The organism is Flavobacterium notoginsengisoli (genome assembly GCF_042686225.1).
GTDB classification, from domain to species: domain Bacteria; phylum Bacteroidota; class Bacteroidia; order Flavobacteriales; family Flavobacteriaceae; genus Flavobacterium; species Flavobacterium notoginsengisoli.
Genome location: NZ_JBHUOT010000004.1, coordinates 115,343 through 173,013, shown reverse-complemented (window position 1 = coordinate 173,013; position 57,671 = coordinate 115,343). Strand labels below are relative to the sequence as shown.

The window sequence follows — 57,671 nt, the reverse complement described above, 5'->3', positions numbered from 1 at the left end:
CTTTGGCCGAAACCAAACTAACAAATCAGTTAAAATTAGCTGACGGTTACAGAGGGAAAACCATTTTTATTCCCGGTAATCACGACTGGTACAGCGGTATTAAAGGCCTTGAGTTACAAGCTGATTTTGTGACAAAACATTTGAATGACAAAAAAGCTTTTCTTCCAAGAAAATCCTGTCCAATAGAAGATGTGAAAATTGATAGTATTACAACGTTAGTAACTATTGACAGTGAATGGTTTCTGGAAGACTGGGATGATCACCCAACAATCAACGACAATTGTGAAATTAAAACCAGGGAAGCTTTTTTTGAAGAACTGGAAGGTATACTAAACAAAAATCAGGAAAAGACTGTTGTTTTAGCTATTCATCATCCTTTGCTGAGCAACGGAACACATGGCGGGCAATTTTCATTAGAAAAACAACTATTTCCATTGGAGCAAAAGATTCCTCTTCCGGTGATTGGCTCATTTATTAATTTATTGAGAAAAACTTCAGGAGTAAGTCCGCAGGATATTCAAAACAAACAATATACAATTTATGCCAAGCGAATTAAAACGCTTTTGCAAAAGCAGAAAAATGTGATTGTAGTTTCGGGCCACGATCATAATTTACAATATATCAGCAACGAAAATATCCAACAGATTATCAGCGGTGCAGGTTCTAAATCTGAAGCTGCAAGGGCTGTAAACGAAAATGATTTTTCATACGGCGGAAACGGTTACGCCACTTTGACTTTATTTAAAAGCGGCGATGCTAAAGTTTCATTTTATGGAAATGAAAATAATAAAGAAAAACTGCTTTTTGAACGTGAAATCATAAAAGCTAAAGAAATCAACTGGGCTTCAGATATTCCAAATAATTTCCCTTCAAAAATTACCACTTCTATCTATTCACCAAAAATGACAGATAAAAGCTGGCTGCATAGTTTCTTATTCGGAAAACATTACAGAAAATATTACAGCATGCCAATTGAAGCAACTGTAGCAACTGTTGACACTTTAAAAGGCGGTTTGAAACCTATTCGCGAAGGCGGCGGACATCAATCTGTTTCATTAAGAATGTCTGATCCAAAAGGACGTGAATTTGTAATGCGTGGCATGAAAAAAAGTGCAACCGTATTTTTACAATCTGTTGCTTTTAAAGATCAATATGTAGTAAATGATTTTGAAGATACGTATGCCGAAAGTTTCTTATTTGATTTTTATACGACTTCTCATCCTTATGCTCCTTATGCAATTGACGGTATGTCCAACAAGATCGGATTGCTTCACACCAATCCGATTTTATATTACATTCCGAGACAAAATGGTTTGGGCGAGTTTAATGCCGGTTTCGGAGATCAGTTGTATATGATTGAAGAAAGGCCAGCTGACAATCATTTAGATGGAAAAAACTTCGGAAATCCAAGTAATATTATCGGCACCGATGATGTAATGCTGAATCTTCATAAAGATGAAAAATATTCGGTTGACGAAAAAGAATATATAAAAGCCCGTTTGTTTGATATTTTAATTGGCGACTGGGACAGACACAGTGATCAATGGCGTTGGGCCGAATTTAAAAAAGATGGTAAAGTAATTTACAAACCAATTCCGCGTGACAGAGATCAGGCTTTTGTGAAATACGATGGTGCTTTACTTTCTATTTTAATGAACATTCCGGCATTGCGTCACATGCGAACTTTTAAAGACAAAATTGGCAATGTAAAATGGCTGAGCAGAGAACCTTATCCTCAGGATTTGGCTTTCTTAAAAACGGCTGACCAAAAAGACTGGATTGAGCAGGCAAAATATATTCAGGATAATTTGTCGGATGCAGACATAGAAAAGTCTTTTAAAAATATGCCTAAAGAAGTTCAGGATGAAACTGTTGACGAAATCATTCGAAAATTAAAAAACAGAAAAAGAGAACTTCAGAAATATGCGGCCATTTATGCTGATGTTTTAAGCAGAACTGTCATGATTGCCGGAACAGATAAAAAAGACAAATTTGTTTTAAACCATAATGCGAAGAAAAGTATTGAAATTCAGGTTTTCAGATCGAAAAAAGAAGGTGATGAATTACTCTACACTAAAACCGTTACAGATAACAAAACCAAAAATTTATGGATTTATGGTTTAGATGATAATGATATTTTTGAAGTGAAAGGAAATTATAAATCGAATATTAAAATCCGTTTAATTGGCGGTCAGAATAACGACACTTACAACATTGAAAACGGAAGAAAAGTTATTGTTTATGATTTTAAATCAAAAGAAAACACCTATAATTTAGACTCTAAAACACAGACACAATTAACAGATGATTACGATGTTAACTTATACAACTACGAAAAACCGAAATACAATGTAGTTTCGGGTCTTCCAAATATCGGTTTCAATCCTGATGATGGTGTGAAAGTGGGTGTTAACTTAAATTATACCGTTAACAATTTCAAACAGAATCCATACACACAAAGACATGTTTTAAATGCTTTTTATTATTTCGCAACTGGCGGTTTAGAATTTAATTACGCTGCACATTTCCCTGGACTATTAGGAAAATGGGTAATTGATGTGGAATCACTTTATACTACGCCAAATTTTGCAATGAACTATTTTGGCTACGGAAATGAATCGAAATATGATGATGATTTGAGCATGGATTATAACCGTGTCCGAATCAGAAAATTTAACGCTTCGGGAGCGATTAGACATGTCGGAAGATATGGAAGCGAATTCAGCATTCAGCCAATTTTCCAGAGAATGACCGTGGAAGAAACTGAGAATCGTTTTATAGATCTTCCAAATATTATAAATCCGGATGTTTTTAATCACCAGAATTATGGAAGTTTGAAAGTAAAGTATCTTTTCAAAAATTCCGATTTTGCTGCTAAACCAACTTTAGGAATGTTTTTTATGATTGCCGGTACCTGGACGACCAATCTGGATGAAACAAGTAAAAACTTCCCAACTCTTGAAAGTGCTTTAGGATTTACACATAAAATTGATAAAAGCGGAAAACTGGTTTTAGCAAGTTATCTTAAAGGAAAAGCCATTTTTAACAATAATTACGAATTCTACCAAGGTGCTGCTTTAGGAGGCGATACCGATTTACGTGGATTTAGAAACGAACGTTTTTTAGGAAACCCCTATTTCTCTCAAAGCTCTGATTTACGTTTAAGTATTGGCCGAATCAGAAAAACTATTGCTCCGTTTACTTACGGAATTTTAGGCGGTTTTGATTATGGTAGAGTTTGGCTTGATGGCGAAGATTCTAAAAAATGGCACCATGATTACGGTGGCGGACTTTGGTTAAACGCTATTAATGTTTTAACTGCAAGAATCTCGTACTTTAAATCTCCTGACGAAATTGGAAGGGTGATTTTTGGAGCGGCATATAGTTTTTAAGTTGCTGAGATTCTGAGATGCTAAGGTTTTCTTAGATTGCTATAAAAAAGCCACGAATTCACGAATTATTTGTAATTAAAATTCGTGAACTCGTGGCTAACTTTTTCTTAGAAACTTAGTGACTTAGAAGCTTAAACTCATATACATTTCCTCCTATTTTATCCGCTTTTTCATCGGCGATTAACAGGGTATTATTGTCTTTGAAGACGATGGCTTCTTTTTGAGAAAAATGATTAAGTTCTATTTGGGTTTGGGTTCCTTTATGAAATAAATCTCCTTTGAATCCTTTAAACAAAAGAACTTTGTCGTGACTTAATAAAGCAACTTTCTTTCCATCCGGACTTATTGTAGCGCTTGTTAAAACACAATGATTATAATTATTACAAGTTTTAAACTCTCCTATTCTAATGGCTTTTTGAGTTCCTGACGCATTTTTGATTTTGTAGATAAAAGCAGTTCCGTCAAAACCTTTGCTTCTGTTTTTTGTAAAGAGATAAAAATAACCGTTGTATTCAAAGAAGCTTTCAACATCATAAAATAGTTCTTTTTTCTTTGGCGGAAATTCTGTTTGCTCCGGGTATGAAAATGAGATTTTATATTCGGCAGAAGCCAGATCTTTATTCAACTGATTTTTTGCCAGTTTGTAAATACACAAATCTGTTCTTTCGTTATCATTATTTCCAAAATCGCCTATATAAATATTTCCTGCCTTATCTTTTGTAATGTCTTCCCAATCTACATTTTTGGCATTTGAAATCGTAATTGTTTTTTCTATTTTTCCTTTAGAATTTAAAGCATAGATAGCATTTTTATTGCCACTGTCTTCCAAAGTATAAAGCAGATTGGTTTCAGGAAAATAAGTAATTCCTGAAACTTCTTTCAATTTTTTAGGAAGTGAATAAAGTACTTTTAAATCATTGCCAGATTGTTGTTGGCAAGCCAATAAAACTATTGAAACGACTATTAAAAAAGATTTTTTCATAAGGTTGTTTTTATTTTTTTGTCATCCTGAGGAACGAAGGATCACACCAGAAATTCCGAAAAGTAATTCTCCAATCTTTGTCGAGTTACTTATGTGATCCTTCGTTCCTCAGGATGACAATAATTCTAAACTAAGTTAGTATTTTTAAAATTACGTGTAATAAACTCAAATGCCGCGTGCATGATATGTCCCATTGATTTTGCATTTTTAAATTTCATATCATTAGTATATCGGTACAACTCCAATTTAAGCTGATTGAGATGTTCTTCGGTTGAAATGGTATCGTGACACATAATATTTAGAAGTTTTTTAATTCTGTTTTCTGCTGAATGAATACGTTTTGCTAAAATGGCTCTTTCTTCATCTTTATACTGAATAATAGAACGTTCTTCCAGTTTTTCTTTAATCAGCTTAATCATTGGAAAATTTTCCTTGAAAAACTGCGGACGGTAAACTTTAAAATTTCCTTCGTAACATTGCTGATCAAAATCAATTGGGCGGATTTTATACACCACCTGATCAAAATCGTGAATAGGTACAATCACATAATTATAAGCACGCATATCTCCTAAAAGCCGAATCATGCAACGTTCATTAAACTTTACGAACTCTTTTGCAATTTGGGCTTTTTCCATTTCGGTACACGAATCTAATAGAGTATCCATAAAAACATCTCCCGGAATTCCAATAATATGTTCTTCTATTAAAGTGTCTTTGTAAACCAAAAAGTTAATTTTATCCGGTGACAAAATATCTTCCAGTTCCAAACCGTAAATTCGGGAAGCATCGGCTTTTTTGATGTAAAAATGAACGTAGTTATCGTTGAGAATATTTCGAACTTTAATTCTGAAAGGTTTTGAATTTCCGAAAGTACAATAATCAATAGCATCTACATTTAAAAACTGAATAATCTCGCTGTTACCATCAGAATGCAACAAAGAATAAATCCTTTTTAAATTTAAATCAATTTCATTGCGTTCAAATTCGCTGTAATATACCCGAATCCAAAGTGTATCGTTGTCATGTTTATCATAAACATTAATAGAACCCGAAAAACGAAGCAAGTCATCATAAAACACAGAAACTTTAGAAATACGTTCGTATCGCTCCAAATAACTTAAAAGTGGTTGTGTTAAAGGATAAGAAGGTTTTTTTAAAACCATTAAAGGCTCGCTCATTTTAAATATCTTTATTACAAATTTACATCAATACGATTGAATGTTAGAAATTAAAGTAACAAAAATCGAATTGGTTCGTCATACTAAAAACTAAAACCAGAAAAATTTGGAAACCATTTTAACCATTGAGAATCTAAATAAAAGATACGGCCGAATCCAGGCGCTTAAAAATGTCTCTTTTACAATACAAAAAGGTCGTGTTTATGGCATTCTAGGGCCAAACGGAAGCGGAAAATCTACAACATTAGGAATTGTATTAAATGTTGTAAATAAATCTTCCGGTAATTATCGCTGGTTTGATGGCAATGTAGAAACGCACGAAGCGTTAAAAAAAGTTGGGGCAATTATCGAGCGTCCAAACTTTTATCCTTATATGACAGCCGAGCAAAACCTGAAACTGGTTTGCAAAATCAAAAATATCAATTATTCCAAAGTCAATGAAAAATTGGAATTGGTTGGTTTGAGTGAACGAAAAGACAGCAAATTCAGTACTTTTTCTTTAGGAATGAAACAGCGTTTGGCAATTGCATCAGCGCTTTTGAATGATCCTGAAATTCTGATTTTAGATGAACCAACTAACGGATTAGACCCACAGGGAATTCACCAGATTCGTGATATTATTAAAAAAATTGCTTCGCAGGGAACCACTATTTTACTGGCTTCTCATTTATTGGATGAAGTTGAAAAAGTTTGCTCTGAAGTAATTGTTTTAAGAAAAGGAGAAGTTTTGTATTCTGGTTCTGTAGACGGAATGGCTGCAAATGAAGGTTTCTTCGAAATTTCTTCCAATGATAATGAAGTTTTAAAATCGGTTTTAAGCAATCATAATGCTGTTGGACAAATAAAAGAAGAAGACGGAAAGGTTTTGGTTTACCTAAAAGCAGAGTTATCAGCTTCAGACTTAAATCAATTTTTATTTTCTAAAAATATTGTTTTAAATCATTTAGTAAAACGTAAAAACAGTCTTGAAGCTCAATTTTTAGAATTAACAAAAAACACCAATCCAAAAATCTAACCGAACCATGAAACGACTTCTTTCTATAGAATTACAAAAAATCTGGATGAATAAAGCCAGCAAAATACTGACCTTAACTTATTTTATATTACTTTCTTTCATCGCTTTAATCGCTGCAATAAAATTTGATATTGGTCCTTTCAAATTTCATTTAGCAGAAATGGGGATTTTTAATTTCCCTTTTATCTGGCATTTTAACACCTATGTTGCTGCATGGCTCAAATTTTTTCTGGCTATTGTAATAGTTTCGATGATGGCCAATGAATACAGTTATGGAACTTTAAAACAAAATTTAATAGATGGTTTAAGTAAAAAAGAGTTTATTCTGTCCAAATTTTTAACGGTTGTTTTATTTGCATTTGTTTCAACTGTTTTTGTTTTTATAATGAGTTTAATTCTAGGATTAGTTTTTTCTTCTTATACTGAGATTGATATTATTTTTACTGATTTAGATTATCTTTTAGCCTTTTTTGTAAAACTGACAGGTTTCTTTTCTTTCTGTTTATTTTTAGGAATTTTTGTAAAAAGATCTGCATTTGCTTTAGGCTTTCTTTTAGTTTGGAGTATTATTGAAAGTATATTAAGAGGATTTCTGGCATTTAAAGTTTTTCCTGAAAGTAATACTGATGAAAAAATCACACAGTTTTTTCCATTAGAATCAATGTCTAATCTGATTGTCAATCCGGCTCCCAGATTATCTGTTGTTAAAAATATTGGTAATCAAATCGGAATTGAAACAGAAATCGACTACAGTGTAAGTTATTCAGCAATTTTAATCGTTTTAATCTGGACTTCTTTATTTGTTTATTTTTCTTACAAATTATTAAAAAATAGAGATTTATAGTATATTTGTTATACTATGAATTATTTTAAAAGCCTTTTAGTCTTATTACTTATAAACTGTGCCCTTTTCAGCGTTAATGCACAAGTTATTACTATTGATGATCAACAAACACCAAAACAGCTTATTGAAGATGTTTTAGTTAATAGTGCCTGTGCTTCAGCATCTCATTCAACTGGAAAAGGAGACACTTTTAGATCGGGAAGACAGAGCTTTGCCTATTTTAACCGAAACGGAAGCAATTTCCCTTTCCAGGAAGGAATAGTGCTGGCAACATCCACAGCTCAAAGTGCAATTGGACCATTTGTGAGCGACTTAACAAGTAATGACAGTCCGGATTGGCTTGGTGATAATGATTTGGATCAAATTCTGGGAACACATTCGGTAAATGCGACAGTACTGGAATTCCATTTCGTTGCTTCTGCAAATTCATTGAGTTTCAATTATATTTTTGCTTCAAATGAATATCAATATGACTATCCTTGCAACTATTCAGATGGATTTGCTTTTTTAATTAAAGAAGCAGGTACAACAGATGCTTATAAAAATCTGGCAGTAATTCCAAATACCAATACACCAGTTTCTTCTGTCAATATCCATCCTAAAATTGAGCCGGGCACAAGACCAAGCGGTACGTCTACCTATCCGGGATGTGAGGCTTCAAATGTAAATTATTTTAATGGTTTGAATACGAATACCAGTCCGGTAAATTATGCAGGACAAACGGTAGTTATGACAGCCCAGTCTGATGTAATTGCAGGAAAAACATATCATATAAAATTAGTAATTGCAGATGATACCAATCGAAATCTGGAATCGGCAATATTTCTGGAAGCGGGAAGTTTTTCTTCTAAAATTGCTTTGGGCGAGGATCGAACAATTGCTACAAATAATCCTGCCTGTTTTGGAGAAGAAATTGATCTGGATAGCAAACTTAATGCTTCTTCTTATACTTTCAGATGGTTCAAAAAAAATAATCCTCTTGTAACTCTGGGCACAAACTCAACTTATAAAGTTACCGAAGCTGGAAATTATGTTATTGAAGCTACTCTAATAGGATCGACATGTGTATTGTCAGGCGAAATAAAAATTGATTACACACCTGAAATTTTTTCTACCAATACTATTCTTTTGCAATGTGATGATAACAACGATGGTATTTCAATTTTCAATTTAACTAAAGCGGACAATATTGTAAAAAATAATGCTTCCAGCATTATAAATGAAGGTTATTACCTAACATTAGCTAATGCTCAAACAAAAAGTAATAAAATTACAAATCCGGCCAGTTATATAAATACAACCAATAATCAAATTGTTTATGCACGTTTAGAAAATCAATTTGGTTGTTTTACAACTGCTGAAGTAACTTTACAAATTGCTGCAACAACTATCGCCAATCCGAATCCGATAAATACTTGTGATGGAGACGAAATCCAGGACGGTTTGTATCAATTTGATCTGCAAAATGAGGTTACACCGCAAATCACATCTGGTCTTCCCAGCGGATTAACAGCTAATTATTTTTTGACTGCGAATGATGCATTAACAGAAACAAATCCATTACCTAATATTTTTAAAAATACTACGGCCTATAATCAAATCATTTATGCAAGAGTAGTAAACGGTCCGGATTGTTATGATGTTGTTCCGGTTCCACTTGTTGTAAATACTTTTGATCCGCCAAACTTTGAAGACGAATCTGAATACTTATGTCAAAACAACACTTTAACATTAAGTGTTGCTGCAGGTTTCAGCAGTTATTTATGGAGTAACGGAGAAACTTCGAATACCATAATCATTACTGCTCCAGGCGACTATTCAGTAACGGTACAAGATTCTAATGGCTGCGAAAAAACTAAAAAATTCAAAATCATTTCATCTGAACCTGCTGTTATAACAAATGCAGTTGTTAAAGATTTTTCCGGAGTCGATAATTCCGTTTTACTGGAATATACCGGAACAGGTAATTACGAATTTTCATTAGACGGATTAACTTTTCAAGACAGTCCACTTTTTAATGGGGTTAGCACAGGAACTTACAATGCTGTTGCGAAAGATAAAAATGGTTGCGGCATGTCTAATCTGTTTTTAGTATATGTTTTGGATTATCCAAGATTCTTTACACCAAATGGAGACGGGTATAATGATTTATGGGTTATTAAAGATTCTAATTTACTTCCTGATTATACTATAACCATTTTTGACCGTTACGGAAAACTATTAAAACAAATGAACCAAAACAGCTTGGGCTGGACTGGATTTTTTAATGGTCAGCAATTACCATCAGATGATTATTGGTTTACTTTAACTTTTACGGATGGCAGAAAGGTAAAAGGTCATTTTAGTCTAAAAAGATAAGATCTTCATACAGCAATTAACCAAATTATTCTGTTTTGAAGTATTTAACACTTAAAAACTCTTAATTTTTTAAATATTTAAGAAGAAAAAAACACCAATTTTAAAATAAACCCTATTTTTGGTTTGGGCGATTTAAATCATTAACAGCCACTTACAAGCCAATGAAAAAAAAATTACTCTTTCTTTTATTCCTGTTTTGTACTTTAAATTGTTTCTCGCAATTTAGTAAAACACATTATATACCACCTTTGATTTCAGTTGTAGGTTTTGCCAGCGACCAGTATCTTTATATCTCAACTCCAAGTACTAGTAATGTAAATTTCAAAATAATAGCGAATGGTGGTGGCGTAGTCAATGGGACTGTAAATAGTACAAATCCATATCGTTATTATATCGGCGTAGGTCTCGACACCCAACTATTCACTCCTTTGAGCAATATCGGAATTATATCTGGTCGGGGATATATTATTGAAGCCGAAGATTTAATCTATGTAAGTGCAAGAGTCAATGCAGGAGCCACTCAAAACGGAGAATATAATCAAGCTGGTGGATTAGTTTCTAAAGGAAACAGCGCTCTTGGTACTACTTTTAGATTAGGCGCTATGTTAAATCCATTGTATGATGAAACATTATTGAATTTTGCTTCAATAATGGCTACAGAAAACGGAACTAAAATTACAATTTCAAATATCCAAAATGGTACTCAGCTTTTGGACGGAACAATTATTTCTGGTCCAATAACAGTAACACTGAACAAAAATGAAAGTTATGTATTGGCATTAAAAAACTATAATGATGCGCAGCCTGTATCAAATAGTTCTAAAATGATTGGAGCATTAGTTCAGTCTGATAAATCAGTTGTGGTTAATTCTGGTTCGTTTGGAGGAAGCAACAGTACTCTACTAACAAATCAAGGAAGAAATTCTACTCCTGCAGGAAGAGATGTCGGTTTCGATCAAATCGTTTCTGAAGAAAAAACCGGAAAAGAATACATTTTTATAAAAGGTCTTGGTACTGACGAACTGGAACGTGTAATATTGGTTGCCCATTACGATAATACAGAAGTTTTTCTTAATGGTTCTTCTACTGCATACAAAACACTTAGTAGTGGAGAATATGTTGTAATGGATGGAACCTATTTTAGCAACGGAAGTTTGTATGTAAAAACAAGTAAAAATGTTTTTGCTTATCAATGTATTGGAGGAACAACACATCCTGCCAATCAAAATATGTTTTTTGTACCTCCAATCAATTGTGCTACTCCAAATACCGTTGATAATATTCCACAGATTCAATCTATTGGCAATAATACCTTTAATGGTTTTCTCAACATCGTAACCGAAACAGGAGCTTCCGTTTTATTAAACAACTCTCCTATTACGGTTATTCCTATAAAAATTGAAGGAACAACTGAATTTGTCCGTTATAGCATACCGGATTTATCAGGAGATATCGCTGTAAAATCAACAAAACAGATTTATGTTTCTTATTTTGGAACTAATGGGAATGCCACTTATGGAGGTTATTATTCTGGTTTTGATTTAAAACCTGAAATTGTTAGTAGTAAAATCACACTTGAAAACTCTTCCTGCATTCCAAATGTATCTTTGAAAATAAATACACTGTCTTCTTACGATACTTTTCAATGGTATAAAGATGATATTCCAATTACTGGTGAAACAAAAAACAATTATACCCCAACGCAGCCTGGTTTTTATCAGGTGAAGGGAGGTATATCCGGTTGCGTTACTAACATTTTCTCTGATAAAATCCCGGTAAGCGAATGTCCTATTAATCAGGACAATGATTTAGTAAATGATAATATTGATATTGATTATGATAATGACGGAATAACAAATTGTACTGAATCTTATGGAGATCAACCCATAAATACTTCAAACACAAGTTCGGGAATTGTAACTGTAGGTACTTATTCCAATTCTTTTTCAGGTACATTTAGCAATTCATCTGCTCTTATTGGTACTTCTTTTTCAGGAAATACAGATGGAGGTTTTGTTACCAGAATCGGTGCCGGAAAAGCTTCAGTAAGTTATACTTTAAATTTCGCAAAACCAATAAATCTTCGTTTAGAATACAGCACCACTGCTAATGCAGATGAGTTATTAAATCCCAATGCTGAATACATTATAAACTCAGATATTAATAAAACATTTACGGTTTTAAATCCCGACAATCAATTGCTGATTGACACCAATTATGATGGAATATATGAGAGTGGAGTTACAGAATTCTCTTCTTTCGAAATCCGATTTCGATTAAACGGTAATGTTCCTTTACCAGCTGGAACGGGTACATTTAAATTCCAGTCTTATCAAACCCAATCGTTTAAAATCACGCATAAAAATTTGTCTGATGAAACCGAAAGTAAATCAACTTTTAAACTCGTTGCAACTTGTGTTCCAAAAGATACTGATGGAGACGGAATTCCGGATCAATTGGATTTAGATTCAGACAATGATGGAATTCCTGATTTAATCGAATCACAAACACAACCAAAACCATTATCAAATGTTGATATTAATTTAGATGGATTGGACGATATGTTTGTTTTATCAGCGAGTCCTCTTGATACTGACAACGATGGTGTTCCAAATTATCTTGATTTAGACAGTGATAACGACGGAATATATGATTTGACAGAATCTGGTAGTAATGCTCCGGATACAAACAAAGACGGAGTAATTGATACTATTGATTTTGGAAGTAACGGATTATCAGATGCTTTAGAAACTAATCCTGACAGTGGCATTTTAAAATACACTGTTTTGGATTCTGATAACGACGGAATAAAGGATTATACAGAAATTGACAGTGACGACGATGGTTGTAACGATGTTATAGAAGCCGGTTTTACAGATCCGGATTTTGATGGTCAACTAGGTAATAGTCCTGTGATTGTAAATTCATTTGGGATTGTAACCAGCAGAACAGATGGCTATACACTTCCAAATGGAAATTATATTATTGCAACTCCAATTATAATTACAAAACAACCCGAAAATCAAACCGTTTGTGAGCTGGAAAAAGTAACCTTTGTAGTCGAATCCAACGCTGACAGTTTTCAATGGCAGTTTTCAGGCGATGGCGGAACTACCTGGAATCCCTTGACGGAAAATACTGTTTATACCGGAACCAAAACTACGGCTCTGACAATTCAAAAAACGAGCAATGCGATGAATGGCCATCAATATCGTGTGTTTTTAAACCGAAACAATAATGCCTGCGGATTGACTTCGGCTAATTCTGTAACATTAAAGATTTGGACTCTCCCTCTATTAAATTCACCAATTACAATCGTACAATGTGATGACGATACAGACGGTATTTCTAATTTTAATATAACTGAGAAAAACAATTTTGTTTCTGCCAATTTTGAAAACGAGACCTTCTCCTACTATACTACATTGACAGGTGCAAATACAAAAGATCTTTCTGCATTAATTTCAAATCCACTTTCTTTCACGAGCGGTAATAAAAGTATTTGGACAAGAGTTGAAAATGCAAATGGATGCTTTTCAGTTGCTCAATTAAATCTTGTAGTTTCCATTACCCAAATTGATCCAAATTTCAAAAGATCACTTACCGTTTGTGATGATTCAATTGAAACTTTGAGTACTGACACTGATGGAATCGCAAACTTTGATTTTAGCGGTGTAACTAACGAAATTAGGACAATGCTTCCTTCATCCGGTACAAATCATTACATAAAATATTACACGAATGAAGCAGATGCTTTCGCCGAACTTAATGCCATTACAGATCCTGCCAATTATAGGAATACAATACCAAACCAACAGAATATTTGGGTCAGAGTAGATAGTAATCTGGACAATGCCTGTTTCGGAATAGGTCCATTTGTAACATTAAAAGTAAACGAAAAACCTAATATTGATATTAACAGCGATAAAAGTGCTGACAAATTAGTATGTTCTAATTTACCCACATTTTTTGTTAAACTTGATGCAGGAATTAACGGAAGCATTTTAGCCAGCACATATACTTACCTCTGGTCAAAAGATGGTAGCATAATTCCTGGGGAAATTAGCGAAACACTGGATGTTAATGAACCCGGAAAATATACTGTAGAGGTTTTTACTAAAGAGGAAAATAGCTGTAGCAGAACCAGAACAATAACTGTAACTGCATCGGATATTGCGCATCTTGATTCTGTATCTATTTCGGACTTATCTGATTTCAATACTGTTGAAGTAAATGTTTCGGGAACAGGAAATTATGAATATAGCATAGATGATGCAAACGGTCCTTTTCAAGATTCAAACTTCTTAGAAAATGTTCGCCCGGGAATACATGAACTGTATGTAAATGATAAAAATAATTGCGGAAAAATTTCAAAAACCATTGCAGTTCTTGGAATCCCAAAGTTTTTCACACCAAATAATGATGGTCACAATGATTACTGGAATATTCAGGGTGCAAATGAAACTTTAAATTCCGGTGCCAAAATCCTCATTTTTGATCGATACGGTAAATTAATCAAACAGATTACCTCGACCGGAAATGGCTGGGACGGAACCTTCACCGGAAGTCCAATGCCCGCAGATGATTATTGGTACAGCATAAAACTGGAAGACGGACGAGAAGTAAAAGGACATTTCAGTTTGAAAAGATAAAAAATAAAAAAACAAATTTTTGAAATTTCGAATTCCAATCTTTATAAAATAAAATGAACAAAAAAAGAAATCCCAAACTCCTATTGGAATTTGGGATTTTTTATATTGAGATTTAAAATTTATTAGATTTTATATCTTTTTCTATCTGTTTCGCTTAAGTAGATTTTTCTTAAACGTAAAGATTTTGGAGTAACTTCAACATACTCATCTTTTTGAATGTACTCTAAAGCTTCTTCTAAAGAGAATTTGATAGCCGGAATAATTCTAGCTTTATCATCAGCTCCGGAAGAACGTACGTTAGAAAGTTTTTTCGTTTTAGTAACGTTAACAGTCATATCGTCGCTACGAGTGTTTTCTCCGATAACCTGACCTTCATAGATATCCTCGTTAGGATCAACGAAGAATTTACCACGATCTTGTAATTTATCGATAGAGTAAGGAATTGCTTTTCCGTTTTCCATAGAGATTAATGAACCGTTGTTACGTCCAGGAATTTCTCCTTTGTATGGTTCGTATCCGATGAAACGGTGCGCCATGATAGCCTCACCAGCTGTAGCAGTAAGCAATTGATTTCTTAAACCGATAATTCCACGAGATGGAATATTGAATTTAATAATCATACGCTCACCTTTACCTTCCATAGAAAGCATTTCACCTTTACGGATTGTAACGAATTCAACCGCTCTACCTGAAAGGTTTTCCGGTAAATCGATAGTTAATTCCTCAATTGGCTCACATTTTACACCATCAACTTCTTTGATGATAACTTGTGGCTGACCAATTTGAAGCTCATACCCTTCTCTTCTCATTGTTTCAATAAGAACAGATAAGTGAAGTACACCACGACCAAAAACCATGAATTTATCAGCAGAATCAGTTTCACCAACTTTCATCGCTAAGTTTTTCTCCAACTCTTTTGTCAATCTTTCACGGATATGACGAGAAGTAACAAATTTACCCTCTTTACCAAAGAAAGGAGAATCGTTAATGGTAAACAACATAGACATTGTTGGCTCATCGATAGCAATAGTTTGTAAAGCCTCAGGATTTTCGAAGTCAGCGATAGTATCACCAATTTCGAAACCTTCAATACCTACAACAGCGCAAATATCTCCGGCAACAACTTCTTCAACTTTTCTACGGCCTAAACCTTCGAAAGTATGTAATTCTTTAATTCTTGATTTGATTACTTTACCATCTCTTTTTACTAAAGAAATAGGTGATCCTTCTTTCAACACACCTCTTTCAAGACGTCCGATAGCGATACGACCTGTAAAAGAAGAGAAATCTAAAGATGTAATCAACATTTGAGGAGTTCCTTCAGAAACTTTAGGAGCCGGAACATTAGCAATAACCATGTCTAATAATGGCTCAATGTTTTCTGTTTGATTTTTCCAGTCATCAGACATCCAGTTGTTTTTAGCAGAACCGTAAACAGTTGGAAAATCCAATTGCTCTTCAGTAGCACCTAATTCAAACATTAAGTCAAAAACTTTCTCATGAACTTCTTCAGGAGTACAGTTCTCTTTATCTACTTTATTAATAACAACGCATGGTTTTAAACCTAAGTCAATAGCTTTTTGTAATACGAAACGCGTTTGTGGCATTGGGCCTTCAAAAGCATCCACTAGCAAACATACACCATCGGCCATGTTCAATACACGCTCTACTTCACCTCCAAAATCGGCGTGACCCGGAGTATCAATAATATTGATTTTTGTTCCTTTGTACTGAACAGATACGTTTTTAGAAGTAATTGTAATACCTCTCTCACGCTCTAAATCGTTATTATCAAGAATTAAATCACCTGTATTTTCGTTTTCACGAAATAATTGACAGTGATACATAATTTTATCAACCAAAGTGGTTTTACCGTGATCGACATGGGCAATAATTGCAATATTTCTAATAGATTCCATTTGTGATTTTTAATGGGTGCAAAAGTACACTTTATTTTCTAAAAAAAAACGTTTCTATCATAGTTTGCGTATATACAATCAATTAGTTAATATAAAATGCCAAAATATAGGCTCCAAAATAATATTAACATATGTTTAGTTATAGTTAATTTAACTATATTTGAAGTAATGAAAAGTAAAACTCTCCAAATTACTCTTATTTATATCAGCATCTCGATAATTATGGCGGTCATATGTCATAAATTACTCATCGTTTACTTTTCCAAACCCGAATACCTGTATCTATCCTTAATAAAAGACATTTTATTAATTTTAATTACAGGATTCATTTTCATATTTATACTTTCAAAAAACGAAAAAAGAAACGTCACAATTTTTGAAAAGCTAAACAAAACCAACGAAGAAATAAAGGAATCCAATGAGAAATATGACATTGTAGCGAAAGCTACCAGCGATACTATTTGGGATTGGAAAATTCAAGAGGACCGTATTAACTGGAATAAAGGCATTGAAGGTGTTTTTGGTTACAACCCGGAAGAAGTTGGAAAAACTTCTAAATGGTGGTTTGACAAAATCCACCCGGAAGACAGTATCCGAATGTCAATAAAACTATATTCTTTCATAGAACAAAAAACAGAAAAATGGCAGGATCAATATCGCTTTAGATGTGCAGACGGAACTTATAAGTATGTTCTGGACAGAGGTTTTTTATTGAAAGATGAAAATGGAAGAGCTATTAGAATGATTGGAGCTATTCAGGACATTACCAAGCAAAAAGAAGAAGAACAAAGACTTAAACTCTTAGAAACTGTAATTACTCAATCTAAAGATTCCATTTTAATTACCGAGGCCAATTCTCCCGAAGGAAAAATCCCAAAAATAGTTTATGTAAATCCTGCATTTTCACAAATGTCCGGCTATCTATCCAATGAAATAATCGGAAAATCACCTAACATTTTTAAAGGCCCAAATTCAGACTCTGACGAATTAAAAAAACTCTTGCGGGCTATAAAAAATAAAGAAGAATGCCTAATTGAAACCATAACTTACACAAAAAACAAAGAAGAGTATTGGGTTCGTTTTTCCATGATTCCAATATTTAGTAACGAAGGTGCTATTTCTCACTGGATTTCCATACAAAGAGATATTACTGATGAAAAAAAACTGGAAACAGAAAAAGAACATCTTATCCGTGAATTAACTCAAAACAATAAAGACTTAAAACAATTCTCCTACATTACTTCACACAATCTTAGAGCTCCATTATCCAATCTAATTGGTCTTCTAAACCTAATTGAAGACATTCCTCTAGAGAATGACGAACTAGAAGAAATTCTGGCCGGCTTTACCAAATCGACACATTTATTAAACGAAACCATAAACGATTTAGTAAAAGTTATCATTATAAAAGACAATCCTTCTATGCAAAAAGAAGAAGTCTCTTTAAAAGAAGTTTTTGAAAATGTTTTCAGCCAGCTTTCCTTTCAAATAGAATTACACAAACCTATAATCAAACTAAAGTTTGATAAAGTTCCGGAACTGATTACAAACAAAGCTTATATTGAAAGTATTTTATTAAACTTGCTTACCAATTCCATTAAATATAAATCAGAAAACAGGAAGTTAAAAATATCTATAACGGCAGAAAAAATAGAAAACAAAACGATATTAACCTTCAAAGACAATGGAATTGGAATTGATTTAGAAAGAAACAGAGATAAAGTTTTTGGACTTTATCAAAGATTTCATAATTATCCGGATAGTAAAGGATTAGGACTTTACCTTGTAAAATCGCAGGTAGAAACAATGGGAGGAATAATTTCTATAGAAAGCGAAGTCAACAAAGGAACCACATTTACAATAACATTTAAAAATTAATTATTATGCTTGAGCAGATTTTATGCATTGACGATGACCCCATCACATTGATGCTATGTAAAAAAGTAATTTCTAAATCTTCATTTTCACATGAAGTAATTACAGCTCAGAACGGTGAAGAAGCACTCCATCATTTCAACACCCTAAAATACGCCAAAGATAAAAACCAAAGAAAGCCGGAATTAATTTTTCTAGACCTGAATATGCCTATAATGGGTGGCTGGGAATTCCTGGATCATTTCACCTCTTCAGATTACAAAGAATTTAACTCCGCTCCTGTTATTGTATTATCTTCCACCATCGATCCGGAGGACCTGGCTAAAGCAAAAAAATATCCAATTATTATTGATTTTCTATCAAAACCCATCACTTTACCAATGCTGGAATATCTTAAGAAAAAAATAGAACAGCAAATCTAAACCTGTATTTTAGGATCAAAACTCCAAAAAAAAAAAAAAGAAATCCAAATTCCAACATCTATTATTCGTTGTGGAATTTGGATTTTTTTTGACTAAAAAACATCAAAAATGTCCTAACAAAAAAAGCCCTCTGAAAGAGGACTTTTATATCTTTTGTAAATTGTTTTCAATTACAATTTAGCAACATGTTTCGTTAATTTAGACTTCAAGTTAGAAGCTTTATTATCATGAATGATGTTCTTTTTAGCTAATTTATCAATCATAGAGATTACAGTAGATAACTTAGCAGCAGCATCAGACTTATCAGTAGCTAATCTTAACGCTTTAATAGCATTACGAGTAGTTTTATGCTGATATCTGTTAAGAACTCTTTTCTTTTCGTTACTTCTGATTCTTTTTAATGCTGACTTATGATTTGCCATTTTCTTTTAATTTTAGATGTAATAATTATTATAAATACTAGTTAAAAAAGAAAAACCTCCCACAATTGCAAAAACAATCACTTTGGTTTTAACTAATAAAACAAGAACCGAGACACCAATTTTTGTTTTACAAAACTTATTTACAACTAATTTGTAGTCCGTAGGGGAATCGAACCCCTGTTACCAGGATGAAAACCTGGCGTCCTAACCCCTAGACGAACGGACCAATATTCTCCTAAGTTTGGATTTTATTTTTCAATATATAACTTGTAGTCCGTGGGGGAATCGAACCCCCCTTACCAGGATGAAAACCTGGCGTCCTAACCGATAGACGAACGGACCGTGCTTCTCTAATGCGGATGCAAAGATACATCTATTTTTTAGTTGCACAATAGCTGATGCTATTTTTTTTATATTTTTTTAATACGCCTTCGCAAAAAGCACTCGCTTAGCAGAAGGATTTCCTGTAAACACACAGCTTCCCGCCTCTTCAACAGCATCCAAAGGGATACAACGAATAGTCGCTTTTGTCAAGTCTTTTATCTTTTCTTCAGTAGCAGCAGTTCCATCCCAATGTGCTGAAACAAAACCTCCTTTACCTTCTAAAACTTCTTTAAATTCTTCAAAACTATTCACTTCCGTAATATGTGTATTACGATAATTCAATGCCTTATCAAACAGATCCTTTTGAATCTGTTCTAAAAGATTATTGATATGATCAACAATATTTTCGTTTGCAACGACTTCTTTTGTCAAATTATCACGTCTTGCCACTTCAAAAGTTCCGTTTTCTAAATCTTTTGGACCGACAGCAATTCTAACCGGAACACCTTTTAATTCCCACTCTGCAAATTTGAATCCTGGTTTCTGAGTTGTCCTGTCATCATATTTTACCGAAATCTTCAATTTTCTCAATTTAGCAGTCAATTCATTAACCGCAGCGGTGATCTGAGCTAATTGCTCATCCGTTTTGTGAATCGGAACAATAACAACTTGTATTGGCGCCAAATTTGGAGGCAATACCAATCCCTGATCATCCGAATGTGTCATAATTAAAGCTCCCATCAAGCGAGTTGAAACCCCCCATGACGTCCCCCAAACATGTTCTTGTTTACCTTCTGCATTAGCAAATTTAACATCAAAAGCTTTTGCAAAGTTCTGACCTAAAAAGTGTGAAGTTCCAGCCTGCAATGCTTTCCCATCCTGCATTAGAGCCTCAATACAATAAGTTTCATCTGCACCGGCAAAACGTTCCGTTTCTGTTTTAATTCCTTTCACTACAGGGATCGCCATAAAATCTTCAGCAAAATCAGCATAAACATTCATCATTTTTTCAGATTCTTCGATAGCTTCCGCTTTTGTAGCATGAGCAGTATGCCCTTCCTGCCATAAAAATTCTGCCGTTCTTAAAAACAAACGAGTACGCATTTCCCAACGAACCACATTAGCCCATTGGTTAATCAATAAAGGCAAATCTCTATAAGACTGCACCCATCCTTTGTAGGTAGACCAAATAATAGCTTCACTAGTTGGACGAACAATAAGCTCTTCCTCTAATTTTGCATTTGGATCAACCATTAATTTTCCTGGTCTTTCCTCATCATTTTTTAATCTGTAGTGCGTTACGACAGCACATTCTTTTGCAAATCCTTCAGCATTTGTTTCTTCTGCCTCAAACATGCTTTTCGGCACGAACAAAGGAAAGTACGCGTTTTGATGCCCTGTTTCTTTGAACATACGATCTAATTCAGCCTGCATTTTTTCCCAAATAGCATATCCGTACGGTTTAATTACCATACATCCTCTAACTCCTGAATTTTCAGCCAGATCTGCCTTGACAACCAGCTCGTTATACCATTTCGAATAATCTTCTGATCTTGTAGTGAGGTTCTTACTCATATTATATAGTTTGGCACAAATTTTGTTTTAAATAATTTTAACTAAATAGTTTGACAAAACTAACTATTTTTGTAATGTGCAACAATAAAAAACACCACAGATATGAAAACTAACATTTCTCTTCGCCAAAACTCAAATCATTTTTACTTAATTGGATTAGTGAGTTTATTACTAGCGTCGTGTGGTTCTTACCAAAATTCATCTTATTACGATAATGACGGTGTTTATGGTAAATCATCATCAAACAGCTATGTGCAGCAGTCTAACGGCACAAACAACCAATACAAAGACTACTTTAGATCTTTGCAAGACGACAATCAGCCAACTGAAATATTTACAGACGTTGACAATTATACTAATTACTCAGAAAACGACAGCACTCAAACTGCCTCTGTAGGTTATGCTGCATGGGGAAGCAGCAACTCTGAAGTTTCCGTAAATGTTTATTCAGACCCAATGTGGTCAATGGGATTTGGAATGGGATATCCATATTACGGATGGGGTTACGGAGGTTACTGGGGTGGCGGTTATTGGGGAGCTGGCTGGGGATATCCAGGTTACGCTTGGGGCTACCCAGGTTATTGGGGGCCAGGATGGGGCTACCCAGGATATTGGGGTGGCGGTGGCTACTACGGCTACAACAACTATAACTATTCTTATGGAAGAAGAGGTTCTGCCGCATATTACGGAAACAGAAATTATGCAAACAACAGAAGCTACACTTCTAACAGAGGAAGTTTTACCACAAACAGAAACTACACCACAAACAGAAACAGCTACAACACAAATAGAAATTATACGACAAACAGGTCTTCTAATAGTAATGGCTACACAGATTTCAGAAGAAGCTCGAACTCTACTTATAATAGAGGCACAAACAGTCCGACTTTTACAAACAGAAGAGCCAACACCAATAGTGTAGATTACAGCAATTCCAACAATAGAAGATCTTATAACTACAACAACAGTGGGAACACTAATTCAAACAGAAGCTACACCCCTAGCAGCAACAGCAACTCAAACAGAAGCTATACTCCTAGCAGCCCTTCTCGTTCAATGAACAACAGTGGCGGTGGTGGAAGCATGAGATCCGGCGGCGGCGGTGGCGGAATGAGATCTGGCGGTGGCGGAGGAAGAAGATAATTTTTTTTCTCAGTAAACTAAATTCAAACTAAAACTTATCCAAATGAAAAAAATACTTTTCCTACTCATAACAGGACTAACTGCCAGCGCGTCATATTCTCAGGATGTTTCAGATGCTTTACGCTATGCTCAAGACAATTTAACCGGAACAGCAAGATTTAGAGCCATGAGCGGTGCGTTTGGTGCAGTTGGAGGAGACTTATCTTCCTTAAGCGTCAACCCTGCAGGGTCTGCGATATTTAACACCAATCAGGTTGGAGTATCTTTCAGTAATCAGAATATTAAAAATAATTCTAATTACTTTGGCACTCAAACTTCAGATAAAGAAAATTCTTTTATTTTAAACCAAGCAGGAGGTGTCTTTGTTTTTAAAGACAGAAATCCTAACAATGGATGGAATAAAATTGCCATTGGAGCAACTTACGAAAATACAAACAATTTTAACAACAATGTTTTTTCGGCTGGAACAAATCCAACTAATTCTGTTGATGGTTATTTTTTAGCTTTTGCAGATGGAATTCCATTTCAAAACATCAATAATCAAGACTATAGAGACTTAGGCTACAGAGAACAACAGGCCTTCATGGGATTTAATGGATACGTTATTGACCCTGTAGCCAATACTTCAGGAAACAGCCAATATATCAGTAACGTTCCTGAAGGAGGAAATTACTACCAAGAAAATGAAGTTTATTCTAGAGGATACAATAGCAAAGTAGGTTTTAATATCGCAACATCTTACAAAGACAGACTATATTTCGGAGCCAATTTAAATGTTCACGTAACAGACTACAGAAGATCTTCGAGCTTTTACGAAGATAACGACAACGCATTACAACCATACGAGACGATTTCAAACTTACGTTTCAACAATGAACTATATACTTACGGAAACGGCTTTTCTTTCCAACTAGGAGCTATAGGCAAAGTAACTGAAGCTTTTAGACTTGGAGTTGCTTACGAATCTAATACTTGGTACGAACTTTATGATGAAACTTCACAAAGTTTAAACACAACAAGACAAGCTGACGGCGGACAGCCTTTAAATGCAATTGTAAATCCAAATATCGTAAATGTATACGAATCCTATACTTTACAAACACCTGACAAATGGACATTTAGCGCCGCTTATGTTTTTGGAAAATCTGGTTTACTAAGTATTGATTATGCTGTTAAAAATTATGGAAACACCAAATTCAAACCAGTAAATGATACTAGTTTTAGAGGATTAAACAGCGACATAAGCAACAGCTTAACAAGCACAGGCGAACTTCGTATTGGAGGTGAATACAAAATAAAACAATTTAGCTTACGCGGTGGATATCGTTTTGAAGGAAGTCCATACAAAAACGGAACTACAGTTGGAGATTTAAATAGTTATTCGGGAGGTTTAGGCTATAATTTCGGATCCACAAAAGTAGATTTAGCTTATTCCTATTTAGAAAGAAAATCGAACCAAGGATTTTTTGCAACAGGTTTTACAGATGGAGCTAACATCTCTTCAAAATTAAACAATGTGACACTTACTTTATTATTTGAATTGTAATTAAGAATTAAATAGATGAATAAAAATTTCCGTCAAATCAATTTGGCGGATTTTTTTTATCCAGAAACCAACAGCTTCTCCCCCTTAAAAACCTTCATAAAAAACATCTAAATAAAACCGAAACAAGCGGTGTTTGAATAAAAAAGTGTAATTTTGCACTCCAATTTATAAAAGTATGAGAACCAAGTCTTTAAAAAAGAACAAAATTAACGTAATCACTCTTGGGTGTTCAAAAAATGTTTATGACAGCGAAGTCCTTATGGGACAGCTGCGTGCGAACGGAAAAGAAGTTGAACATGAAGCTCCGGCAGAAAAGGAAGGAAACATTATTGTAATCAATACTTGTGGATTTATTGACAATGCAAAAGCAGAATCAGTAAACATGATCCTGGAATATGCAGACAAAAAAGACAGAGGAATAGTTGATAAGGTTTTTGTAACAGGATGTTTATCTGAGCGCTACAGACCGGATCTAGAAAAAGAAATTCCAAACGTTGATCAATATTTTGGAACTACAGAATTACCTCAGTTATTAAAAGCTCTTGGAGCAGATTATAAACACGAATTACTTGGAGAGCGTTTAACTACAACTCCAAAAAATTACGCTTACTTAAAAATTGCAGAAGGATGTGACCGTCCGTGTAGTTTTTGTGCTATTCCATTAATGCGTGGTTCTCACGTTTCTCAGCCAATTGAAAAATTAGTTAAAGAAGCTCAAGGTTTAGCTAAAAATGGCGTTAAAGAATTAATCTTAATTGCTCAGGACTTAACTTATTACGGTCTTGATCTTTATAAAAAAAGAAACCTTGCAGAGCTTCTGGAAGCTTTAGCTGCTGTTGAAGGTATCGAATGGATTCGTCTTCATTACGCTTATCCAACGGGATTCCCAATGGATGTTTTAGAATTAATGAAACGCGAGCCTAAAATCTGTAATTATATAGATATTCCGTTACAACATATTTCTGATTCCATTTTAAAATCAATGCGTCGCGGAACAACTCAGGCCAAAACGACTCAATTATTAAAAGATTTCCGCGCAGCAGTTCCGGGAATGGCAATAAGAACTACTTTGATTGTTGGTTATCCTGGTGAAACTCAGGAGGATTTTGAGATTTTAAAAGATTTTGTTCAGGAAATGAAATTTGACAGAATGGGATGTTTTGCTTATTCTCATGAAGAAAATACTCATGCTTACCTATTAGAAGACAATGTTCCGGATGAAGTAAAACAAGCCAGAGCAAATGAAATTATGGAGTTGCAGTCTCAAATTTCATGGGACTTAAACCAGGAAAAAGTAGGTAAGGTTTTCAGATGCATCATAGATAGAAAAGAAGGAGCCCATTTTGTTGGTCGTACCGAATTTGACAGCCCTGATGTAGACAATGAGGTTTTAATAGATGCTTCTAAACATTACGTAAAAACAGGAGAATTTGTTAATATCAAAATAATTGAAGCTACAGAATTTGATTTATACGGAGAACCTGCTTAAATTTACGCTGAACTATTGTTAACATTAGAAAAAAAATACTTTTATGAAACCAATTCAAACTTTATTTATTTTAGTTTTAAGCTTATTCTTTTTCAACAGTGCTTCAGCACAATACGGAAACGGATACAATAATGGCTACGGGAATGGTTATGGCAACGGTTACGGAAGAGGTGGCGGAATGGGAATGGACAGAAGTATGATGGCAGGACAAGGACAAGGCTCACAAAGCAAGCCTAAAGAAATTCCTGTTGAAGAAACTGCCGGCAAAATTGTCGAGCAAATGAAACCAGATGTCAGTCTTGATGATCTTCAGGCAATTGCAATAACAAATGTCTTAGCAGACAGTCTAAGAGAGCAAGGTATTTTATTAAAAAATGAAAGCAGTAATCAGGAACAAAAAATCGAACAGATTAAAGCTTTAAGAGAAAGTACTGACAAAAAAATTAACGCCTTTTTAAATCCTGACCAAATTGAAAAATACAAGACTTTCATGGAAAAATTAAAAGAAGGTAAAACAGGAAAATCAAAAAAGAAAAAAAATAAAGATTCAAAAGACTCTAAAGAAGTAAAAGAAAATACAGATACGAAAATTGAAGAATAATCGTTTAAACTTTTAAACAACGCATTATGCAAAAAAAACATTTTTGTTATCTGATTTTAGCTGTCGCTATAAGTGCTTGTTCTACTAATCCATACAAGAATACTGAAAAAGCATACGATCAGCAACTTAAGACTTTAGAAAACCAGATTACCAGTAAAGAAGCACAGCCAATTCCAGCTACAAATGTTATTATTGACACCACGTATGCTCAGCAGTTGAAAATTGTAAAAGACACCTTATCCAAAACAAGTTCCACTTATCTGCAAAACGGAATTAATACAGAATGGATTGGAACAGTAAATTTTAATTTAAGAAAGCCGAGTTTCGTTATTATTCACCATACCGCTCAAGATTCATTGCAGCAGACAATTAATACTTTTACAAAAACCAAAACTCAGGTTAGCGCTCATTACGTAATTTCCGAGAATGGAAAAGTAGTTCAGATGCTTAATGATTACCTAAGAGCCTGGCATGCCGGGAATTCAACCTGGGGAAAAGTAACAGATTTAAACTCCTGCTCTATTGGCATTGAACTTGACAATAATGGTTTTAAACCATTTACAGAAGCACAAATCAGCAGTTTGGTTGCTTTGCTAACAAAACTGAAAAAAGATTACAACATTCCAACTCAAAACTTTTTAGGACACGCTGATATTGCTCCGGGAAGAAAACAAGACCCAAGCGCTTTGTTTCCATGGAAAACACTTGCAGAAAAAGGCTTTGGAATCTGGCAGGATGAAGTTGTAGAACCCGCTCCGTTTGATTTTAAAATTGAACCTGCACTAAGAATAATTGGTTATAACACCAAGAATCTTACTGCGGCAATTCAGGCATTCAAATTACATTACATTCAGACCGATGCAACCTCAACACTAGACAGAAAAACAATTGATACTATTTATTCTATTTACAAGAAACAAGTTCAATAAACAAACACAATTCATTTCAAAATATACAACGCATTTCAATTTAGAGATGCGTTTTTTTTATCTATTCGTTGTACAACATGACAGAATAAAGAGTCTAAATTATATTATATCAAAGACATACTACAGTATCTATACAGCTATATTGTAATAGCTAAGTTTGGCTTGACCACCATTATTCGACCTTCTCAACAGAACAATTCATAATCAACAACTCACAACATATAACTCACAACATATAACTCATAACATATAACATATAACTCATAACTCATAACCTATAACTCATAACTCTAAATTCATAGAAATAAAAAAGCTGCCAAAACATTAGTATGTTTCGACAGCTCCAAAAAAAAAAAAAAAATATCAATCTTTATCTCTAGAAAGAGTATGTTGTTGCAATTAAAGCGTAGAAGCTTCCTCCTGTTGGCAATGCATCTTTATCTAAGAATATATCTTCAGACGCTGCATCGTATCTTAACTCAGGAATAATTGTAAGTTTTCCAACTTTGTAATTTAAAGAAACTGTGTTTGCAAATACACTAGATCCTGTTAATGTCCCCATACTTGGCGCAGCATCTTTAGCGTCAAAATATTCCATTCTGTAAGCCAACAATAATGATGGACTAAAAGAATAGTTAGCATATCCTACTAATGAAAACCATTCTCCGTCTAATGCGCTGTCAAAATCATTTGTTGTTTTAGCATAAGTCGCATTTAATCCAAGAGAGAAACTATCACTAATAGTTTTAGACGCAGTCAAATCAAACTGAGTTTTATTCTCATCTGACACTGGAATGATGCTTCCTGGTATTGCATTTGTACTTCCTGTTGTAAAGTTCAAATAAGCACTTCCTGTATCACCAATATACCCTACTTGTCCAATGAACGTTTTTTGGTAAGATCCTGCATCCATAGCCGATTTAAAATCGGTTGGATTTGTTAATCCTAACATAGCTGTAAATTTCCCAGAAGTATACTGAGCTTTTACACCTGTATTAAAGAATGGCCCGTATGAGAAAGCATACGACATACTATAGTTTTTGTTATCTACAGCATCTAAAACTTCATATCCTATATGAGTTCCGAAACTACCCGCAACGAACTTAAATTCATCCGTTACATTATAGGTAAAATACAACTGTTTAATTAAAAATTTTGCACTAGCATCTTTGTCGGGTGTCTCATTATACGAAAATTCTGCTGCTCTTTTTCCGAAACCTAAGTCCACGAAAACAGAAGCTTTTCCAAAAGTATGACCTGCTTCTATCGACGCCATTCCTAATTCGAATGAATTCTGTGAGTTGGTGAAGCTCGTTAATCCATTCATTTGTTTTGAAAAATCATATTTATAGTACGCATCTGCAGAACCTCCCCATGTGGTTGCCGGAGCGGCTGCTTCCTCTTCTTGGGCAAAGGCAAAAGAACTTGTTAACATCGCGGCTAAAATGTGAAATGCTTTTTTCATGTTTTAAATTGGTTTTTAGTTATTAAATTGATTCTGGTTAGTTAATCGTTTATATATCTATGTAATAGTATAAGTCATTTCTAAAACCTCCTGTTCGCCTTCAAATCATCATCATTTTCATTAGCGAATTTATTAACTTTTGTATGAGTAGAATAATTCAAAACTGCTTTTTTGATGTTTTAGGTGAAGAATTACGGATTACAAAAATTAGAAACACCAATAATCATTATTTGATATTTATAGCTGTTTGTTTTTGAAAATTCAACAACGATTTTTCAATCTTTTTTCACAATTAAACAGGGTTAAAACAAAATATCAAAGAACAAAACAACAAAAAGCAAACAAAAAATATCAAAAAACAAAACACACCCCTAAATTTTTAGGGGGTATAATAAAAACAAAACAAAACAAGCATTACAAACAAATCAAAAAACACATTACAAACCAACCAACCCTTAAAGAGAATTATTCTTACAAAAATAGATATATTAAACAAAAAGTAAAAGACAAGCTCACACATCGTATTTCGAATTAAAAAAGAACTTAAAAAAACAAAAAAGCCTGCTCATATTTTGAACAGGCTCTTTATTACTAAACCATTATAATCTACTTATTCTTCTTTATTGTATTTTCTTAAATATTCACGGACTTTAATTCCAGATTCCTGTAAATCGTCATCTTTCCACTTTCCTTGAGAATTAGCTGACTTCTTTAACATCGAACAGGTTTCATCCTTATCAGACACTGACCATGTGATCCAACTAATCTTTTTAGACTCCATCCAATCAATATATTCCTGCCAGGCTTTATAATTTAAAGGTCCATCTCCGGAAGCTTCCATCCCCGCCGATTCTGAAACAAAGACCGGAAGACCGCTTTTGATAGCAGCATCTGTTCTGTCTCTTAATTCCTTTCCATGCGTTGCTGCATAAAAATGCATTGTATACATTAAATTGACATAACCTGTTATAGGATCTTCGGCTGGAAGATCAATATCCTGATCCCAATGTGGACAGCCAACCAGAATAATATTTTTAGAATCGTTTTCACGTATAACCCTAATTATTTCTTCTGCATAATTTTTCACTTCCCACCAGGTTTCATAATCCGGTTCATTAAATACTTCATATATAATATTAGGATATCCGGCATACTTTTTTGACATTTCCGCAAAAAACTCTTTAGCTTCCTTCAAATTAATATTATGACTATGCCAATCTATAATCACATACATATCCGATTTTATAGCCCCATTTACAACCGCCTCTACTTTTTCTTTAGCAAACTGCGGATTATTTATATAGGAGAGATCTCCAAGTTCTACTCCCATTGCAGCGCGAACTATATTACAATTAAAATCCTTTTTTAGCCAGTTTACTGCTTTTTCATTATAAAATCTTGGCCATAAACTATGCCAGCCAAAACTCAAACCTCGCAAAACAATTGGATTATTATTCTTATCTACAAGTTGTGTTCCCTGGACACTCAGCTGACCATGCTTTTTTACAAATTGTGCATTTGAAACATTTGCACTCATAACAACAGAAAATACAATATACCAAAGTTTCATACTATACTTTTTTAAGGAATTAATTTTAACGTAATCACATCATGCGAATCAATTGTTGCATTAAATACTTTTCTAGTATTTCCTGCTTCTTTATTTTTCCAAAGATCTTTTATTTTGAATGTTATTTTTGAGAAATTGGCTTCATATCCAAAATCTACATCTTTGAAATTATTTTTATTCCAATCAAAAGTTATTTTTTTTGAAGTTTCTGTTCTATTTACAAAACTAACCGCCCAAGCTCCATCTGAAAGCGGTTTTACCCAAACTTCTACTCCATCTAAAATAGTGTATTTAAATCCCTGAACCCCTAATTTGTCCTGATTAACAGCCAAAAGTTCTTTATTAGTCAGAATAGCTAAAGTTTCTTTAGCCATTTTTCGATAATCATTTCCGGTAAATAAAGGAGAAGAAAGCATACACCACATTGCAAAATGCGTTTTATCTTCAGTATCATTCATTTCATTTCCAACTTCCATCATATCAAAATCATTCCAATGATCAGGACCAGAATATTTACGAATGTCTTTTCGCATGTCAGCAATTTTCATGAATCCCCAGGAAGACCAATTTTCCGGATGTTTAAATTCACAGTCAAAGCAAGGATAAATATCTCCCGAAATTCTCCAAAGATTTCCAATTGGCTTTCCCCATTCCCAAGGCTGATTATCTCCCCATTCACAAAGACTAAAAACAATTGGCCTACCGGCCGTCTTCAATGCATTACTCATAGTTGTATAAGCTTCTTTAGCAGTAATTCCTTCTGTATTACACCAATCATATTTTAAGAAATCAATCCCTAGCTTCGCATAAAATCTGGCATCCTGATATTCATACCCTCTTGTTCCCGGATAACCGGCACAGGTTTTTGTTCCTGCACAATTATACAATCCGAATTTCAAACCTTTATTGTGCACATAATCAATTAAAGCTTTCATTCCGTTTGGAAACTTTTCAGGATCCGGTACTAAATCACCATTTGCATCACGTTCATGAGTCATCCAGCCATCATCTAATACTATATAATTATATCCTGCAGCAGCCAAACCAGATGAAACCATTATATCAGCCGTTTCTTTTACCAACTTTTCATCAATATTTGTTGCAAAAGTATTCCATGAGTTCCAGCCCATTGGCGGAGCCATAGCCAACCCTTCAAATTTTCCGCCTTGTTGCTTGTGAGTATTGCCCTGACTGAAACCTATAAACGTAATGCTTAAAGCAAATAGTAAAATGATTTTTTTCATTTCTTTTAAATTTAAAATATCTTAAAAAAATGTTCCCTAATTTTTCAATAAGGGAACATTTTTAAACTAACTCAAAATAAACTAACTATTATAAAAATCCTATATCATCTATGTAAAGAACACTAGCCGGAGTAATTGTACCATTAGAAAATTCCTGAATAAATACGCTGTCAAAATTTCCTCCAGTTAAAAGGTTTGGATGCAAAGCAGAAATAGGAATTGAGATATTATTCCATTGTCCCGGAACCAAAGTCACTGTTGTACCTTTACTAGAATCTGCTGTATCACTATTTATCGTAACCATAATTTTAGTACTTTCTGTTGGAAATATAGACATCTTAACAAATTGATAATCCGCAGCATTTAAAAGCAAATCTGAATGCATAAAAAGACCACTCCAAGCTCCCGCCATTTTTTTTATTGAATATGCTCCTCTGCTAACTTTTTCAGCACTTTCCCAGGTAATATCACCTCCCCAGCCATAACCCCATCCTTTCAATGAGTCTTCATATAGTAAATATTTCAAACCAATCCCGCTTGGAGCAGAAACTCCAAAATCAGTCTCTACTACAATAAGAGCGTAAGAACCAAAATCAGCCGGAACTGTTGCTTTTATCTCTGTTTTTGATACAACTGTAATTGCAGCAGCAGTAGATCCAAATTTCACACTTTTAACTTTTACAAAATTTTGTCCTGTAATTGTAATAATATCTCCCGGAGAAGCTAAAACTTGTGACAGACTAGTAATCACCGGAGCCGGAGGTGTTAATTCAATTACATTACTTAAAACATTTATAAAACCATTCGTTCCATAATAATCTAAACCTGGTGCCGCTTTATCAGATCCGTTTACTTTTAAAACACCATTTGTTACATTGATGTTCAATAAATACAAATCAGGATTTACTGCATTTGCCATGGTCGTATAATCTCCTGTTTCTAAATAATCCGCCTGAACACCTTCAAGTTTAGCTACTCTTTTTTTAACGCCTTTAACAACATGACTTAAAACAAGTTGCTTTAAATCTGCTACAGGAACCAAGTTAATATCCGGATACCCTATATCATTTACATAACCATTAGCTACCAAATAAGCATCAAAAGCAGCATCATTAGGCACAAAATAGGTATAATTAATCATCAGGAGTATCTAATGTCGATTCCAGTCCCGTTAATTTTATTGCTTTTGCAAATACTGTCAAATTAGTATTTGCGTGAAGCATACCGTAGACTGTATTGTAATTTTGCTGTGCTCCACCAATATCTTCAATTTCATTATCACAAGAAGAAACTGCAGCAACCAAAAAGACGCATGCTGCAATATGTTTTACTTTATTATATATATTTTTCATAAATTCTCTTTTAGTTTTTAATTATGGATTCAAATGAACGAACTCAGTTGACTATCGAAATTATTTTTTTTAGAATCCGCCTCAATTATTTCAATACAAATCCTATGTTATCCAAATAGATAACATTTCCTCCAAATCCTCCAAATTCCTGAAATCCAATATTAGATATTTCTGCCGGACTACCGACTGCAGTATATGGTATTTCAAAATAAGTCCATGAACTCTTGACATCAATTATTTCAGTATTAGCTTCAACATTAACATCATTAGCAAAAAACTTCACTTTTCCAGCTTTTTCAGCTTTAATCCAAAATCGTATTGCCTTAAATTTATCTGTATCGTGATAAGACCAGTTATTAATACCAATTACAAAACCATCCCATTCTCCCGACTTCCATTGGATACACTTTAGTCCTTGTTTAACATCCTTTTCATACGCCCTATTAAGATCGTTGTTATCATCCCACAAATCATCCCAGCCCCAAATATTTGTAGAGGCATCATCATAAATTCCCGAACCTATTGTTTCAGGAGCTACTGTTGTTCCGGAGACATTTGTTATTGATAAATTTTTCAAATAACTTCCTTCGGGAACTTTAACCACAATTTCTGTTAATGTCGAAGAAATTGGTTCTACTTTTGTGGTTCCAAAACTCACAACAGGACGCAGAAAATATTCACCTGTAATGGTAATAACATCTCCCGGGTTTGCATTGACAGGAAATCCTGTAATATTAGGACTTGGAGGTCTTATAGCTATTTTATAACTTAAAGTCCCTTTAGCAGTAACTATCTTCATCTCATCCATTTCATTATAATAAGGTGTTTTTTGATCCACCAATACCACAATAGCATTATCTGTTACGAATGTTGGATTAAAATAAGACTCTAATCCGTTAAATGAAATTGATTTTAAGGTAGCAAAACCTGATCCTCTAATAATATAATAATTTCCTGCATTAATAATATCTGTAGGTACATCAACCTTTCTGTCTCCTTCAACCAAAGGATCATCAACAACAGATTTGCTAACCCCTGTTACTTCAAGCTTTCCAGAGGAACCGTTCGAATCGTCATTGGAACAAGAAGCCAACAGCAAAATTGAAATCGAAGCTAAAAAACACAACTTCAATAACATTTTATTTTTTATATTTTTCATAGTGATTTACTTTTAAAAAATTATTTGAAATTGTAAGGAACCGGTGCCTCTTTCAACTTTGGATTTTTTCTAACTTCAATATCCGGTTTTGGATAAGTAAAATCAGCTGGCGTAGGAGTATAATGCATTACTCCCTGAGAATCAAAACCTCTATCTTGTTGAGAAATGATATTAATTGCCTCTTGTCGTGGCAATCTTCCTAAATCAAACCAAAATTCTCCTTCAAAAGCAAATTCAACTCTGCGTTCATGAAACAAAGCCGCTTTCGTTAAAGGCACATTCGTTCCTAAAGCGCTAAGACCTGCTCTAAGCCTTACTTTATTAAATGATTCTTTTGCTGCAGCATTAGTAGTTTCATCAGCTCCCGCCATAATTGCCTCAGCATGAATCAATAGAAGATCAGCATAACGCATAATATAATTGCAATTATTCATACCTCCCCATGAATCAGCTGGCCCTGTTTCGCTGGTAGCCTGACCTACTACATATTTTTTAACTGCTGCACCAGTATTAGCTAATACATCGCCGTATTTGTCTTTATCCATTACAAAACCAACTACTCCATTAGCTTTCATATTCGGATAAGAATCTCCATACACCATAAAAGACTCCTTTCTTCTTAAATCTCCAATTTCAAAGGCATCCTGAACATCATTACTTGGCACATAAGTAGCACCATAAGAAGCATTATCATTTAAGATATCCAAACCATACTGAATATTGGAAAAATTTCCTCCTCCATAAGTATTGATAGCACCAGACCATTGCCAGGAATAAATAGATTCTTCGTTGTTATTTTTGCTTGTCAAAAACAAATCGGCAAAATTTGGAAGCAATCCAAACTCTCCAGAATTAATCACTTTTTCAGCCATTAATTTAGAATCCGAATATTTTTTCTCATATAAATATACTTTAGCTAAGAACGCTTCAGCTGAACCCTGAGTAACAAAAATATTCTCTCCTCCAGGAGTTCTTGATCTCATTTTTACTTTAAGATTTGCTGCTGCAAATTTCAAGTCGTTTTCGATAAAAGTATAAATGTCTTCAATCCTATTAGTATTAACCAGAGGATCCTTCGCTAAAGCTAAATTATCTTCTATAATTGGCACAGTTCCATACAAACGAACCAAATAAAAATAAGCTATAGCCCTAAAAAAGTGTGCCTCCGCAATCGTATTTTTAATTACATCCCTGCTCACATTTGCAGTGGCATTTTTTTCGATAGTATTAATTAAAGTATTAGATTGTGCTATAATTGCAAAACAAGCCCTCCAGGGGTCCAACAAAATTGAACTATCAGAAGTCAACTTGAACTGAATAAGTTCTGGTCCATCAGCATAAGCCAAACAGTTTCCAGATGACAACTCAGACAAAGCGTAAAAGTTTTTTGTATAATAAGGAGCCCACATTGCACCATACATACCATAAGTAGTTCTTGCTACCTGCTCATCAGTATTATAAAATTCAGTACTGCTGTAACTATCTTCGGATGGGCGATCCAAGAAATCTTCGCTGCAAGAAGTAGTAGCCAAACCTAGTGTTACAAATAAAACTAAGGTCTTTATATTGATATATTTTTTCATAAGAGTAGTAATTAAAATTCTAAATTCACTCCAAAAGTAAAACTACGATTGGTTGGATAACGACCTGAATCAATTCCTGATAATAACGGATCCTGATTATAAGATCCTACCTCTGGATCATAACCTGTGTACTTCGTAAACGTGTAAAGATTTTGAATACCAAAATAGAATCTTAATTTACTAATATTCGCTTTTGAAATCACATCAGAAGGAAGGTTATAACCTAAAGTTACCTGCTGAATTCTTAAAAACGAACCGTCTTCTACATAACGATCAGAGATTGCAATATTTGGATGCCCATCCCCACCATCCGGTCTTGGATATTTTGCATCTGTATTTTCAGGTGTCCAAAAATCTGCAGCTTCCGCCAATTGATTTTCATACAAACGCTGGTTTTTAGTACCGGCACGTCTGGTTAAATTCATTACTTTGTTTCCGTAAGACCCTTGTAAAAAGACTCCCAAATCAATATTTTTATAGGTAAAAGTATTATTGAAACCATAAGTAAATTTCGGTTGTGGATTACCAATATAGGTTAAATCTTTTTCATCAATCAAACCATCTTTGTTCTGATCTACATATTCAACATCTCCTAATTGACTTTTTACCGCTTTATTCCCTGTAAAGGGAATCGGTGCATTGGCTAATTGCTCATTAGTTCTAATAATACCAACTGACTGATATCCGTAAAATTGACCTACAGGCAAACCTACCACTGTTTTAGTAACCGCTTTGGTAGTGTAGTCATTAAGCATTACATCTTTAGTTAAATCAAAGTTATCCTGTAAACTCAACAATTTATTTTTATTCGTAGTAAAAATTACTTTTGAAGTCCATGAAAAATCTTTTCCAAACTTATTATTGTAATCTAAAGTCATTTCAAAACCTTGATTTCTTAAGCTTCCTAAATTTACACTAGGCGCTCCTAAACCTCCCTGATAGGCATCTGTACCTGTAACATAATAAGGCAATGGTAAGACAAATAAAAATCCTGCTGACTGTTTTCTGTACACCTCAAATGTTGCCTGAAGTTTAGACTTAAAAAGTGTAAAATCTAAACCTATATTGGTTTGCTCAGAAGTTTCCCAAGTTAAATCAGGATTCGCAATATTATTTACAGTAAAGAAATTTCCCATTGCTGATTTTATTGCACGAACCGTACTCATATAACCACCACCGCCAATATTTTGGTTTCCAGTCTCACCGTAACCGGCTCTAATTTTGATGTTATCAATATATTCTCTGGTTCCTTCCATAAAACTTTCGTTTGAAAGTTTCCACGAACCTGAAATTGAAGGAAAATAGCCCCATTTCTTACCTGGTCCAAAATTAGAACTTCCGTCTGCCCTCATTGTTGCAAGCAGCGTATATCTATTATCATAATCATAATTAAAAGTTCCAAAGAAAGAGTAAAAAGCAGAACTTCCTTTATATTCTGAAGCCACAAGTGTATCAGGATCACCTAAACTGATAGAATGAACATCATTACTTACCAAGCCAGAAACTGTTTGTGAATTCCCAAACCAATGACTATCATTAGCTTCCTGAGCCGCTAAGAAATTAAAATGATGCTTCCCTGCATCAACCTTATAGGTTAAAACATTTTTGACATTAAGACCATACCAATTGTTTGCTCTCTCTGTTAACTGATTTGTTTCTCTAACTGCAGCCCCCCATTTATAAGTAGGCTGAAAACCTTCAAAAGTATCTACATTGGTAGATCCTCCAAATTCAAATTTATAATCAAGTCCTTTTGCCAATCTAAAACTAGCATAAAAATTCCCAATAAAGCTTTTCTTAATCAACTTATTAGTATTCATCAACGCTGAAGCCACCGGATTAATCCAAACACCAATTGATCCATCAGCAGGCGGGCCTGCATAATTACCGTTAGTATCTTTTACTGCAACATCAGGAGTAGATAAAATAGAAGTACTAATAATTCCATTACTTGCACCATTAATTGTAATGTCTTCATTAGTAATTCCAGTTCCAAGAGAAACTCCAACTGTCAGCCAATCTTTTAGCTTGCTATCAACATTCGTTTTAAAGCTATATCTTTTAAAACCAGAACCAATAACAATACCTTCCTGATTTGTATATCCTCCTGAAATGTAATAGTTCGTACCATCTTTTGCACCAGAAAACGAAACCTGATGATTATTCATAATCGCAGTTTTATAAATCTCATCCTGCCAATTTGTTCCTTTGCCCAGAATAGACGGAACAGCAAATTCATCTCTTGGAGTTACACCATAAACAGCTGCCAAAGCATTTTGCTGTGCGGCGTACTGACTCAAAGTCATAGTATCTAATAAACGGGTTACATTTTGAACAGAGAAATAAGAATCATAGGTAATTTTTCCCGTTCCTTTTTTACCTCTTTTTGTAGTAATAATAATAACTCCATTCGACGCTCTGGAACCATAGATAGCAGTTGCAGAAGCATCTTTTAAAATATCCATTGTTTCGATATCATTTGGATTTAAAAAAGACAGAGGACTTGAAGTTACATTTCCTGTATTTGTTCCTAAATATCCGGTAACAATTGAACCACCGGTAGCTGTATTAGCAGCATCTCCTGAAATCGGAATACCATCTATAATATACAATGGTTCATTAGTTCCGGATATAGAAGTCGTTCCACGTATTTTAACCGATACACTCCCTCCCGGTTGTCCGGAATTGTTCGTAACTGTCACCCCTGCAGCACGACCTTGCAATAATTGATCTACAGATACTTGTGGAGAATCTGCCATATCTTTGGCAGTCACTGTAGAAATAGCTCCTGTCAAATCTTTTTTCTTTACACTTCGATACCCTACGTTTACCAGAACTTCACGCAAATCTTCAGCACTCAACTTTAAGACTACATTGATTGTTCCTCCGTTTTTTACATTAATTGCTTGTGTAACATAGCCGATAAATGAAACAGAAATTGTAGAATTTGCCGGTACATCTATCGAATACTTTCCATCAAAATCTGTTGAAGCTGTCTTTTTTGTACCCGTAACCACTATGTTAGCACCTGGAATAGATAATCCCTTGTCATCCGATACTGTTCCGGAAACCTTCACCTGAGCCGTAATAAAATTACTTGTCAGTAACAAAAATAATATCAAAGGAGCGGCTCTGTGGTTAGCCTTCCAATGAATGAAGCTAGTCATTAGTTTTTTCATAATAAGTGTTTGGTTAGTTTAAATTTGTTGATTGCCAATTTAAGAGATAAAAAGCCAGGGTATATTTTTTCTCTTAAATTATTTAACAAATCTATAACAGAGAGAATTATCAAATCGATAATATTATATCATTTAATGATAATATTTTTACTTTAAACGTTTAAAAAAACATATATCAAAATAAAACACATTAAAAATTACATTATTATCAATAACACTCCTTAAAAAGAACCTAAACATACATAAAAAACAACAAAAACTTAAAAAGAAAACGTTTTCGTTAAAAATAATATTTATTAGTGATAAAAAAGTATCACTACAAAATACGCTTTAACCCAGAAAAATCTTCTCTATATTGACTAGGCGTACAATTTTTTGTCGCTTTAAAACTGCGATTAAAGTTCGCAATATTATTAAAGCCTGATTTAAAAGCAACCTCAGAAACACTCATATCTTTTTCTACCAGCCAGCGTGCAGCATAACCAATTCGAATATCATTTATATAATTCACAAAGGTCTTACCGGTACGTTTTTTAATAAATCGATTAAAAGAAATAATAGACATGCTGGCAACATTAGCCACATCTTCCAAAGTAATTTTTTCAGCAAAATGTTTCTGCACATATTCATAAACCAGTTTCATTTTATCATAATCGTCAAAAGTATCATAGTCGACTGTATAAGTAGAAAGCAGACGCTGATTTCTGGAATTGGCCAGATCATATAATAGAGAAGTGATTTCTAAAAAATAATCCATACCATCCAGTTTAGAAAGCCTTACAAGTCTAGGAGTTAATTCTTCGGCCGTTTTTTTAGAAAAAAGAATTCCATGAATAGACCGATTAAACATATCACGAATCGGGTTCATAATTCGCCTGGACAATAAAGATTCATGAAATAAATCATTATGAAACTGAATAGTTATTTCATGAATTTTTTTACTCGTACATTTATTCAATTCCCAGCCGTGATATAAATTTGGACCAATCAAAACCAACTCGACACTATCAATTTCTTCAATATTATCTCCCACAACTCTTTTCACTCCTTTTCCATTCAGAATAAAGTTAATTTCAAACTCGGGATGATAATGAACAGGAAAATCAAATCTGTCTTTTACACGGTCAAAAACTAAAAAACTATCACCTGCAGCCAAAGGCGCAATTTCTCTATAAAAATTTTTTGTAGTACTCATCTTAAAAACTATTTTCAGGAAAGCATTATTTTGTTTTTTTTGACTGCAATAATATGATATATAATTGATAAAATAATATTAATTATACGATATTCATCCAATTATCTTTGAAAAATTAATTATCATTTCTTTAAAAAGAGCTTTAATAATAAACATTAATCATTTTTAATTAAATATCTTTTTATAGTTTTAATAATTTAAAAGGTAAATCGTTAAAGAATTTCCGAACAAAACAATCAATCGGATTTTATTTCATAAACCATTGTATCTTTAGCATTTAGCTTCGTTAACAATCAACAATCTGAAAATGAAAAAACATTTTATCATACTTTTAGCAACTGTTTTAGTAGGTACTTCGTGCGAATCACAAAAAAAAAGCAGTAATACAATTTTGTCACTTTCAGATAAAAAAGCCACTTCAGAGACTAAAACTCTTTATAAAAACCTAAATATATTATCTCAAAAAGGTTTTCTATTTGGCCATCAGGACGATTTGGCTTATGGTGTAAAATGGAAATACGAAAATGGAAGAAGCGACATAAATGAAGTAGTTGGCGATTACCCTGCAGTTTATGGCTGGGATATAGCAGGTTTAGAAAATGACAATCCCAATAATATAGACGGTGTTCCTTTTGCTAAAATGAAACAATATATTATTGATGCCAATTCAAGAGGCGGTATTTCCACAATAAGCTGGCACTTTGATAATCCTGCAACAGGAAAAGATGCCTGGAACAATGTTCCTAATTCATTAAAAACCATTTTACCTGAAGCAGAAAATCATAAAAAATTTACTTCCTGGTTAGACAAAGCAGCTGTTTTCTTCTTGTCTTTAAAAGATAAAAACGGAAAAGACATCCCGATTCTTTTCAGACCTTTTCATGAACTCACCGGCGGATGGTTTTGGTGGGGAAAAGGAAATTGCACTCCGGAAGAATTTAAAACCATCTGGAAGTTTACCTTTGATTATCTTCAGAAAAAAGGCGTTCACAATTTAATTTATGTTTACAATACTGGCAGTTTTGCCAGTGAAAGTGAATTTCTTGCTAACTATCCCGGAGATAATTTTGTCGATATTTTAAGTTTTGACAGCTATCAAAACAGTAATGACCCAAATGGAGAAAAATTTATTAGCGAAGTTCAAAATCAGTTTAAGATCTTAAATGAAATTAGTATCAAAAAAAATAAACCAATGGCATTGGCAGAAGCCGGTTACGAGGCTGTTCCTGATCCAAAGTGGTGGACAGGAACTTTGTTGAAAGCAATTGGAGATTACAAAATTTCTTATGTTTTATTATGGAGAAATCACGGCTGGCAGGAAAAAGAGCAGAAAATGCATTACTACGCTCCTTTTTCAGGCCAAATAAGCGAAAAAGATTTTATTACTTTTTATAATCTGGATAAAACTATATTTGAAAAAGACATTAAAAAAGCTTTAAAATAAAAAACTAACTCACAACTAAAACCTCAAAAATTTAACCAATGCACGACAAAATTAGTTTAAAAGAAAAAATCGGTTATGGTCTTGGAGACGCTGCTTCTTCTATGTTCTGGAAAATTTTCAGTATGTATTTACTGTTTTTCTATACCGATGTTTTCGGATTGGCACCTGCCATAGTTGGAACCATGTTTTTAATTACCCGCATCTGGGATTCTTGTTTTGACCCAATTGTTGGAATTATGGCTGACAGAACCAAAAGTAAATGGGGAAAATTCAGACCTTACTTACTTTGGGTAGCTATACCTTTTGCCGTGATTGGGGTTTTAACCTTTTATACTCCGGATTTTGACGAAAAAGGAAAAATCATTTATGCTTACGTAACTTATTCGTTAATGATGATGATATATTCTTTAATCAATGTCCCTTACGCATCACTTTTAGGCGTAATGTCTTCTGACCGAAAAGAAAGAAATACACTTTCATCGTACCGAATGGTTTTTGCTTTTGGAGGAAGTCTTTTAGCCCTATGGCTCATTGAACCTTTGGTAAATTATTTCGGCGGAAGCCTAAATTCTAAATCAGGCTGGCTGGCAACAATTGCTGTTTTCGGATTCATTACAACCATCTTTTTCTGGGCTTGTTTTGCTTTCACAAAAGAAAGAATCAAACCTATTGCAGACGAACAAAACAATCTAAAAGAAGATTTAAAAGACCTTCTGAAAAATAAGCCCTGGTGGATTTTACTGGGAGCAGGAATTGGAGCTTTGGTCTTCAATTCGATCCGCGATGGCGCTGCAGTTTATTATTTTAAATATTATGTAAGCAGTTCTGTCAATTTTGATTTTTCACTTTTCGGAAGTGATTTTCATATGACACCAACCTCAATTTATCTCGTTTTAGGACAAGCAGCAAATATCATCGGAGTTATTATTGCAACTCCAATTGCCAATAAAATTGGTAAAAAGAAAACCTTTTTTGGCGCTATGGCCTTAGCAGCAATTTTAAGTCTTATTTTCTATTTATTTGGAAAAGAAGATATTTTCTTAATCATGAGTTTCCAGGTTCTAATTAGTATTTGTGCAGGATGTATTTTCCCTTTAATCTGGTCAATGTACGCTGACAGCGCCGATTATTCAGAATGGAAACAAGGTCGAAGAGCCACAGGATTAGTATTCTCTGCTTCCTCAATGTCACAAAAATTTGGATGGACAATTGGCGGTGCCGGAGCTGGATGGCTTCTAGGATATTATGGCTTTCAGGCCAATGTAGAGCAGACTGTAACCGCTCAAAACGGAATTCAGCTAATGTTAAGCATATTACCGGCAATTGCAGCCGCAATATCAGTCGCTTTTATAGCATTTTACCCATTATCAGAAGAAAAATTACAAATTATAGAACAAGATTTAAACCAAAAAAGAGATCAAAATCATTAAAAATACAGCTATAGAAATCAATTTATATGACAACAATAACATCGTCGCTGACTTTTCAGGAAAGAAAATCAGCATTAGAAAACGAACATAAAACACTGCTTGAACGTAAAAACAAACCAAAACAAGCAGTGGGAAACGGTATTTACGAGCGTTACGAAAATCCTGTTGTTACAGCAGATCATGCTCCTTTAACTTGGCGTTTTGATTTTAATGAAACAACCAATCCGTTTTTACAGGAAAGAATTGGTATCAATGCGGCTTTTAACGCTGGCGCCATGAAATGGAACGGAAAATATCTGCTTGCTGTTCGTGTAGAAGGAATCGACAGAAAATCGTTTTTTGCTATTGCCGAAAGTCCAAATGGAATTGATAATTTCAAGTTTTGGGACAAACCATGTGTGATTCCGCAAACGGAAGAACCCGACACAAATGTATATGACATGCGTCTGATACATCACGAAGATGGCTATGTTTACGGAATTTTCTGTACCGAAAGAAAAGATCCAAAAGCACCAAAAGGAGATACAAGTTCGGCTGTTGCCAATGCCGGGATTGTGCGTTCTAAAGATTTAATTAATTGGGAAAGACTTCCTGATCTAATCTCTAATACAGGACAACAGCGAAATGTAGTTTTGCATCCGGAATTCGTAAATGGAAAATATGCTTTATATACTCGTCCACAAGATGGTTTTATTGATGTTGGTTCTGGAGGCGGAATTGGTTTAGGTTATGTGGAAGACATGAGAAATCCAATCGTTAAAGAAGAAAAAATCATTTTCGGAAAACAATATCATACTATTTACGAATTGAAAAATGGTTTGGGTCCCGCTCCAATTAAAACTTCAAAAGGCTGGTTACATTTAGCCCACGGAGTTCGTAATACTGCTGCAGGACTACGCTATACTCTCTATATGTTTATGACCGATTTAAATGATATTTCGAAAGTAACACATGTTCCGGCTGGACATTTTATGGGACCTGAAGGAATTGAAAGAGTGGGTGACGTTTCAAATGTTTTGTTTTCTAACGGATGGATTGAAGACGAAAACGGAACTGTATATGTCTATTATGCTTCATCAGACACCAGAATGCATGTAGCAGTTTCGACTGTAGACAAACTAGTTGATTATGTTACAAACGCACCTGCTGATACTTTTGTTTCTGCAGGTTCTGTAGAAACTATTATCAATCAAATCGAAAGAAATAACGCAATTTAAAATATCGTGTCATTACAAATAAAGCTTTTAAAATCGGAACTAACCGCAGAACTCGATTCCATCTTAAAATATTGGTCAGAACGTACTATTGATGACCAAAATGGTGGTTTTGTCGGGCAAATCGATTTTAACGATCATCTGATTTTAAATGCAGAAAAAGGTTCGGTATTAAATGCCCGAATTCTTTGGACATTTTCTGCCAGTTATCAAATTACCAAAAACAAAAACCACAAAAAACTGGCCGACAGAGCATTTGATTTTCTTGCTTCTTATTTTTATGACACACAATTTGGAGGTCTTTTTTGGAGTATTAATGAGGATAAAACTCCAAAAGACACCAAAAACCAGATTTACGCTTTGGCCTTCGCTATTTATGGACTGTCTGAATATTATGTGATTTCGAAAGAAGAAAAAGCACTTGAAATTGCAAAGAATTTATATTTCAAAATTCAAGAACATAGTTACGACCCTATTAATAAAGGATATTTTGAAGCCTTTACCAGAAATTGGCAGCCAATAGACGATTTACGTTTGAGTGCAAAAGATGCCAACGAAAAGAAAACAATGAATACGCATCTTCATATTATTGAAGGCTACGTGAATTTATATAAAGTCTGGAAAGACGAAAAACTGCTTAAAGTTATTATCGAATTGCTAGAAACTATCGAAAAGTATTTTATCAATACAGAAACAGGTCATTTGCGCTTGTTTTTTGATGAAAACTGGAAAGAAAAACCAGATGTGATTTCATACGGACATGATATTGAAGCAGCCTGGCTTTTACAGCAATGCGCAGAATTGTCAGGAGATGAAACTCTGATTGCCAATTATAGAAAATATGCCATTCAGATTGCAGAAGCCACAAAAGAAGGTTTTGATACCGATGGAGGTTTATGGTATGAATTCGATCCGGAGAAAAACGAATTAATAGCCGAAAAACACTGGTGGCCACAAGCCGAAGCTTTAATTGGTTTTTATAATGCCTATCAGTTAACAGGAAAAGAAGAATATCTGGATATTGTTTACAAAAACTGGAAATTCATAAAAAAACATATACTTGACCAACGCAACGGAGAATGGGTTTGGGGAATTTACCATGATTATTCTATAATGCAAAAAGACAAAGCCGGATTCTGGAAATGTCCTTATCACAACGGACGAGCCTGCATTGAGCTTATCCAGAGAATTCAAGATTAATTTCACTTTTAATTCTAATTTAAAGTCGTTATGAAACATTTTTTACTTTTTAGTTTATTGTTAATCTCTTTTGCTATCGATGCACAAACAAATCTCTTAAAAAACGGAGGTTTTGAATACGACTTAACCAATTGGAACGGACAGGAAAATGGTGCGCTTTCTCCTTATGATAGAAAATCCGGAAAAAACAGCGCCTTAATTAATCAGTTTACGGGTGCTGAATGGCGAGCATTTGATCAAACTGTGCCACTTGCAAGAAATACTTATGCAGTAGAATGCACAGCGTGGATGAAAACAGAAGGCGTAGAAAATCAGAAAGAAGATTATAAAGCAGCAATAGTAATTGTAGATTTTTTAAATGGTGCAGACAAATCAATCAGCACCGAAACCATTGCAAGAGCAAAAGGTACAACCGATTGGGTCAATTATAAAAAAGCTGTAAAAGTTCCTGCGGATGCTAAGAAAATTAAAGTGATGCTGGCACTGGCACAAACCAACGGCACCGTATTCTTTGATGACATCAAAATAACAACACTTTCTGAAGAAGAGTTTTCAAAATTGAATTCTGAAACCAAATAAATTAAAATGAAAAAATCATTTTTTAAAATAATTTTGCTAAGTTTCTCTATTTTAGTTCTGGCTGGCTGCTCTTCAGATAATGATTCAAATAATGAAATTATAATAGATCCACCGACACAAGATGATCCGTTAACGACATCAAATGTGACTAATTATATGGTTGATCCAATTGCCACAAAAGAGACCAAAGCTTTATTTTACAACTTAAAAAGACTTTCTCAAACCAAAACGGCAATTGGTCAGCAAGATGCTTTTAATAGTTTTTATCAGGATGCCACCGGCGATTCAGATATTAAAAAAAATACAGGTTTTGATCCAGCCGTTTTAGGTTCTGACTTCATGTTTATTACTGACAAAAACAATAACGAACAATCGAATAACTGGTTTTATCAGCAGGAACAAAAAATTGTCGCTGACACTAAAGCCGCTTACGCGAAAGGAATAATCAATACCTTCAGCTGGCATTTGAGAGAACCTAATAAAGAAGAATCTTTTTACGCCGCAGATATGACTGCTGAACAAAAAGCAACTGCTTTTAAAAGTATTCTTCCAGGCGGAACAAACAACGAATGGTACAAAAAGAAATTAGATAAAGTGGCCAAAGTTATTCTAAATCTAAAAGGTTCAAATGGAGAACTGATTCCGGTAATTTTCAGACCTTTTCATGAATTTGACGGAAGCTGGTTCTGGTGGGGAGCCGATTTCTGTTCTGCAGATGAATACAAAAAAGCCTATCAATTTACTGTAGATTATTTAAAAAACACAAAAGGAGTTCACAATATATTGTATGCTTTTTCTCCTGATAACTCCTACATAACCGAAGCCAATTATTTAAGCCGTTATCCAGGCGACAAATATGTAGACATTATCGGAATGGATAATTATGGCGATTTCAGTAATCAAGGTCAAACAGGATCAGACAAAGCAAATGCGAAACTGAAAATTCTTTCTGATTATGCTAAAGCGAAAGTAAAAATTGCAGCCCTAACCGAAACAGGTTACCGCGTTACTAGCACAACACCAGCGATTACAGATTGGTTTTCCTCTTTATTATACAGCGCCTTAACTAAAAATCACATTCAGATAAGTTATGTCATGTTTTGGAATAATAATGCAGATGGCTATTATGTGCCAAACGGAACTGTTTCTAACGCTGCTGATTTTAAGACCTATAGTTTAAAAACTAAATCGGCGTTGGTAAATTCTCTACCGAAAATGTATGAAATGCCGAAATAAAAACGACTCAAACCCGAAAGGTTTTAAAATATTAAATTATGAAAAACAGATTTTTAAAGACACTTTCTTTGGTCTTAATTTTTACTGTGATGGCTTGTCAGGCACAAGAAAAAATTACGGTAAAAGGAAACCAATTTTATAAAGGCGATAAACCTTATGCTTATATCGGAGCCAATTATTGGTATGGAAGCATGCTGGCTTCAAAGAAAATAGGCGATCGCAAAAGACTCTTACGCGAATTGGATTTAATGAAGAAAAACGGAATCGATAATCTACGTGTTTTAGTTGGTGCAGATGGAGGAAAATATGATTTTACAGTTCGTCCTGCATTGCAATACGAACAGGGAAAATACGACGAAGATTTATTAGACGGACTAGATTTCTTACTCAACGAAATGAGCAAACGTAACATGTATGCCGTTTTGTACTTAACCAATAACTGGGAATGGTCGGGCGGAATGTCACAATATTTAGAATGGAATGGGAAAGGTCCAGTTCCGGTTCCTGCTATTCCGCCAAATACCTGGCCTCAGTTTATGTCTTATACAGAACAGTTTCACAGCTGTGAACCTTGTATGGAGGCATTAAATAATCATGTGAAGTTTATTATTGGAAGAACAAATGCTTATTCTAAAAAGAAATACAACCAAGACAACACCATTATGTCATGGCAGGTTGGAAATGAGCCCAGACTTTTTACAGTAGAAAATGAAGTTAAATTCACCAAATGGCTGAATAATATTGTGGATCTAATTGACAGTTTAGACAAAAATCATTTAGTTTCCACAGGTTCTGAAGGAAAAAACAGTTCCAACGACAGCATGGAAATCTTTGAAAGAACACACCAAAATCCGAATATTGATTATTTAACAATGCATATCTGGCCTAAAAACTGGAATTGGTTCAAAGCAGATAATGCTGAAGCTACAATGCCTGCAACAATCGCAAACGCCGGAAAATATATTGACGATCATATTAAAGTTGCTAATAATTTAAAAAGACCAATTATCATTGAAGAATTTGGCCTTCCGAGAGAAAATGAAAATCTGAATTCGGGCGCTCCTTCTGTTTACAGAGATAAATTTTACAGCTATATTTTTGGAAGAGTTGCGGAAAGCGTTAAAAATGGCGGTCCACTACAAGCAGCAAATTTCTGGGGCTATGGCGGTGAAGGAAAAGCAGTAAACGAAACTGGAAAATGGAATCCTGGAGATCCATTAACAACAGATCCTCCACAAGAACCTCAAGGTTTAAATTCTGTTTTTAATGGAGATAAATCAACATTAGAAATTGTAAAAAAATACAATTCAGAATTAAAGAAAAAGTAAATTTAATTTCCGTTATATAAGTTTATTTGAAAGCGATAACAAAATCAAAAAGAGATACAGATACGCAAGAGTAGACGGATTGGTAAAGATTACAAACTAAAAAGGAGAACCAATTTGTTCTCCTTTTTTATCATTTCACAAATAACATTTTACGCTAAAATCTTCTCAATCGCATTCAATTCATCCTGTGAAAAATCAGTATTTTGAAGACAATCAATATTATTACATAACTGTTTTACAGAACTAGCACCAATTAAAACAGATGTAATTCGTTTGTCTTTTTGCAGCCAAGCCAAAGCCATTTGTGCCAAAGACTGATTTCTATTTTGAGCAATTTCATTCAGCTGAATTAATTTCTGAATTCTTTCCTGCGTTACCTCATCTTCTTTCAAATGTCCATTCGGATTATGCGCTCTGGAATTCTCCGGAATTCCTTTTAAATATTTATCAGTTAAAAGTCCTTGTGCCAAAGGCGAAAAAGCAATACAGCCTACTCCTTTTTCTTCCAGAACATCCAATAAACCATTTTCAACCCAGCGTTCCAACATGGAGTATTTAGCTTGGTGAATCAAACATGGTGTTCCTAATTGTTTTAGAACATCAACAGCAACTTGAGTCTGCTCTGCAGAATAATTGCTGATTCCGACATACAATGCTTTTCCGCTTCTAACAGCATAATCTAAAGCCATCATAGTTTCTTCAATAGGCGTTTCAGGATCTGGACGATGTGAATAAAAAATATCGACATAATCGACTTTCATTCTCTTTAAACTCTGATCTAAACTTGACAATAAATACTTTCTAGAACCCCAGTCTCCATAAGGTCCATTCCACATGGTGTAACCAGCTTTGGTAGAAATTATGATTTCATCACGCAGATTTCCCTGAAAATTATGCCAAAGAATTTTACCAAAATTAGTTTCAGCAGAACCTGGAACCGGTCCATAATTATTAGCTAAATCATAATGAGTAATTCCTTTATCAAAAGCTTCTACCGCAATACTTTCTGCATTATCAAAATTATCAACTGAACCGAAGTTATGCCATAATCCTAAAGAAATTTCCGGAAGCAGCAATCCGCTCTTCCCACATCTGTTATATTTCATTATTTTAATTTATAAGTTGGAGGTTTAATAGATTTTAAAAATACAAAAAACTCCCGCAGATTTAGCAGATACAGGAGATAAAAAAATCTGCCAAATTTGCTAAATCTGCGAGAGGAAATTAAAAATCTAATTCATTTTTAATTTTGTAAATTTGTTTAAAATTTAAAATTATGAATAATAATTGGCAAAATTTAATTTCGATAGATCCTGATATCAGATTTGGTAAACCTGTCATAACAGGAACGAGAATTTGTGTTTCAGATATTCTTTCGTGGCTTTCTACAGGAATGTCTTCTGAAGAAATTATCGAAGATTTTCCAGAATTAAATAAAGAACATATTCTTGCAACTTTAGCTTTTGCAGCCAATAGAGAGAACATTACAAAAATAATTGCGGCATAATGAAACTTCTTTTAGATGCTAATATATCTTGGAGAATAACCAAACTTATTGAGAATGATTTTCCTGATTGTTTTCATTCTAAAGATATTCCCGTAAATCAGCCTGCAAAAGATTTAGAAATTTGGGATTATGCTAGAAAAGACAGTTTTACTATTCTCACGCATGATGATGATTTTGAAAAATTATTACTTCTTAAAGGAGTTCCTCCAAAAGTGATTATTTTAAAAACCTTTAATAAAAACACAAAACAAATAGCAGAACTTTTAATTTCAAAAAAAGAAATCATTGAATCATTTGTGTTAAATGATGAATTAATGATTTTAGAGATTTATTAAATTCAATCTCGCAAAGTCGCAGAGTCGCAAAGTTTTATTTAAAAATTAGATTCAATAGCGTCCAGCTTTAGCTGGATGAAAACATAAACGCAATCAAAAAGGCTTTAGCTAAACTTTAAAGTTCGGTTAAAGCCTTTTTTTATATTCAATCATATTCCCCCAGCTAAAGCTAGGGCTATTCAAAAAACCTTTGAACCTTTGTTACTTTGTCACTTTGCACCTGAAAAAGAGTTATTCTTTAATTTCAAAACCACCTTGTAAACCTTTATCAGAACTTCCTCCAACCATGATTTTAAAAGTTCCCGGTTCAACTAAATAATTCCCTTCATTATCATAAAACCCAAGTTCTTTCTCCGTTAAAGTAAAGTTTACCGTTTTAGTTTCTCCTTTTTTCAGATTAACCAATTCAAAACCTTTTAATTCCTTAATTGGACGAATGATGCTTGCAAACTCATCATGAATATACAATTGCACCACTTCTTTTCCATCAAAATTTCCAGAATTAGTTACCTCAATACTAACCTCAACTTTTTCTCCTTTAGCGAAAGCAGTTTTATTAACTTTTAGGTTTTTATAATCGAATTTAGTGTAGCTCAATCCAAAACCAAACGGAAACTGAGGCGTTTTCTCCACATCCATATAATGCGACCAGAAAACATTTTTATCGCTGTCAATCGGTCTTCCTGTACTATATTTGTTGTAATAAATTGGCACCTGACCTACATTTCTAGGAAACGACATTGGCAGTTTTCCACTCGGATTGTAATCTCCGTATAAAACCTGCGCAACCGCATTTCCTGCCTGAGTTCCCAAATGCCAAGCTTCTACAATTGCCGGAACGTTTTCTGCTGCCCACGGAATACTCAACGGACGACCATTATTCAAAACCAAAACTACATTCGGGTTTACTTTATAAATCTCCTCTAATAATTCCTGCTGTAAACCTGGCAAATTCAAATCAGTTCTACTTCTTCCCTCACCGCTTTGAAAACCGTATTCTCCTAAAACCATTACTACAACGTCAGCATTTTTTGCTGCTGTTTTTGCAGCTTCAAATCCGCTTTTGTCTGTGGTGTTGAAAACCGTTTCCGTTAAGAAAGTCGCTTTTTGTTTCAATAAATCAACACCTTTTTCAAAAGTAAGTTGATTGTCTTTGTATTGCTGCATTCCTTCTAAAACAGAAACCGCAGTATCATCAGAAGCTGCGATTCTCCAGCTTCCCAACGGACTGTTTTTATCATTTGCTAAAGCGCCAATTAAAGCAATCTTTTGTCCTGATTTCTTTAACGGAAGCAAATTCTTTTCATTTTTCAATAAAACGATCGATTTCTTCGCCATGTCTAGAACGCCTTCATTGTTGGCTTTGCTTCCCACAACTTCTTTTTCGCGTTTTTCATCACAATATCTGTACGGATCATCAAATAATCCTAATTCAAATTTTACACGAAGAATTCTTCGGACAGCATCATCAACCAAAGCTTCTTTGACTTTTCCTGATTTTACTAAATCAACAAGTTTCGCTACATATAGATACGATTCCATATCCATATCAGAACCAGCGATTACCGCTTTAGCCGTTGCATCCGCTTCGTCTTTTGCATAACCGTGCGCAATCATTTCACGAATCGAAGCGTAATCAGAAATTACAAATCCGTCAAATTTCCATTTTCCTTTTAAAATATCTCTTTGCAAGAAGGCATTTCCAGTTGCCGGAACACCATTCAAAGTATTAAACGAATTCATAAACGTACGCACTCCAGCCTGAACCGTCGCTTCAAAAGGAGGTAAAACTGAATTGTATAATTTAGAATTACTGATATCCACAATATTATATTCCAATCCAGCTTCAACATAACCGTAAGCTGCAAAATGTTTTGCGCAAGCCGCAATGGTATTTACTTTAGCTAAATCAGCAACCGTTTCTCCTTGAAAACCTTTCACACGCGCATAACCCACTTTACTTCCTAAATACGGATCTTCACCCGCACCTTCCATCACACGTCCCCAACGAGCATCATTTGCTACGTCTACATTTGGACCAAAAGTCCAGTTAATTCCAGACGCCGAAGCTTCATCTGCCGCAATCGCAGCCGATTTTTTAATCGCTTCCAAATCCCAGCTCGCCGCTTCAGCCAGCGGAATCGGGCTTAACGTTTTATAACCATGTATTACGTCAAAACCAATAATAAGCGGAATTCCTAAACGGGTTTCTTCCACCGCAATTTTCTGTACGGCACGAACTTCTTTTACGCCTCGCACTGTCAGCATTGATCCGACTAATCCTTTTCTTAAATGTTCGTATTTTAATTCGGCTGATCCGCCTTTTGGTGCTGGTCCCGTAACATCCCAAAAACCATTATATTGATTCATCTGCCCCACTTTTTCCTCCAACGTCATTAACGGCAAAAGCAAATCGATACGCTGCTCAACAGTTTTATTCTTATCCAAATACGGCTTTTTTTGTGCATTCATACTTCCAATCGTAAAAAGGGAAAAGACCCCAATAAATATTATTTTTTTATTTTTCATATGTGTGGTTTAGTTAGTTCTTTTTAAGTTGCTAAGGTTCTATACCGATAGCTATCGGGACTAAGATCCTAAGTTTCTTTTTTTTGGCGTGTCCCGCCGAAAAAGGCGGGTCGGGCTATCCGTTTCAAGTCCTCGCCTGTTCGTTCCTCACGGCTGTGGGCTTTCCACTTCTATCCCTCACGCGAACGGTTTCAAAAGAGCGTTTTTTGGTTATCTTGTCATCCTGAGGAACGAAGGATCACACTAGAAACTCCACACAGAACTTCGCCAATCTTTGTCGAATTCCGAGTGTGATTTCTCCTTTCAGTCGAAATGACAAAAAAATCTCAAATCTAAAATCTAAAATCATTCTGTTGTAAAACAAGAAGCAGGCAGATTCGCTTTATTAAACAAATCTGATTGTATTGTGTTGCCCCATGCAAATCTCACTTTTGCCGGAGAAGCCACTTTTTTACTTGTCAAAATCACTTCGTTATTTTTAATTGAAGCTTCAGCAGGATAGAAAATGCCATCTGCTCCTGCAACTTCAAACTGATTCGATTTTTTATCTTTAAAATAAAGTCCATCTCCATAATCAAAAGAAACTGTAACTATATTTTTATCTATTTTTAAAGCTTTAAAAAGTGGTCCGTTAACCAAATTAGAATTGACTTTGTAAGTTTCAGCCAAAGCTAAATTCGCCAGCCGAATTCCAACTGATTTTTTATTTTTGGGATGAATATCAATCGTATCCGAAATATCACTAATCACAACCATTCCCGTTTTTGAAACTTCTTTCAATAATTTTCTTTGTGAATCTCTAACTGTTACATTCGAGAAATTGTTAGTTCCTGTTTTAAAAGGTGCAATCTGAACATAATAAAACGGAAATTCATCTTTCCATTCTTTTCTCCAAGATGTAATTAAAGCGCCTAAAGTTTTATCATAAACCAATGAACCCACATTCGATTCTCCCTGATACCAAAGCGTTCCCGCGATTTTAAATCCGACAATTGGATAAATCATCGCATTGTAAGCACGCCCAGGTTGTCTTGGACCATATTCCTGTTCGTTAAGTTTTTTAGCATTTTCTAATAAAATTGGATCGTTGTTTACGACTTCTGCCGGCATCCAGATTTCAGCGGGAGTTCCACCCCAGTTGGAAGAAATCAATCCGATGGGAACATTTTTTAAATCTTCGCGCAGTCGTTTGGCAAAAAAGTAACCAACAGCACTAAAATATTTCATGGTTTCAGGAGTCGATTCTGTCCAGTTTCCCAACAAATTATTCTGTGGACTTTCGGCTGTTAATTTAGGAACAGTAAAAAATCGGATATTAGGATTTGTAGCATTTTTAGCTTCTTCTTCTCCATCATCAATTCCCCAGCTTACCGACATTTCCATATTCGATTGTCCGGAACAAAGCCAGACTTCTCCAATCAAAATATTCTTTAAAACTAACTCATTATAACCTTTTATAGAAATCGTAAAAGGCCCTCCCGCTTCAGGAGTTTTAATGGTCAATTCCCATTTTGCCTGATTATTAGCAACGGTTTTATATTCCTGATTATTCCAGCCGGAAACCAGTTTAATCTCTTCTTTTGGATTTGCCCAACCCCAAATTTTCACTTCAGAGTTGCGTTGTAAAACCATATTATCACTAAAAATATTCGGAAGCGAAACGTTTGCCATCATAGTACTGGAAATCAATAAAAAGAAAACAAACTTATAGATATTATTTTTCATTTAGCAGTTTCTTTAAAAATGGTGCATATTCGTTTGCCAAAACCTTGTGATCTGCCACATCCGGATGACCTGAACATCCATTTGGAGTCATGGGTTTAAATTTGAAAATCTGAATTGTTTTGTGTGATTTATCATCCGCGAAAGCGTTTTTAACTTTAGTAAGGCAGTCTTCAAAAATAACTCCTCTTTCTCCGCCAACCATTGGGCTGTTTGTAATTACAATCTGCACTTTTGGATTGTGTTTATACAACATTTTAATGAAGTTGATATAATTCGAAACATATTTTTCTGGATTAAAAGGCAGACGCTCTTTCTTTCCATCTCCGCCTGAAAAATCATTTGTTCCTAAAGCAATGCTGATAATATCAGGCTGAAAAGCAAAATCATATTTAGGTTTTGAAGCGTCTTTTGTCAGATATAAATTAGGATAAACATCCGGCATTATCGCTTCCTCTTTATTTTCATCATTCCAATTCCTGTACATCCCGATTCCGGAAACACAGCTCATTAAATAATCAGCACCAATTTCTCTTGATAATGTTGGCCCGTATGCATAATAACCATTATGATGATCCATATATTCTCCTTTGTCACAAGGAACATCAGATGGATCGCTCGCTGCGCCACAAGTGATTGAATCTCCAATGAATTCGATTTTCTTTTTCTTTTTAAATGAAATCGGAATTAGTTTCGCTGTCGTTCCAGCAAATAATATATTTCCGCTTTGGGCTTCTGTATTTTTATAGATTTCTAAACGATGTTCTTTTTTATTGGAAGTCACCTGGATTGGAAAAGACTGAACCGCTCCTTTTTGAATTTTGATTTTTCCAATATATTTTCCATCCAAAACCAGCTGAACATAATTATGATGTTCATAAGAATCAACGCTTTGAAGCGAAATTGAACATTCATTTCCTGTAAAATTAAAAACCACCGAAGAAGCTGTTCCGATTAAGATAACCTGATCATTTTGAAGTTGATCAACTCGGCCTTGGTATAAAAAAGTTTTATTTGAATTTTGACTCTGTGAATTCGAAATAACCGAAATCAGCAAAAACGAAATTAAAATAGCTATTTTTTTGAGAAACATAATTTAATTGTTAAATATAAATACGATTCACAAATATATTTGAAAGGAAGAATATAGAAAGATACTAAAATGTCAAAATGCAATAAAAAAACACCACATAAACACATCATTTGGAGGCAAAACAAGGCTTATTCGTACTTTTTAGGGGGCTTTTGTACTTTTTAAAGTAAAATAACAACTTATCTTTAGCGTTTCAATTTATATAAGACTAAAAAAATGAAATCGAGCCTACTATTATTTTTACTGCCAGTTATTTTACTTTCTTCTTTCAATGTAAAAAAGAAAGAACCGAAAATTATAGTTCCGAACGCTAAAATTCAGACCGAAATAAATCGCGATTCTATTATTGCTTATGCCAAGCAATATTTAGGAACACCTTATGTATACGCCGGCAGTAATCCGAAAAAAGGTTTTGATTGTTCGGGATTTGTAAGCTTCGTTTTCAGCAATTTTGGATTGACATTGCCAAGAAGTTCAAGCGGATATAAAAATTTAGGAACAGCTTTAAAACCAGAAGAATTTAAAGTCGGCGATGTTTTGGTTTTTTATGGTTATAAAAACAGAAATATTGTGGGGCACGTTGGCATAATCTGCGAAGCAAAAGGAATGCAGTCCAAATTTATTCATGCTTCTTCAGGAAAAGCACAGCAAGTTACTATAACTGCGCTTGATACAGAACATTATACCAAACGCTTTTATAAATGTGTTGATGTTCTATCTAAATAATTTTATTATTATTTTTTCACGCAGATTTTGCAGATTAGAGCAGATTTAATTAGCTCTTTTTGCTCACTGCAATAAATAAAATCTGCGAGCATCTGCTTAAATCTTTTCAAATCTGCGTGAAATCAACTTTTATTCTTCTGTTAAAAGCTTTAATAAACTTTCATCTCTTTGGTAAATATCTTTATAGAAATTTAGATTGCCTTCACGATCTACCCAAGCCGTAAAATAACCTATATAAACCGGAACTTTTTTCTTCAAAGTATACCAGCTTTCTTTTCCGGCATGCATGGCTTTATCAATTCTGGCAGGATTCCAAGTTGGATCTACTTTTAATAATTCGATTGCTAATTCTCTTGGTTTTGCTACACGTACGCAACCGTGGCTAAAAGCCCTGCTTTCTCTTTCAAAGAAACTTTTTGAAGGCGTATCGTGTAAATAAATATTACTTGAATTTGGAAACAGGAATTTCACTAATCCCAATGAATTATTTTTCCCAGGAAGCTGACGAACTGAGCCGTTGTTCCATTCTAAGTTTTTCTTTTGTAGATAATTTTTATCCCTTGCAATTCCGGGTTTTATTTCCGATTTGATAATACTCGGCGGCACATTCCAATACGGACTAAAAACAATATTACTCATCATACCACTAAACACAACCGTTTTGGTCATCGCTTTACCCACAACAACTGCCGAAGTAAAAGCAATTTTCCCGTCTTCAATGATATACAGTTTAAACTCTGGAATATTGACTTCGATGTATTTTTGACCTTTTTCCAATTCAGGATCAATCCATCGACAACGTTCCATATTGGCGATAATGGTTTTGATTCGCTCTGAAACCGGAATATTCAAATCGTTTATATGTTCTAAAAGAATAGTATTTTTTGGAGCATAGCCGTGACGCAATTCGTAATTTTTCATGGCTTTTATCAAAATCGTATCACAAACTGTACTTTTAGTGTCTTCTTTTAGATCTCTGGTCACAAAAAGTCTTTCTCTAATTTGAGCAATTACGTTTGAAGAATCGCCTACTTTTAGACTTTTATACTCTTCTCCTGTTTCAATAGTTTTCCAACCACCTTTTTTCTCGATTTCTCTGTATTCTTTTAAAGCATCACGAAGTTTGTAATACTGACTGAACATCTTTCTTTTCTTATCATCCAGAATGGTTGATTTTTTAAAGATAGAATCTGAAAGCACTTGGTAATTCAGTTTTTTACGAGGCAAAAGCCATTCTAAAGAAAGTACTGTTTTTTCGTCAAAACCGCCCACTTTTTCACCATAATAGTAATACAGATTGGAAAGCAGTAAATCCGTATCTTCTTTGGATAGTTTTTTGGCTGGATTATTTTCAAAAACAGAATTTAATTCGTCTTTATAAGGATAATTCGCTTTTAATCCTTCCTGATCTAAATTTTTGTACTGATTAAATAAAGTATTTCCAAACTCAACCACTCCTTTATTATCCTGCCACAATTGAGTTGATTTGTTTTTTTGATATAAAGAAGTTACATCATTTTTAAATTTATCCAGCTTTGGATAATTCTCATAAAATTTTGAAATGCGTGTACTGTCAATTGTCAGTTTTAATTCTGGAATCTTTTCAACTGTTTTTATTGAATTCTCTTCCTTTTTATCTGCTTTCGAATTACACGAAAAAACGATCAAAAAAACAACTGCGATAAAGGGCGTATACCAAATTTTCATAAGTAGGATTTTTTATTAAAAGTAAAAAAAATTCTATTAAATCAAAATCTTAAAAAACTGAATCTTAAATACGCCATTTTTAAGCTATCAGCAATTTCTCTAAAAATAAAAAGCTCCAAACAATTTCTTGTTTAGAGCTTTTGCCATATAACCAACCTAATAAAAATTCTTAGATAACTGTACCTTTTAAAGTAAGGATTTTAGGAGT

At 34.2% G+C, this 57,671-nt stretch carries 43 protein-coding genes and 2 tRNA genes (2 of these 45 running past the window's edge); 23 read left to right on the top strand and 22 right to left on the bottom strand.

Annotated elements, in window-relative coordinates; all coding sequences use genetic code 11:
* Positions 1-3,392, top strand: the 3' portion of a protein-coding gene (locus ACFS3A_RS11120) for a metallophosphoesterase (protein ID WP_379825511.1). The gene continues 340 nt to the left of window position 1, outside the view; the window shows 3,392 of its 3,732 coding nt (coding positions 341-3,732); the start codon falls outside the window, past its left edge; it ends in the stop codon at positions 3,390-3,392.
* Between the two features lie 115 nt (positions 3,393-3,507).
* Here the strand turns inward: ACFS3A_RS11120 and ACFS3A_RS11115 are convergent, their stop codons facing one another.
* Complete coding sequence (locus ACFS3A_RS11115; RefSeq protein ID WP_379825510.1) at positions 3,508-4,374, bottom strand: hypothetical protein; 867 nt, start codon at positions 4,372-4,374, stop codon at positions 3,508-3,510.
* A 125-nt stretch (positions 4,375-4,499) separates the two neighbouring features.
* Positions 4,500-5,552 (bottom strand): hypothetical protein, encoded by a 1,053-nt coding sequence (locus ACFS3A_RS11110; RefSeq protein ID WP_379825509.1) that lies wholly within the window; start codon positions 5,550-5,552, stop codon positions 4,500-4,502.
* Positions 5,553-5,658: 106 nt separating this feature from the next.
* Here ACFS3A_RS11110 and ACFS3A_RS11105 point away from each other — a divergent pair, with 106 nt between their 5' ends.
* The 4 genes from ACFS3A_RS11105 (at position 5,659) to ACFS3A_RS11090 (ending at position 14,421) form a co-directional block, all read left to right on the top strand.
* Positions 5,659-6,567, top strand: coding sequence for an ABC transporter ATP-binding protein (locus tag ACFS3A_RS11105; protein WP_379825508.1), 909 nt, complete (start codon positions 5,659-5,661; stop codon positions 6,565-6,567).
* A 7-nt stretch (positions 6,568-6,574) separates the two neighbouring features.
* A complete protein-coding gene (locus ACFS3A_RS11100) occupies positions 6,575-7,411 on the top strand; it encodes an ABC transporter permease (RefSeq protein WP_379825507.1) in 837 nt (278 codons plus the stop codon).
* 15 nt (positions 7,412-7,426) lie between these two features.
* On the top strand, positions 7,427-9,769 hold the full coding sequence (locus ACFS3A_RS11095) for a T9SS type B sorting domain-containing protein (protein ID WP_379825506.1): 2,343 nt from the start codon (positions 7,427-7,429) through the stop codon (positions 9,767-9,769).
* Positions 9,770-9,930: 161 nt separating this feature from the next.
* Positions 9,931-14,421, top strand: coding sequence for a T9SS type B sorting domain-containing protein (locus ACFS3A_RS11090; protein ID WP_379825504.1), 4,491 nt, complete (start codon positions 9,931-9,933; stop codon positions 14,419-14,421).
* 122 nt (positions 14,422-14,543) lie between these two features.
* On the opposite strand, the gene typA is transcribed toward ACFS3A_RS11090, so the two are convergent.
* Positions 14,544-16,340, bottom strand: a complete 1,797-nt coding sequence (typA, locus tag ACFS3A_RS11085; RefSeq protein ID WP_179002297.1) for a translational GTPase TypA — start codon at positions 16,338-16,340, stop codon at positions 14,544-14,546.
* Positions 16,341-16,508: 168 nt separating this feature from the next.
* Here typA and ACFS3A_RS11080 point away from each other — a divergent pair, with 168 nt between their 5' ends.
* Both ACFS3A_RS11080 and ACFS3A_RS11075 read left to right on the top strand, forming a co-directional pair.
* On the top strand, positions 16,509-18,218 hold the full coding sequence (locus ACFS3A_RS11080) for a PAS domain-containing sensor histidine kinase (protein ID WP_379825503.1): 1,710 nt from the start codon (positions 16,509-16,511) through the stop codon (positions 18,216-18,218).
* Positions 18,219-18,223: 5 nt separating this feature from the next.
* The gene (locus ACFS3A_RS11075; protein WP_379825502.1) at positions 18,224-18,637 is read left to right on the top strand and encodes a response regulator; all 414 of its coding nucleotides are present in this window, start codon (positions 18,224-18,226) and stop codon (positions 18,635-18,637) included.
* A gap of 170 nt (positions 18,638-18,807) precedes the next feature.
* Here ACFS3A_RS11075 and rpsT read toward each other — a convergent pair whose 3' ends face one another.
* The 4 genes from rpsT to proS all read right to left on the bottom strand — a co-directional run bounded on the left by rpsT (position 18,808) and on the right by proS (position 20,958).
* Positions 18,808-19,059, bottom strand: coding sequence for a 30S ribosomal protein S20 (gene rpsT, locus ACFS3A_RS11070; RefSeq protein WP_091492106.1), 252 nt, complete (start codon positions 19,057-19,059; stop codon positions 18,808-18,810).
* A gap of 154 nt (positions 19,060-19,213) precedes the next feature.
* Positions 19,214-19,285, bottom strand: a tRNA-Glu gene (locus ACFS3A_RS11065).
* Positions 19,286-19,329: 44 nt separating this feature from the next.
* A tRNA-Glu gene (locus ACFS3A_RS11060) sits at positions 19,330-19,401 on the bottom strand.
* A 78-nt stretch (positions 19,402-19,479) separates the two neighbouring features.
* Positions 19,480-20,958, bottom strand: a complete 1,479-nt coding sequence (proS, locus tag ACFS3A_RS11055; RefSeq protein ID WP_379825501.1) for a proline--tRNA ligase — start codon at positions 20,956-20,958, stop codon at positions 19,480-19,482.
* A 102-nt stretch (positions 20,959-21,060) separates the two neighbouring features.
* Between proS and ACFS3A_RS11050 the strand changes: the two genes are divergently transcribed.
* The 5 genes from ACFS3A_RS11050 to ACFS3A_RS11030 all read left to right on the top strand — a co-directional run bounded on the left by ACFS3A_RS11050 (position 21,061) and on the right by ACFS3A_RS11030 (position 26,666).
* The gene (locus ACFS3A_RS11050) at positions 21,061-22,101 is read left to right on the top strand and encodes a hypothetical protein (protein ID WP_379825500.1); all 1,041 of its coding nucleotides are present in this window, start codon (positions 21,061-21,063) and stop codon (positions 22,099-22,101) included.
* A 43-nt stretch (positions 22,102-22,144) separates the two neighbouring features.
* A complete protein-coding gene (locus ACFS3A_RS11045; protein WP_379825499.1) occupies positions 22,145-23,647 on the top strand; it encodes an OmpP1/FadL family transporter in 1,503 nt (500 codons plus the stop codon).
* Positions 23,648-23,822: 175 nt separating this feature from the next.
* Positions 23,823-25,136, top strand: a complete 1,314-nt coding sequence (rimO, locus tag ACFS3A_RS11040; RefSeq protein WP_379825498.1) for a 30S ribosomal protein S12 methylthiotransferase RimO — start codon at positions 23,823-23,825, stop codon at positions 25,134-25,136.
* Positions 25,137-25,179: 43 nt separating this feature from the next.
* The gene (locus tag ACFS3A_RS11035) at positions 25,180-25,737 is read left to right on the top strand and encodes a hypothetical protein (RefSeq protein WP_379825497.1); all 558 of its coding nucleotides are present in this window, start codon (positions 25,180-25,182) and stop codon (positions 25,735-25,737) included.
* 26 nt (positions 25,738-25,763) lie between these two features.
* The gene (locus ACFS3A_RS11030; RefSeq protein WP_379825496.1) at positions 25,764-26,666 is read left to right on the top strand and encodes an N-acetylmuramoyl-L-alanine amidase; all 903 of its coding nucleotides are present in this window, start codon (positions 25,764-25,766) and stop codon (positions 26,664-26,666) included.
* Positions 26,667-27,042: 376 nt separating this feature from the next.
* On the opposite strand, the gene ACFS3A_RS11025 is transcribed toward ACFS3A_RS11030, so the two are convergent.
* Positions 27,043-28,131 carry an outer membrane beta-barrel protein gene (locus ACFS3A_RS11025; RefSeq protein ID WP_289662368.1) on the bottom strand — a complete coding sequence of 363 codons (1,089 nt, stop codon included), beginning with the start codon at positions 28,129-28,131 and terminating at the stop codon, positions 27,043-27,045.
* 253 nt (positions 28,132-28,384) lie between these two features.
* Between ACFS3A_RS11025 and ACFS3A_RS11020 the strand changes: the two genes are divergently transcribed.
* Positions 28,385-28,666: a hypothetical protein gene (locus ACFS3A_RS11020; RefSeq protein ID WP_379825494.1), complete on the top strand. Its 282-nt coding sequence runs from the start codon at positions 28,385-28,387 to the stop codon at positions 28,664-28,666.
* A 75-nt stretch (positions 28,667-28,741) separates the two neighbouring features.
* On the opposite strand, the gene ACFS3A_RS11015 is transcribed toward ACFS3A_RS11020, so the two are convergent.
* The 8 genes from ACFS3A_RS11015 to ACFS3A_RS10980 form a co-directional block, all read right to left on the bottom strand.
* Positions 28,742-29,701, bottom strand: coding sequence for a glycoside hydrolase family 5 protein (locus ACFS3A_RS11015; protein WP_379825493.1), 960 nt, complete (start codon positions 29,699-29,701; stop codon positions 28,742-28,744).
* Between the two features lie 11 nt (positions 29,702-29,712).
* Positions 29,713-30,945 carry a glycoside hydrolase family 27 protein gene (locus tag ACFS3A_RS11010; protein WP_379825492.1) on the bottom strand — a complete coding sequence of 411 codons (1,233 nt, stop codon included), beginning with the start codon at positions 30,943-30,945 and terminating at the stop codon, positions 29,713-29,715.
* Between the two features lie 88 nt (positions 30,946-31,033).
* Entirely contained in the window at positions 31,034-32,086 is a 1,053-nt protein-coding gene (locus tag ACFS3A_RS11005; RefSeq protein ID WP_379825490.1) for an IPT/TIG domain-containing protein, read from the bottom strand.
* On the bottom strand, positions 32,079-32,297 hold the full coding sequence (locus tag ACFS3A_RS11000; protein ID WP_379825489.1) for a hypothetical protein: 219 nt from the start codon (positions 32,295-32,297) through the stop codon (positions 32,079-32,081). The genes ACFS3A_RS11005 and ACFS3A_RS11000 overlap by 8 nt, the downstream gene beginning before the upstream one ends.
* A gap of 85 nt (positions 32,298-32,382) precedes the next feature.
* Positions 32,383-33,456, bottom strand: coding sequence for an IPT/TIG domain-containing protein (locus ACFS3A_RS10995; RefSeq protein WP_379825488.1), 1,074 nt, complete (start codon positions 33,454-33,456; stop codon positions 32,383-32,385).
* 20 nt (positions 33,457-33,476) lie between these two features.
* Entirely contained in the window at positions 33,477-35,039 is a 1,563-nt protein-coding gene (locus tag ACFS3A_RS10990) for a RagB/SusD family nutrient uptake outer membrane protein (RefSeq protein ID WP_379825487.1), read from the bottom strand.
* 11 nt (positions 35,040-35,050) lie between these two features.
* A complete protein-coding gene (locus ACFS3A_RS10985; protein WP_379825485.1) occupies positions 35,051-38,218 on the bottom strand; it encodes a SusC/RagA family TonB-linked outer membrane protein in 3,168 nt (1,055 codons plus the stop codon).
* A 316-nt stretch (positions 38,219-38,534) separates the two neighbouring features.
* Positions 38,535-39,413, bottom strand: a complete 879-nt coding sequence (locus ACFS3A_RS10980) for an AraC family transcriptional regulator (protein WP_379825483.1) — start codon at positions 39,411-39,413, stop codon at positions 38,535-38,537.
* Positions 39,414-39,720: 307 nt separating this feature from the next.
* Here ACFS3A_RS10980 and ACFS3A_RS10975 point away from each other — a divergent pair, with 307 nt between their 5' ends.
* The 7 genes from ACFS3A_RS10975 to ACFS3A_RS10945 are packed head-to-tail and all read left to right on the top strand — an operon-like array spanning position 39,721 to position 47,844.
* Entirely contained in the window at positions 39,721-40,857 is a 1,137-nt protein-coding gene (locus ACFS3A_RS10975) for a glycoside hydrolase family 26 protein (RefSeq protein WP_379825482.1), read from the top strand.
* A gap of 38 nt (positions 40,858-40,895) precedes the next feature.
* Positions 40,896-42,287 carry an MFS transporter gene (locus ACFS3A_RS10970; protein WP_379825480.1) on the top strand — a complete coding sequence of 464 codons (1,392 nt, stop codon included), beginning with the start codon at positions 40,896-40,898 and terminating at the stop codon, positions 42,285-42,287.
* A 26-nt stretch (positions 42,288-42,313) separates the two neighbouring features.
* Positions 42,314-43,504 (top strand): glycoside hydrolase family 130 protein, encoded by a 1,191-nt coding sequence (locus tag ACFS3A_RS10965; RefSeq protein WP_379825479.1) that lies wholly within the window; start codon positions 42,314-42,316, stop codon positions 43,502-43,504.
* 6 nt (positions 43,505-43,510) lie between these two features.
* Positions 43,511-44,701 (top strand): AGE family epimerase/isomerase, encoded by a 1,191-nt coding sequence (locus ACFS3A_RS10960; RefSeq protein ID WP_379825478.1) that lies wholly within the window; start codon positions 43,511-43,513, stop codon positions 44,699-44,701.
* Between the two features lie 30 nt (positions 44,702-44,731).
* Positions 44,732-45,280: a carbohydrate binding domain-containing protein gene (locus ACFS3A_RS10955; RefSeq protein ID WP_379825477.1), complete on the top strand. Its 549-nt coding sequence runs from the start codon at positions 44,732-44,734 to the stop codon at positions 45,278-45,280.
* Positions 45,281-45,286: 6 nt separating this feature from the next.
* Complete coding sequence (locus tag ACFS3A_RS10950) at positions 45,287-46,516, top strand: glycoside hydrolase family 26 protein (protein WP_379825476.1); 1,230 nt, start codon at positions 45,287-45,289, stop codon at positions 46,514-46,516.
* Between the two features lie 38 nt (positions 46,517-46,554).
* Positions 46,555-47,844, top strand: coding sequence for a glycoside hydrolase 5 family protein (locus ACFS3A_RS10945; RefSeq protein ID WP_379825475.1), 1,290 nt, complete (start codon positions 46,555-46,557; stop codon positions 47,842-47,844).
* A 149-nt stretch (positions 47,845-47,993) separates the two neighbouring features.
* Here the strand turns inward: ACFS3A_RS10945 and ACFS3A_RS10940 are convergent, their stop codons facing one another.
* Positions 47,994-48,950: an aldo/keto reductase gene (locus ACFS3A_RS10940; RefSeq protein WP_379825473.1), complete on the bottom strand. Its 957-nt coding sequence runs from the start codon at positions 48,948-48,950 to the stop codon at positions 47,994-47,996.
* A 170-nt stretch (positions 48,951-49,120) separates the two neighbouring features.
* On the opposite strand from ACFS3A_RS10940, the gene ACFS3A_RS10935 reads away from it, so the two are divergent.
* Positions 49,121-49,351 carry a DUF433 domain-containing protein gene (locus ACFS3A_RS10935; protein WP_379825472.1) on the top strand — a complete coding sequence of 77 codons (231 nt, stop codon included), beginning with the start codon at positions 49,121-49,123 and terminating at the stop codon, positions 49,349-49,351.
* On the top strand, positions 49,351-49,686 hold the full coding sequence (locus ACFS3A_RS10930) for a DUF5615 family PIN-like protein (protein WP_379825471.1): 336 nt from the start codon (positions 49,351-49,353) through the stop codon (positions 49,684-49,686). The genes ACFS3A_RS10935 and ACFS3A_RS10930 overlap by 1 nt, the downstream gene beginning before the upstream one ends.
* A gap of 231 nt (positions 49,687-49,917) precedes the next feature.
* Here the strand turns inward: ACFS3A_RS10930 and bglX are convergent, their stop codons facing one another.
* The 3 genes from bglX to ACFS3A_RS10915 all read right to left on the bottom strand — a co-directional run bounded on the left by bglX (position 49,918) and on the right by ACFS3A_RS10915 (position 55,030).
* Positions 49,918-52,215, bottom strand: a complete 2,298-nt coding sequence (bglX, locus tag ACFS3A_RS10925; protein ID WP_379825470.1) for a beta-glucosidase BglX — start codon at positions 52,213-52,215, stop codon at positions 49,918-49,920.
* A 345-nt stretch (positions 52,216-52,560) separates the two neighbouring features.
* Positions 52,561-53,940 (bottom strand): sialate O-acetylesterase, encoded by a 1,380-nt coding sequence (locus tag ACFS3A_RS10920; protein ID WP_379825469.1) that lies wholly within the window; start codon positions 53,938-53,940, stop codon positions 52,561-52,563.
* Positions 53,930-55,030 carry an SGNH/GDSL hydrolase family protein gene (locus ACFS3A_RS10915; RefSeq protein ID WP_379825468.1) on the bottom strand — a complete coding sequence of 367 codons (1,101 nt, stop codon included), beginning with the start codon at positions 55,028-55,030 and terminating at the stop codon, positions 53,930-53,932. Before ACFS3A_RS10915 ends, ACFS3A_RS10920 begins: the two co-directional genes overlap by 11 nt.
* 216 nt (positions 55,031-55,246) lie before the next feature.
* Between ACFS3A_RS10915 and ACFS3A_RS10910 the strand changes: the two genes are divergently transcribed.
* Positions 55,247-55,756 (top strand): C40 family peptidase, encoded by a 510-nt coding sequence (locus ACFS3A_RS10910; protein WP_379825467.1) that lies wholly within the window; start codon positions 55,247-55,249, stop codon positions 55,754-55,756.
* Positions 55,757-55,885: 129 nt separating this feature from the next.
* Here ACFS3A_RS10910 and ACFS3A_RS10905 read toward each other — a convergent pair whose 3' ends face one another.
* On the bottom strand, positions 55,886-57,463 hold the full coding sequence (locus tag ACFS3A_RS10905) for a L,D-transpeptidase family protein (protein ID WP_379825466.1): 1,578 nt from the start codon (positions 57,461-57,463) through the stop codon (positions 55,886-55,888).
* 169 nt (positions 57,464-57,632) lie between these two features.
* A protein-coding gene (locus tag ACFS3A_RS10900; protein WP_331139388.1) for a DUF1573 domain-containing protein crosses the window boundary here: on the bottom strand, positions 57,633-57,671 show its 3' portion. It continues 378 nt past the right edge of the window; the window shows 39 of its 417 coding nt (coding positions 379-417); the start codon falls outside the window, past its right edge; it ends in the stop codon at positions 57,633-57,635.

What these genes read in the sequence shown, in the direction of transcription:
- ACFS3A_RS11010 (WP_379825492.1), bottom strand. Translation starts at nt 30,945, where the DNA reads ATGAAAAAAATCATTTTACTATTTGCTTTAAGCATTACGTTTATAGGT.
- ACFS3A_RS11035 (WP_379825497.1), top strand. Translation starts at nt 25,180, where the DNA reads ATGAAACCAATTCAAACTTTATTTATTTTAGTTTTAAGCTTATTCTTT.
- ACFS3A_RS11025 (WP_289662368.1), bottom strand. Translation starts at nt 28,131, where the DNA reads ATGAAAAAAGCATTTCACATTTTAGCCGCGATGTTAACAAGTTCTTTT.
- ACFS3A_RS10950 (WP_379825476.1), top strand. Translation starts at nt 45,287, where the DNA reads ATGAAAAAATCATTTTTTAAAATAATTTTGCTAAGTTTCTCTATTTTA.
- ACFS3A_RS10980 (WP_379825483.1), bottom strand. Translation starts at nt 39,413, where the DNA reads ATGAGTACTACAAAAAATTTTTATAGAGAAATTGCGCCTTTGGCTGCA.
- proS (WP_379825501.1), bottom strand. Translation starts at nt 20,958, where the DNA reads ATGAGTAAGAACCTCACTACAAGATCAGAAGATTATTCGAAATGGTAT.
- ACFS3A_RS11095 (WP_379825506.1), top strand. Translation starts at nt 7,427, where the DNA reads ATGAATTATTTTAAAAGCCTTTTAGTCTTATTACTTATAAACTGTGCC.
- ACFS3A_RS10955 (WP_379825477.1), top strand. Translation starts at nt 44,732, where the DNA reads ATGAAACATTTTTTACTTTTTAGTTTATTGTTAATCTCTTTTGCTATC.
- ACFS3A_RS11075 (WP_379825502.1), top strand. Translation starts at nt 18,224, where the DNA reads ATGCTTGAGCAGATTTTATGCATTGACGATGACCCCATCACATTGATG.
- ACFS3A_RS10935 (WP_379825472.1), top strand. Translation starts at nt 49,121, where the DNA reads ATGAATAATAATTGGCAAAATTTAATTTCGATAGATCCTGATATCAGA.
- ACFS3A_RS11000 (WP_379825489.1), bottom strand. Translation starts at nt 32,297, where the DNA reads ATGAAAAATATATATAATAAAGTAAAACATATTGCAGCATGCGTCTTT.
- rimO (WP_379825498.1), top strand. Translation starts at nt 23,823, where the DNA reads ATGAGAACCAAGTCTTTAAAAAAGAACAAAATTAACGTAATCACTCTT.
- ACFS3A_RS10975 (WP_379825482.1), top strand. Translation starts at nt 39,721, where the DNA reads ATGAAAAAACATTTTATCATACTTTTAGCAACTGTTTTAGTAGGTACT.
- ACFS3A_RS10970 (WP_379825480.1), top strand. Translation starts at nt 40,896, where the DNA reads ATGCACGACAAAATTAGTTTAAAAGAAAAAATCGGTTATGGTCTTGGA.
- ACFS3A_RS11015 (WP_379825493.1), bottom strand. Translation starts at nt 29,701, where the DNA reads ATGAAACTTTGGTATATTGTATTTTCTGTTGTTATGAGTGCAAATGTT.
- ACFS3A_RS10995 (WP_379825488.1), bottom strand. Translation starts at nt 33,456, where the DNA reads ATGAAAAATATAAAAAATAAAATGTTATTGAAGTTGTGTTTTTTAGCT.
- typA (WP_179002297.1), bottom strand. Translation starts at nt 16,340, where the DNA reads ATGGAATCTATTAGAAATATTGCAATTATTGCCCATGTCGATCACGGT.
- ACFS3A_RS10920 (WP_379825469.1), bottom strand. Translation starts at nt 53,940, where the DNA reads ATGAAAAATAATATCTATAAGTTTGTTTTCTTTTTATTGATTTCCAGT.
- ACFS3A_RS10910 (WP_379825467.1), top strand. Translation starts at nt 55,247, where the DNA reads ATGAAATCGAGCCTACTATTATTTTTACTGCCAGTTATTTTACTTTCT.
- ACFS3A_RS11115 (WP_379825510.1), bottom strand. Translation starts at nt 4,374, where the DNA reads ATGAAAAAATCTTTTTTAATAGTCGTTTCAATAGTTTTATTGGCTTGC.
- bglX (WP_379825470.1), bottom strand. Translation starts at nt 52,215, where the DNA reads ATGAAAAATAAAAAAATAATATTTATTGGGGTCTTTTCCCTTTTTACG.
- ACFS3A_RS11100 (WP_379825507.1), top strand. Translation starts at nt 6,575, where the DNA reads ATGAAACGACTTCTTTCTATAGAATTACAAAAAATCTGGATGAATAAA.
- ACFS3A_RS11090 (WP_379825504.1), top strand. Translation starts at nt 9,931, where the DNA reads ATGAAAAAAAAATTACTCTTTCTTTTATTCCTGTTTTGTACTTTAAAT.
- ACFS3A_RS11050 (WP_379825500.1), top strand. Translation starts at nt 21,061, where the DNA reads ATGAAAACTAACATTTCTCTTCGCCAAAACTCAAATCATTTTTACTTA.
- ACFS3A_RS10990 (WP_379825487.1), bottom strand. Translation starts at nt 35,039, where the DNA reads ATGAAAAAATATATCAATATAAAGACCTTAGTTTTATTTGTAACACTA.
- ACFS3A_RS10915 (WP_379825468.1), bottom strand. Translation starts at nt 55,030, where the DNA reads ATGTTTCTCAAAAAAATAGCTATTTTAATTTCGTTTTTGCTGATTTCG.
- ACFS3A_RS10945 (WP_379825475.1), top strand. Translation starts at nt 46,555, where the DNA reads ATGAAAAACAGATTTTTAAAGACACTTTCTTTGGTCTTAATTTTTACT.
- ACFS3A_RS10965 (WP_379825479.1), top strand. Translation starts at nt 42,314, where the DNA reads ATGACAACAATAACATCGTCGCTGACTTTTCAGGAAAGAAAATCAGCA.
- rpsT (WP_091492106.1), bottom strand. Translation starts at nt 19,059, where the DNA reads ATGGCAAATCATAAGTCAGCATTAAAAAGAATCAGAAGTAACGAAAAG.
- ACFS3A_RS11005 (WP_379825490.1), bottom strand. Translation starts at nt 32,086, where the DNA reads ATGATTAATTATACCTATTTTGTGCCTAATGATGCTGCTTTTGATGCT.
- ACFS3A_RS11110 (WP_379825509.1), bottom strand. Translation starts at nt 5,552, where the DNA reads ATGAGCGAGCCTTTAATGGTTTTAAAAAAACCTTCTTATCCTTTAACA.
- ACFS3A_RS10985 (WP_379825485.1), bottom strand. Translation starts at nt 38,218, where the DNA reads ATGAAAAAACTAATGACTAGCTTCATTCATTGGAAGGCTAACCACAGA.
- ACFS3A_RS11030 (WP_379825496.1), top strand. Translation starts at nt 25,764, where the DNA reads ATGCAAAAAAAACATTTTTGTTATCTGATTTTAGCTGTCGCTATAAGT.
- ACFS3A_RS11080 (WP_379825503.1), top strand. Translation starts at nt 16,509, where the DNA reads ATGAAAAGTAAAACTCTCCAAATTACTCTTATTTATATCAGCATCTCG.
- ACFS3A_RS10940 (WP_379825473.1), bottom strand. Translation starts at nt 48,950, where the DNA reads ATGAAATATAACAGATGTGGGAAGAGCGGATTGCTGCTTCCGGAAATT.
- ACFS3A_RS10930 (WP_379825471.1), top strand. Translation starts at nt 49,351, where the DNA reads ATGAAACTTCTTTTAGATGCTAATATATCTTGGAGAATAACCAAACTT.
- ACFS3A_RS10905 (WP_379825466.1), bottom strand. Translation starts at nt 57,463, where the DNA reads ATGAAAATTTGGTATACGCCCTTTATCGCAGTTGTTTTTTTGATCGTT.
- ACFS3A_RS11045 (WP_379825499.1), top strand. Translation starts at nt 22,145, where the DNA reads ATGAAAAAAATACTTTTCCTACTCATAACAGGACTAACTGCCAGCGCG.